The 57,671-nt window shown below is 74.5% G+C and carries 52 protein-coding genes, 3 tRNA genes and 1 pseudogene (1 of these 56 running past the window's edge); 27 read left to right on the top strand and 29 right to left on the bottom strand.

The genetic code is table 11. The features are described from left to right. Positions 1–480 carry the end of a phosphotransferase gene (locus GC089_RS00275; protein ID WP_155375987.1) on the top strand. 489 nt of this gene lie to the left of the window's left edge, so 480 of the gene's 969 nt are visible here — the last part of the coding sequence; its start codon lies off the left edge, out of view; its stop codon occupies positions 478–480. A gap of 21 nt (positions 481–501) precedes the next feature. On the opposite strand, the gene GC089_RS00270 is transcribed toward GC089_RS00275, so the two are convergent. Both GC089_RS00270 and GC089_RS00265 read right to left on the bottom strand, forming a co-directional pair. Continuing rightward, a complete protein-coding gene (locus GC089_RS00270; protein WP_196250768.1) occupies positions 502–996 on the bottom strand; it encodes a dual specificity protein phosphatase family protein in 495 nt (164 codons plus the stop codon). 69 nt (positions 997–1,065) lie between these two features. Beyond that, positions 1,066–1,869: a CPBP family intramembrane glutamic endopeptidase gene (locus GC089_RS00265; protein ID WP_196250767.1), complete on the bottom strand. Its 804-nt coding sequence runs from the start codon at positions 1,867–1,869 to the stop codon at positions 1,066–1,068. 169 nt (positions 1,870–2,038) lie between these two features. On the opposite strand from GC089_RS00265, the gene GC089_RS00260 reads away from it, so the two are divergent. Then, positions 2,039–3,568 (top strand): DNA polymerase IV, encoded by a 1,530-nt coding sequence (locus tag GC089_RS00260; RefSeq protein WP_230684952.1) that lies wholly within the window; start codon positions 2,039–2,041, stop codon positions 3,566–3,568. Further along, the gene (locus GC089_RS00255) at positions 3,565–3,906 is read left to right on the top strand and encodes an endo alpha-1,4 polygalactosaminidase (RefSeq protein ID WP_155375984.1); all 342 of its coding nucleotides are present in this window, start codon (positions 3,565–3,567) and stop codon (positions 3,904–3,906) included. Before GC089_RS00260 ends, GC089_RS00255 begins: the two co-directional genes overlap by 4 nt. A 139-nt stretch (positions 3,907–4,045) precedes the next feature. Here GC089_RS00255 and arsM read toward each other — a convergent pair whose 3' ends face one another. Continuing rightward, on the bottom strand, positions 4,046–4,855 hold the full coding sequence (gene arsM / locus GC089_RS00250; RefSeq protein WP_155375983.1) for an arsenite methyltransferase: 810 nt from the start codon (positions 4,853–4,855) through the stop codon (positions 4,046–4,048). A gap of 88 nt (positions 4,856–4,943) precedes the next feature. Here arsM and GC089_RS00245 point away from each other — a divergent pair, with 88 nt between their 5' ends. Beyond that, positions 4,944–5,339, top strand: a complete 396-nt coding sequence (locus GC089_RS00245; protein WP_370514040.1) for a metalloregulator ArsR/SmtB family transcription factor — start codon at positions 4,944–4,946, stop codon at positions 5,337–5,339. Continuing rightward, the gene (locus GC089_RS00240; protein WP_155375981.1) at positions 5,336–5,755 is read left to right on the top strand and encodes an arsenate reductase ArsC; all 420 of its coding nucleotides are present in this window, start codon (positions 5,336–5,338) and stop codon (positions 5,753–5,755) included. Before GC089_RS00245 ends, GC089_RS00240 begins: the two co-directional genes overlap by 4 nt. A gap of 37 nt (positions 5,756–5,792) precedes the next feature. Here the strand turns inward: GC089_RS00240 and GC089_RS00235 are convergent, their stop codons facing one another. From GC089_RS00235 to GC089_RS00225, 3 genes are all read right to left on the bottom strand, one after another. Then, positions 5,793–6,668, bottom strand: a complete 876-nt coding sequence (locus GC089_RS00235; protein WP_155375980.1) for a VanZ family protein — start codon at positions 6,666–6,668, stop codon at positions 5,793–5,795. 90 nt (positions 6,669–6,758) lie between these two features. Beyond that, the gene (gene map / locus GC089_RS00230) at positions 6,759–7,523 is read right to left on the bottom strand and encodes a type I methionyl aminopeptidase (protein ID WP_155375979.1); all 765 of its coding nucleotides are present in this window, start codon (positions 7,521–7,523) and stop codon (positions 6,759–6,761) included. A 343-nt stretch (positions 7,524–7,866) separates the two neighbouring features. Next, positions 7,867–8,502 carry a GNAT family N-acetyltransferase gene (locus GC089_RS00225; RefSeq protein ID WP_155375978.1) on the bottom strand — a complete coding sequence of 212 codons (636 nt, stop codon included), beginning with the start codon at positions 8,500–8,502 and terminating at the stop codon, positions 7,867–7,869. Between the two features lie 243 nt (positions 8,503–8,745). On the opposite strand from GC089_RS00225, the gene GC089_RS00220 reads away from it, so the two are divergent. Next, positions 8,746–9,819: a hypothetical protein gene (locus tag GC089_RS00220; RefSeq protein ID WP_155375977.1), complete on the top strand. Its 1,074-nt coding sequence runs from the start codon at positions 8,746–8,748 to the stop codon at positions 9,817–9,819. Positions 9,820–10,007: 188 nt separating this feature from the next. Here GC089_RS00220 and GC089_RS00215 read toward each other — a convergent pair whose 3' ends face one another. Next, complete coding sequence (locus GC089_RS00215) at positions 10,008–11,609, bottom strand: beta-1,3-glucanase family protein (RefSeq protein ID WP_155375976.1); 1,602 nt, start codon at positions 11,607–11,609, stop codon at positions 10,008–10,010. Positions 11,610–11,947: 338 nt separating this feature from the next. Here GC089_RS00215 and GC089_RS18290 point away from each other — a divergent pair, with 338 nt between their 5' ends. The 5 genes from GC089_RS18290 to GC089_RS00190 are packed head-to-tail and all read left to right on the top strand — an operon-like array spanning position 11,948 to position 16,201. Continuing rightward, a complete protein-coding gene (locus GC089_RS18290; protein WP_196250766.1) occupies positions 11,948–12,292 on the top strand; it encodes an S-adenosylmethionine decarboxylase family protein in 345 nt (114 codons plus the stop codon). A 10-nt stretch (positions 12,293–12,302) separates the two neighbouring features. Further along, positions 12,303–13,031 carry a DUF4178 domain-containing protein gene (locus tag GC089_RS00205; RefSeq protein ID WP_155375974.1) on the top strand — a complete coding sequence of 243 codons (729 nt, stop codon included), beginning with the start codon at positions 12,303–12,305 and terminating at the stop codon, positions 13,029–13,031. Between the two features lie 23 nt (positions 13,032–13,054). Next, complete coding sequence (locus GC089_RS00200) at positions 13,055–13,261, top strand: DUF350 domain-containing protein (RefSeq protein WP_155375973.1); 207 nt, start codon at positions 13,055–13,057, stop codon at positions 13,259–13,261. 2 nt (positions 13,262–13,263) lie between these two features. After that, complete coding sequence (locus GC089_RS00195) at positions 13,264–14,955, top strand: polyamine aminopropyltransferase (RefSeq protein ID WP_230684951.1); 1,692 nt, start codon at positions 13,264–13,266, stop codon at positions 14,953–14,955. A gap of 46 nt (positions 14,956–15,001) precedes the next feature. Continuing rightward, on the top strand, positions 15,002–16,201 hold the full coding sequence (locus GC089_RS00190; RefSeq protein WP_155375972.1) for an AI-2E family transporter: 1,200 nt from the start codon (positions 15,002–15,004) through the stop codon (positions 16,199–16,201). 16 nt (positions 16,202–16,217) lie between these two features. Here GC089_RS00190 and GC089_RS00185 read toward each other — a convergent pair whose 3' ends face one another. Further along, a complete protein-coding gene (locus GC089_RS00185) occupies positions 16,218–16,952 on the bottom strand; it encodes a class I SAM-dependent methyltransferase (protein ID WP_155375971.1) in 735 nt (244 codons plus the stop codon). Between the two features lie 200 nt (positions 16,953–17,152). Continuing rightward, positions 17,153–18,202 carry a spore photoproduct lyase family protein gene (locus tag GC089_RS00180; RefSeq protein WP_155378840.1) on the bottom strand — a complete coding sequence of 350 codons (1,050 nt, stop codon included), beginning with the start codon at positions 18,200–18,202 and terminating at the stop codon, positions 17,153–17,155. Between the two features lie 173 nt (positions 18,203–18,375). Between GC089_RS00180 and GC089_RS00175 the strand changes: the two genes are divergently transcribed. Further along, on the top strand, positions 18,376–18,861 hold the full coding sequence (locus GC089_RS00175; protein WP_155375970.1) for a peptidase S9: 486 nt from the start codon (positions 18,376–18,378) through the stop codon (positions 18,859–18,861). 121 nt (positions 18,862–18,982) lie between these two features. On the opposite strand, the gene GC089_RS00170 is transcribed toward GC089_RS00175, so the two are convergent. The 3 genes from GC089_RS00170 to GC089_RS00160 all read right to left on the bottom strand — a co-directional run bounded on the left by GC089_RS00170 (position 18,983) and on the right by GC089_RS00160 (position 21,198). After that, the gene (locus GC089_RS00170) at positions 18,983–20,551 is read right to left on the bottom strand and encodes a polysaccharide lyase family 1 protein (RefSeq protein ID WP_155375969.1); all 1,569 of its coding nucleotides are present in this window, start codon (positions 20,549–20,551) and stop codon (positions 18,983–18,985) included. 146 nt (positions 20,552–20,697) lie between these two features. Then, positions 20,698–21,015 (bottom strand): hypothetical protein, encoded by a 318-nt coding sequence (locus GC089_RS00165; RefSeq protein WP_155375968.1) that lies wholly within the window; start codon positions 21,013–21,015, stop codon positions 20,698–20,700. A gap of 100 nt (positions 21,016–21,115) precedes the next feature. Further along, positions 21,116–21,198, bottom strand: a tRNA-Leu gene (locus tag GC089_RS00160). Between the two features lie 240 nt (positions 21,199–21,438). On the opposite strand from GC089_RS00160, the gene GC089_RS18285 reads away from it, so the two are divergent. The 6 genes from GC089_RS18285 to pknB are packed head-to-tail and all read left to right on the top strand — an operon-like array spanning position 21,439 to position 30,463. Next, positions 21,439–22,143, top strand: coding sequence for a DUF3662 and FHA domain-containing protein (locus tag GC089_RS18285; RefSeq protein WP_196250765.1), 705 nt, complete (start codon positions 21,439–21,441; stop codon positions 22,141–22,143). A 10-nt stretch (positions 22,144–22,153) separates the two neighbouring features. After that, a complete protein-coding gene (locus GC089_RS00150; RefSeq protein WP_155375967.1) occupies positions 22,154–22,663 on the top strand; it encodes an FHA domain-containing protein in 510 nt (169 codons plus the stop codon). 3 nt (positions 22,664–22,666) lie between these two features. Further along, positions 22,667–25,624 carry an FtsW/RodA/SpoVE family cell cycle protein gene (locus tag GC089_RS19785; protein ID WP_230684949.1) on the top strand — a complete coding sequence of 986 codons (2,958 nt, stop codon included), beginning with the start codon at positions 22,667–22,669 and terminating at the stop codon, positions 25,622–25,624. Then, positions 25,621–27,072 carry a penicillin-binding protein 2 gene (locus GC089_RS00135; protein WP_155375966.1) on the top strand — a complete coding sequence of 484 codons (1,452 nt, stop codon included), beginning with the start codon at positions 25,621–25,623 and terminating at the stop codon, positions 27,070–27,072. The genes GC089_RS19785 and GC089_RS00135 overlap by 4 nt, the downstream gene beginning before the upstream one ends. Then, positions 27,069–28,442 carry a serine/threonine-protein kinase gene (locus GC089_RS00130; RefSeq protein WP_155375965.1) on the top strand — a complete coding sequence of 458 codons (1,374 nt, stop codon included), beginning with the start codon at positions 27,069–27,071 and terminating at the stop codon, positions 28,440–28,442. The genes GC089_RS00135 and GC089_RS00130 overlap by 4 nt, the downstream gene beginning before the upstream one ends. Further along, complete coding sequence (gene pknB / locus GC089_RS00125) at positions 28,442–30,463, top strand: Stk1 family PASTA domain-containing Ser/Thr kinase (protein ID WP_155375964.1); 2,022 nt, start codon at positions 28,442–28,444, stop codon at positions 30,461–30,463. Before GC089_RS00130 ends, pknB begins: the two co-directional genes overlap by 1 nt. Before the next feature lie 83 nt (positions 30,464–30,546). Here the strand turns inward: pknB and GC089_RS00120 are convergent, their stop codons facing one another. Genes GC089_RS00120 through GC089_RS00105 form a run of 4 tightly spaced genes read right to left on the bottom strand, consistent with a single transcriptional unit; the run spans position 30,547 to position 33,049 of the window. Beyond that, on the bottom strand, positions 30,547–31,170 hold the full coding sequence (locus tag GC089_RS00120; protein WP_155378838.1) for an aminodeoxychorismate/anthranilate synthase component II: 624 nt from the start codon (positions 31,168–31,170) through the stop codon (positions 30,547–30,549). A 1-nt stretch (position 31,171) separates the two neighbouring features. Next, entirely contained in the window at positions 31,172–31,333 is a 162-nt protein-coding gene (locus GC089_RS00115) for a hypothetical protein (RefSeq protein ID WP_155375963.1), read from the bottom strand. Between the two features lie 58 nt (positions 31,334–31,391). Continuing rightward, positions 31,392–32,186 (bottom strand): class E sortase, encoded by a 795-nt coding sequence (locus GC089_RS00110; RefSeq protein ID WP_155375962.1) that lies wholly within the window; start codon positions 32,184–32,186, stop codon positions 31,392–31,394. Continuing rightward, positions 32,183–33,049: a DUF881 domain-containing protein gene (locus GC089_RS00105; protein WP_155375961.1), complete on the bottom strand. Its 867-nt coding sequence runs from the start codon at positions 33,047–33,049 to the stop codon at positions 32,183–32,185. Before GC089_RS00105 ends, GC089_RS00110 begins: the two co-directional genes overlap by 4 nt. Positions 33,050–33,141: 92 nt before the next feature. Between GC089_RS00105 and GC089_RS00100 the strand changes: the two genes are divergently transcribed. Next, a complete protein-coding gene (locus tag GC089_RS00100; RefSeq protein WP_155375960.1) occupies positions 33,142–33,486 on the top strand; it encodes a cell division protein CrgA in 345 nt (114 codons plus the stop codon). A gap of 141 nt (positions 33,487–33,627) precedes the next feature. On the opposite strand, the gene GC089_RS00095 is transcribed toward GC089_RS00100, so the two are convergent. Beyond that, positions 33,628–34,368 (bottom strand): rhomboid family intramembrane serine protease, encoded by a 741-nt coding sequence (locus tag GC089_RS00095; protein ID WP_370514039.1) that lies wholly within the window; start codon positions 34,366–34,368, stop codon positions 33,628–33,630. Between the two features lie 178 nt (positions 34,369–34,546). After that, positions 34,547–35,086 (bottom strand): peptidylprolyl isomerase, encoded by a 540-nt coding sequence (locus GC089_RS00090; RefSeq protein WP_155375958.1) that lies wholly within the window; start codon positions 35,084–35,086, stop codon positions 34,547–34,549. 148 nt (positions 35,087–35,234) lie between these two features. On the opposite strand from GC089_RS00090, the gene GC089_RS00085 reads away from it, so the two are divergent. The 8 genes from GC089_RS00085 (at position 35,235) to GC089_RS00055 (ending at position 44,429) form a co-directional block, all read left to right on the top strand. Beyond that, entirely contained in the window at positions 35,235–36,227 is a 993-nt protein-coding gene (locus GC089_RS00085) for a hypothetical protein (protein WP_196250764.1), read from the top strand. Positions 36,228–36,475: 248 nt separating this feature from the next. Further along, entirely contained in the window at positions 36,476–38,872 is a 2,397-nt protein-coding gene (locus GC089_RS00080; RefSeq protein ID WP_155375957.1) for a glycoside hydrolase family 9 protein, read from the top strand. 236 nt (positions 38,873–39,108) lie between these two features. Beyond that, the gene (locus GC089_RS00075) at positions 39,109–39,810 is read left to right on the top strand and encodes a GNAT family N-acetyltransferase (RefSeq protein WP_155375956.1); all 702 of its coding nucleotides are present in this window, start codon (positions 39,109–39,111) and stop codon (positions 39,808–39,810) included. A gap of 181 nt (positions 39,811–39,991) precedes the next feature. Beyond that, positions 39,992–40,918 (top strand): response regulator, encoded by a 927-nt coding sequence (locus tag GC089_RS19555; protein WP_255449026.1) that lies wholly within the window; start codon positions 39,992–39,994, stop codon positions 40,916–40,918. Continuing rightward, positions 40,915–41,670, top strand: a complete 756-nt coding sequence (locus GC089_RS19550) for an NAD(P)/FAD-dependent oxidoreductase (protein WP_255449025.1) — start codon at positions 40,915–40,917, stop codon at positions 41,668–41,670. The genes GC089_RS19555 and GC089_RS19550 overlap by 4 nt, the downstream gene beginning before the upstream one ends. Next, positions 41,667–43,133 carry an ATP-binding protein gene (locus GC089_RS00065; RefSeq protein WP_155375955.1) on the top strand — a complete coding sequence of 489 codons (1,467 nt, stop codon included), beginning with the start codon at positions 41,667–41,669 and terminating at the stop codon, positions 43,131–43,133. The genes GC089_RS19550 and GC089_RS00065 overlap by 4 nt, the downstream gene beginning before the upstream one ends. Further along, positions 43,130–43,477 (top strand): UBP-type zinc finger domain-containing protein, encoded by a 348-nt coding sequence (locus GC089_RS00060; RefSeq protein WP_155375954.1) that lies wholly within the window; start codon positions 43,130–43,132, stop codon positions 43,475–43,477. Before GC089_RS00065 ends, GC089_RS00060 begins: the two co-directional genes overlap by 4 nt. 55 nt (positions 43,478–43,532) lie before the next feature. Further along, positions 43,533–44,429, top strand: coding sequence for a ketopantoate reductase family protein (locus tag GC089_RS00055; RefSeq protein WP_155375953.1), 897 nt, complete (start codon positions 43,533–43,535; stop codon positions 44,427–44,429). A gap of 54 nt (positions 44,430–44,483) precedes the next feature. Here the strand turns inward: GC089_RS00055 and GC089_RS00050 are convergent. From GC089_RS00050 to dnaA, 11 genes and pseudogenes are all read right to left on the bottom strand, one after another. Next, a tRNA-Ala gene (locus GC089_RS00050) sits at positions 44,484–44,556 on the bottom strand. Positions 44,557–44,604: 48 nt separating this feature from the next. Continuing rightward, positions 44,605–44,724, bottom strand: a complete 120-nt coding sequence (locus GC089_RS18600; protein WP_230684948.1) for a DLW-39 family protein — start codon at positions 44,722–44,724, stop codon at positions 44,605–44,607. Between the two features lie 57 nt (positions 44,725–44,781). Next, positions 44,782–44,855 (bottom strand) — tRNA-Ile (locus GC089_RS00045). 119 nt (positions 44,856–44,974) lie between these two features. Continuing rightward, complete coding sequence (locus GC089_RS00040) at positions 44,975–45,682, bottom strand: DUF3566 domain-containing protein (protein WP_230684947.1); 708 nt, start codon at positions 45,680–45,682, stop codon at positions 44,975–44,977. 206 nt (positions 45,683–45,888) lie between these two features. Continuing rightward, positions 45,889–48,534 (bottom strand): DNA gyrase subunit A, encoded by a 2,646-nt coding sequence (gyrA, locus tag GC089_RS00035; RefSeq protein WP_155375951.1) that lies wholly within the window; start codon positions 48,532–48,534, stop codon positions 45,889–45,891. 55 nt (positions 48,535–48,589) lie between these two features. Further along, positions 48,590–50,581, bottom strand: a complete 1,992-nt coding sequence (gene gyrB, locus GC089_RS00030; protein ID WP_155378837.1) for a DNA topoisomerase (ATP-hydrolyzing) subunit B — start codon at positions 50,579–50,581, stop codon at positions 48,590–48,592. 384 nt (positions 50,582–50,965) lie between these two features. After that, complete coding sequence (locus GC089_RS18595; RefSeq protein WP_230684946.1) at positions 50,966–51,298, bottom strand: DUF721 domain-containing protein; 333 nt, start codon at positions 51,296–51,298, stop codon at positions 50,966–50,968. A gap of 296 nt (positions 51,299–51,594) precedes the next feature. Beyond that, positions 51,595–52,791: a DNA replication/repair protein RecF gene (gene recF / locus GC089_RS00020; protein ID WP_155375950.1), complete on the bottom strand. Its 1,197-nt coding sequence runs from the start codon at positions 52,789–52,791 to the stop codon at positions 51,595–51,597. Between the two features lie 8 nt (positions 52,792–52,799). Continuing rightward, the gene (gene gnd, locus GC089_RS00015; RefSeq protein ID WP_255449070.1) at positions 52,800–53,843 is read right to left on the bottom strand and encodes a phosphogluconate dehydrogenase (NAD(+)-dependent, decarboxylating); all 1,044 of its coding nucleotides are present in this window, start codon (positions 53,841–53,843) and stop codon (positions 52,800–52,802) included. Between the two features lie 28 nt (positions 53,844–53,871). Continuing rightward, positions 53,872–55,001, bottom strand: a pseudogene (dnaN, locus tag GC089_RS00010) (DNA polymerase III subunit beta). 1,095 nt (positions 55,002–56,096) lie between these two features. Beyond that, positions 56,097–57,671 carry a chromosomal replication initiator protein DnaA gene (gene dnaA / locus GC089_RS00005; protein WP_155375948.1) on the bottom strand — a complete coding sequence of 525 codons (1,575 nt, stop codon included), beginning with the start codon at positions 57,669–57,671 and terminating at the stop codon, positions 56,097–56,099.

The raw sequence follows: 57,671 nt of genomic DNA, 5'->3' as shown, positions 1-57,671 counted from the left end.
GCCGACGCCGACGTGCCCGCGTGGCAGCCGCTGCGCCGGGTCCTGACGGTGGCACCGGACCTGCCCGACACGGCCGCGCGCGTCCTCGTCGACGCCCGCGCGGCCCTGCTCGCCGAGCTCGCCGCGCTGCGCTCACCGCTCGGCACGGGCGTCGTGCACGGGGACGTCTCCCCCGCGAACGTGCTGGCCACGGCAGGGGGCCCGGTGCTCATCGACCTGGACTTCGCGGCACGCGCACCCCTCGAGTACGACCTGTCCAGCGCCGCGCGCCGCGCCGACGCGGGCGAGCTCGACGACGCGACGTACCGCGCGTTCTGCCGCGCCTACGGGGCGGACGTGCGCACGTGGGACGGCCGGGCCGTCCTCGACGCGATCGCGCAGCTCGGCGGCGTCGCCTTCCGCGTGTGGGACGACCGGCGTGCGGGCCGCCCGCTCGACTGGCTGGACGACGCGGTCGCCCGCTGGCGCACGCCGCTCTGACGGCCGTGCTGGACCGCGGCGTCAGCGCGGTGCGGGCAGCGTCCGCAGCCAGGCCGCGAAGCCCTCGTTGTTGACGGTGCGGCGCCGGTGCGCCTGCACGTGCGCGAGGGCCTGCGCACCCGTCACGCCCAGCACCTCGCGCACGACCAGGGTCGCCATCAGCCCGGACCGGTTGCGCCCGAACGTGCAGTGCACGAGCACGCGGTACCCGTCCGCGATCAGCCCGGCCACCAGGGCCGCGAGCCGCAGCGTGAGCGCCGGGTCCGGGAGGTCGTCGCCGTCCACCAGCGGCGACTTGAGGTAGACGAGGCCCTCGACGTCGTCCGCCGGGGCGAGCGCGTCGGCGTCCGCGAGGTCGAGCACCGCGCCGATCCCGGTCGCGCGCACCCAGTCGAAGTCGACGGGGCAGCCGCCCTGCCACAGCTTCCCCGGCAGCAGCTCGGTCGGCGGGTCGGCCGGGTCGACGCCCGGCAGCTCGACGGGGTCGGTCGTCAGGTTGACCGTGGGGGCGCTCACGCGGCTCACGCTAACCAGGGCCGGCGACGTCGGCGCGGCGAGCGTCCGACGGCCGCGTGAACGGCGACGTCAGGCGGGCGTGGGGGCGGCCCGGCGAGCGGCACGCGCCGCCACCAGCGCGCACCCGGCCCCGGCGACGACCGTGGCGACGGCCGTGCTCGCCGTCCAGCGCACGGACGCGTCCCCGCCGGAGAAGCCGACGAGCAGCACGACGTTGACGAGCCAGTGCAGCACGGTCCCCAGCACGACGCGCTGCACGACCGACCGGCCGGTGGTGACGTAGGCCAGCGCCACGGAGAGCCCGACGGCCGAGACGAGGAAGAGCGCGTAGACGACGGGCCCGGCGGCCAGGACGTGCACGTGCCCCAGCCCGAACAGCAGGCCGGTCACCACCGCCGCGCCGAGCACGGGCAGGCGCGTCTCGAGCAGCGGCTGGACCAGGCCGCGCCAGCCGACCTCCTCGCCCGCGGCCCCCAGCAGCTGCGCGGCGAGGACGACGACGAGCGGTGCGCCCAGCGCCCCCGGGTCGAGCGGCGGCCACGCGTCCCACACCGTCTGCGCCACCACCAGCACCGCGGCGACCACCCCGGCCACGGCGAGCGACGCGAGCAGCGGTGCCCGCAGTCCCCGGCGGCGCACCGGCGGGAGCACGAGCCGGCCGCGCCACAGCAGCCAGGTGGCGACCGCCCCGAACGCCGTCGCGAGCTGCGTCAGCACCAGGACGTCGGCCGGCAGCCCGGTCGACTCCTGCACGGCGGCCAGCAGCGCCGACGCCACCGCCGAGACGGCGAGGAAGACGACGACCACGAGCAGGACGCGGTCGCGCCCGCGCGGCGGCCGTGTGCGCGCAGGCGCGGAGGAGGTCGTCGTCACGTGGGTCTCTCCCGTCGCCGTGCCCCGCGGCGTGCACCGGTCGGGGGTCCCCGCCGGACGATCGGGCCGAGCGTAGCCATCCCCACCCCTGGTCCGGGCGGGTTTCGTCCCCCTGTCGCCGGTGCGGGCCGGTGCGTCCGCCGTCGGTGGGGACGGGGAGGATGGGGGCGTGGACGGGCGGGGTGATCGGGCGCAGCGCCTCGTGGACGCGGTGCGCGTCCGCGACGCCGCCACCGTGATGCACCTCGACGCCGACGCGTTCTTCGCGGCCGTGGAGCAGCGCGACAAGCCGTCGCTGCGCGGCAAGCCGGTGCTCGTGGGCGGTGTCGGGCCGCGCGGCGTGGTGTCCACCGCGTCGTACGAGGCCCGTCGCGACGGCGCACGGTCCGCCATGCCGATGGCGCGGGCCCGTCGGCTGAGCCCTGCGGCGGCCGTGCTCGTGCCGCGCTTCGCGGCGTACGCGGCCTACTCGGGCGTCATCATGGGCGTCCTGCGCGACCTGACGCCGGCCGTCGAGCCGCTGTCGATCGACGAGGCGTTCGCCGACCTCGCACAGGCCGAGGGCGGGACGCCGGAGCCGGAGGAGGCCGCGGCCCGCGTCCAGGCCCGCGTCGCGGAGCTCACCGGCCTGACGGTCTCGGTCGGCGTGGGCCGCTCGAAGCTCGTCGCCAAGATCGCGTCCGACCTGCGCAAGCCCGGCGGCGTCGTGGTCGTCCGGCCCGCCGACGAGGACGACGTGCTGCTGCCGCTCGACGTGCGCGTGATCCCCGGGGTCGGCCCGGCCACCGCGGGCGCGCTGGAGCGCCTGGGGGTGCGCACCGTCGCCGACCTGCGCCGTCAGCCGCTGGACACGCTGACGATGACGCTGGGCGAGGCGAACGGCTCGCACCTGTTCCTCATGGCGCGAGGGCTCGACGACCGGCCCGTCAGCGTGTCCGGCGAGCGCAAGTCCGCCGGGGCGGAGCGCACGTTCGCGCACGACCTGGCCGGCAGGGACGTCGTGCTCGCGGCGGTGGACGACGTGGTCGACGAGGCGCTGCACCGGCTCGAGCGGCACGGCGGTGCCACGCGGACGGTGGTCGCGAAGGTCCGCTACGGCGACTTCTCCACGGTGACGCGGTCGGTGACCTTCCCGCACCCGACCGCCTCGGTCGCGCAGCTGCGGGACGCGGCGCGGCGCGCCGCCCTCGCGGCGGGCATCGACGAGCCCGTGCGGCTGCTCGGCGTCTCCTTCCACAACCTGGCACCGCACGCGCAGCTCGCGCTCGACCTGGAGGGCGGGGACGACGAGGTCGTCCAGCCCGACCTGCCGCTCGACGGGGACGACGAGGGCGGTGTGCCGCCCGCGCCGACGGACGACCCGCGTCTCGTGGGCGCCGAGAAGCCGGTGCCGGCGGCCGAGGCGCCGGCGGACGGCACCGTCCCGGTCGTCGGGCGCCCCCTCGGGCCGCCGGCGACCGGGCGGCTCCTCGACGCCGCCAACGCCCGGCCCGGCCTGGACGTCGAGCACGCGACGCTCGGCCGCGGCTGGGTCGTCCACGTGCGGGGGCGCGAGGCGACCGTGCGGTTCGAGACCGCGACGACGGCGCCCGCCCGCTCGCGGGTGCTCGACCTGGACGCCGACCCGCTCGTGCTCGTCGAGCCCGTCGGCGTGACGCCGCCGAGCGCCGTCCCGGCCGAGCTGCGGGGCGACGCGTGACGCGCGTCCCGGCGCGCCGCGTCGCCGCCGCCCTGGGCGCCCTGCTGGTCGTCAGCGGCTGCGCCGCCGAGGGCTTGGACGCGGTCGAGGTCGACAACCTCGACTCGTGGACCCGCTCGCACGGTCTGCTCGACGCGGACGACGCGGTCGCGTTCACGGCGCTGCTCGTGGCGCACGCGCACGCCCGCGGCCTCGCGTACGCACAGAAGAACGCGGCGGAGGTGACGGACCGGGTGTGGGCCGCCGGCGCCGACCTCGTGGTGGCCGAGGACTGCGCGGCGTTCGACGCGTGCGCCACGTACGCCGAGGCCTACCCGGTCGTCCTGGACGTCGAGTAGGACCGCGACGCGTTCGCACGGGTGTGCGCGGCGCAGGACGACCGGCAGCGGGCGCTGCCCGGGCTGTCGGTCGTCCTGCGTGACCGCGCCGTGCTCCCCCGCGACGCCCCCGGGGCGGTGCACGCGACCTGCTGAGTCGTCAGCGAGGCTTGACCGCCCGCACGACGGCCGCGTGCATGCCGTCGGCCACCGCGTGCGTGGGCTCGACGCGCACATCGACGAAGCCGGCCGCGGTGAGCGCCGCGGTGTACTCCGCGAACGACAGCGCCCCCGCGACGCACCCGACGTGGTCGCCGCGGGCGGCCCGGTCGGCCGGGGTCAGCCGGTCCTCCGCGACGACGTCCGAGATGCCGAGCCGCCCGCCCGGCACCAGCACGCGGTGTGCCTCGGCGAGCACGGCGTCCTTGTCCGGCGAGAGGTTGACGACGCAGTTGGAGACGACGACGTCGACGCACGCGTCGGGCAGCGGCAGGTCCTCGATGGTGCCGAGGTGGAAGGCGACGTTGGTCGCACCCGCCTCGGCCGCGTTGGCACGGGCGAGGGCCAGCATCTCCTCGGTCATGTCGACCCCGTGGACGAAGCCCTCGGCCCCCACGCGCCGGGCCGAGAGCAGCACGTCGATGCCGGCGCCCGAGCCGAGGTCGAGGACGCGCTCGCCCGGCCGCAGGTCGGCGACCGCGGTGGGGTCGCCGCAGCCGAGGCTCGCGCCGACGGCCGCCCGCGGCAGGCCCACGAGGTCGCTCGCGTCGTAGAGCCCGGCGCCGAACGTCGGTGCTGCGGCGCCACCGCAGCACCCCGTTCCGCCGCAGCCTCCCGTGCCGCCGCAGCACCCGCCGTCGGTCGCCGTGCCGTCGGACGGGTGGGCGCCCGCCGCCGCCTCGGTCGCGACGGCGGCGTACCGCTGGCGGACCGTCTCGCGGACCTCGTGCGTGGTCGCGCTCGTGTTCATGTCGTCCTCCACGTATCGATGAACTTCGATGCATCGAACCCTGGACCGACACATCGACATCTGTCAATACGTGTGCCACGATGGGCCGGTGCCCGACCTCCTGCCCCTCGCGGCCGACACCTCCGCCGGCGGCTGCTGCGGCACCCCCGACGCCGGCCTCGACGCCGACGCCGCCCGTGACGTGGCCCGCACGTTCAAGGCCCTCGCCGACCCGGCGCGGGTCCGGCTGCTCTCGCTGATCGCGGCCCAGGAGGACGGCGAGGCGTGCATCTGCGACCTCACCGGTCCGGTGGGCCTCTCCCAGCCCACGGTCTCCCACCACATGGCGACGCTCGCCGAGGCCGGCCTCGTCACGCGCGAGCAGCGCGGCCGGTGGGCCTACTTCCGCGTCGCCGGCCGGGCCCACGACCTCGTCGCCGGCGCCCTCGCGGCGACCCTCGCCCCCGCCACTGCCACCCCCACCCCCGCCGGAGGAGCACGATGACCGCCCCGACCCCGTCCGTGCTCTTCGTCTGCGTGCACAACGCGGGCCGCTCCCAGATGGCCGCGGGCTTCGTGCGCGCCCTGTCCGGCGGCGCCGTCGAGGTGCGCTCCGCCGGGTCGATGCCCGCCGAGCGCATCAACCCGGTGGCGGTCGAGGCCATGCGCGAGGTCGGCGTGGACCTCACGGGCGAGCAGCCGAAGGTGCTCACCCCCGAGGCCGTCCAGGCCTCCGACGTGGTGGTCACCATGGGCTGCGGCGACGCCTGCCCCTTCTACCCCGGGGTCCGCTACGAGGACTGGCAGCTCGACGACCCCGCGGGCCAGGGCATCGAGGCGGTGCGGCCGATCCGCGACGAGATCCGCGGCCGCGTGGTCACGCTGCTGGAGTCGCTGGGCGTGCCGGTCCGCACGGCGTAGCGGTCGCCCCGCCCGGCGGGCAGACGCCCACCCGCGTCTACCAGCGCGACTCCCACACGCGCAGCGGCGAGCCCTCGACCTCCAGCAGCTCCACCGGGGCCCCGCGCCCGTCGACGGCCTCCTCGCCGGGCCGCGCCGTGCCGACCTCCCACGTCCCGTCCTCGTCCTGCACCCGGACGGCCGCGCCGGCCGGGGAGTCGGGCGGGACGGCGGCCGTGCCGCCGCCGAGGACGAGGCACACCGAGCCGTCGTCGCCCGCGTACGCCTCGCCGTCGCTGAGCGGGGTGACCGCCCCCGCGGGCCGCTGCGCGCAGGCGTCGGCGAGCACCGGGGCGGCCGGCGCCGCCGCCGTGGCCACGACGGCCCACCCCACCAGGGCGACCGCGAGCGCGCCGGGCACCAGACGGCGGACCGGTGGCAGCGCCGGACGTCGCAGGACCGCCAGCACCGCCCCGGTCGCGGCGAGCCCCAGCAGGCCGCCGACGGTGTTGAGCAGCAGGTCGTTCACGTCGAACGACCGCCACGGCCAGCCCACGGCGAGCGAGACGAGCAGCTGCACGGACTCGATGACGAGGGTCACGGCGACGCACGCGAGCACGAGCACCTCGTAGCGCCAGCGGACGACGAGCGGCAGCAGCACGCCGAACGGCACGGTCATGAGGACGTTGCGCTGCGCCTCCCAGCCGCCGAGCAGGTCGGGTCGGCGCAGCGCGAGGTCGTACGCCACCCCCTCACCGCGCGCGAGGGTCTGCCACGGCAGCGGCAGGAACGCCGCCGCCGTGAGCACGAGCAGGTACAGCACGAACGCCACGGCGGCGACACGGCGCACGGCCGCCGGGTGCAGGGTGGGCGGCTGCGGGGTGGGCGGGTGCGGGGTGGGCGGGTGCGGGGTGGCCGGGTGCTGGTCCGTCACCGGGTCAGCGTGCCGGGCCCGGCGCCGCGGCCGCGTCCGCCGACGGCCGGACCGCCCGTCCGCCCCGGGTCGGACGTCGGTCGCGGGCCGTCAGTCGCGGGCAGTCAGGACGAGCGGGCCCTCCGGGGTCAGCGCGACCGTGTGCTCGGCGTGCGCGGCCAGCGCGCCGTCGGCCGTCCGGATCGTCCAGCCGTCGTCGTCGACGACGTAGCCGTCGCCGCCCGCCATGAACCACGGCTCGATGGCGACGACGAGGCCTGCCTTGAGGCGGTCACCGGTGCCGCGGCGGCCGAGGTTCGGCACGTGCGGGTCCTCGTGCATCGTGCGGCCGACGCCGTGGCCGCCGAAGTCCGCGTTGATCCCGTACCCCGCGTCCCGGCCGATCCGGCCGATCGCCGCGGACACGTCCCCCATGCGCCCGCCCACGCGCGCGGCGGCGATGCCGGCGTCGAGCGCCTGCTCCGTCGCCGCGATCAGCCGCTGCGCCTCGGGGGTCTGCGTGCCGAGCTGGAACGTCAGCGCGGAGTCGCACACCCAGCCCTGCAGCTCGGCGGCGAAGTCGATGCTGAGGACGTCACCGTCCTCGAGCACGCGCTCCGACGGCAGGCCGTGCAGCGCGTGGTCGTTCACGGACGTGCAGAGCACACCGGGGTACGGCATGGCGCCGAAGCTCGGGTGGTACCCCAGGTAGACGGAGCGGGCCCCGGCCTCGTCGATGAGGCGGTGGGCGTGCGCGTCCAGGTCCTTCGTCGTCATGCCCACGCGGGCGTGCTCGCGCAGCGACGTCAGGACGTGGGCGACGAAGCGGCCCGCGGGCCGCATCTCCTCGATCTGGGCGGGCGTCTTCAGGGGCACGGTCCCACCCTCTCATCCACCGCGCGCCGCGGCGTGTCACCGTGCGCGGGCAGGGAACAGCCCGTGGGGCGGGCCCTCTCGACGAGGACCCCGCCGCGATGGACGATGTCGCGGCACCCACGGGCTGCGGTGACTGCCGGGGATTCGCTCGCCGCCCGGCCGGATCACCGGCTCGGGTGCGGGCGGACCTCGGAGTCCGTCCGATGCCTCGGGCGACTAGCGGGCAGTCACCTCACGCGTCCAAGAAGACTTCATGTCTCGGACCACCTCCTTCCCGTGTGCCCACGACCGTACGCCTCGTCATCGACGTCGCCAACGGATTTCGCCGTGGGCGTGCACCGGCTCATCCGGGGGGCGTCGCGCGCTCGCTCCGCGGTGCCCGCCACATCCCGGTGGGCGCCGCGCCGGGCAGTCCCCGTACCGGCGCGGTCTCGACGAACCCGTGCCGCCGGTACAGGCGACGGTTGCGCGGCGTCGAGGACTCGAGGAAGGCGGGCGCGTCCTGCCCGTCGACGGCGGCGAGGCGGGCCGCGACGAGCGCACCCCCGACGCCCAGGCCGCGGGCCGACGCCCGCACGCCGATCTCCTGCAGGTACCAGTGCGGGCGGCGCGGCCGGTGCGCGTCGAGCACCCGCTGGACGGAGGCCGCGCGCAGCAGCCCCGCCGGCCCATCGACGCGCAGCAGGCGCGGCAGCTGCCCCAGGTGGCCGACCAGCCCGGGCGCCGCCCCCGGTGCCTGCCAGACGGCGGCGCCGAGCACGCGGTCGTCCCCCTCGCGCCGGGCGACGTCCACCGTCCCCGCCCGCAGGGGCCCGGAGCGCACGAGCGCGCCGAACAGGTGCAGCAGCCGCGTCCGCCGGGCGGGGCCGGCGGGCCCGCCGACGACGCCCGCGAGGACGGGGTCGTCCTCGAACGCCTCCGCGAGCACGTGGGCCACCTCGTCGGCGTGGGCGGGCGCGGCAGGGGTCACGAGGATCACGGCGGCTCCTGGTCGGCGGGGTGCCAGCGTACGGACGTGACGCCGGGACGTCCTCGCGAGCGGGCTCCCCGGACGGACGCCGCCGCACCCTGTCGGGCGCACCCGGGATGCCCCTTTCGGGTGAGTTGTGCACGCGTTCAGCACGCATGTCCGATTCCGCCGTATTGTCCGGACCGGCCGGCGGCGTGACCGTGCGACCTCGGCCTCCGTCCCCCGTCCCACGGTCACTGGAGTCACCCCCTCGTGAAGCGTCGTCACCTCCCCCTCGTCCTGCTCACCGCGAGCGCCCTGCTGCTCGCCCCCGCCACGGCCGCCACGGCCACCGGCGACGGCGACCACCGCTGGGGCGCCAGCACCTGGCACGGCTGGCCCGGCAAGGGCGACCACGGCAAGCCCGGCAAGGGCGACCAGGGCAAGCCCGGCAAGCCCGGCACGCCGCGGCCCGAGCTGTGCGGCGGCTACCGCGCGAACGACGTCATCGCGCCGAACGCCTACACGTGCGCCAAGGCGACCGGCTACTTCCTCTACGAGAAGAAGGACCGCCGCAAGTCGGCGAACTGGTCGAACAGCAAGCAGCAGCACCGCGTGGCGCTGCACCCGACGTGGGCGTGGCCCACGGCGGACGACCGGCAGCGCCACGGCGCGTCGCAGCAGCTCCCCCGCGAGTACGACGTCATCCCGCTCCAGCTCGACGCCGCCGACACCGCGGCCGTCTGCGCCGACCCCGCCGCGTTCGGCCTGCAGGTCGACCTCGTGGGCGACTTCGTCGCCGGCCGCGGGCTCGACGTGCCCTCGCTCGTGCCGACCGTCATCACGCCCCCCGACGGCGGGTTCAACACGCCGCACACGCTCGCGTTCTACGGCCACTACGACGTGGCCGAGCTGATCGACGTCGCCACCCTGTGCGCGCCGCCGACGCCGACGCCGCCCGTGGTCCCGACCCCGCCGGTCGTCCCGACGCCCACGCCGACCCAGGACGTGGACGACGAGCCGACCCCGACGCCGACGCCGCCGGCGCCCACCCCGACGCCCACGGGGGACGTGGACGACGAGCCCAGCCCGACCGCCACGCCGACGCCGACCGCGACGCCGACCCCCGTCGCCGCACCGACCACGCCGGCGCCCACGCCGTCGGTGACCGAGCGCGCCGAGGTCCTCGCCGCCACGGACGACGACGCGTCGGGCGGCAGCCGCGGCCAGGTGCTCGCGGCCACCGGCACGTCGGTCCTCGTCGGCCTCTTCGCCGCCGTCGCGGCCGTGGCCGCGGGTGCCGTCCTGATGATCCTGCGCCGCCGCGGTCGCACGACCGAGGTCTGACGCGACGACGTCCGGACCGGGCGGGGGTCGAGACGCGGTCCCCCGCCCGGTCCCGGGCACCTCACGCCGGCCACTTCCCCTCCACGGCCGGCGGCACCGTGCGGCCCGCCCCGGCTCCGGCGGGCCGCACGGTCGTGCCCGGGCCGGACGGGCGGCCCCTCACCGCCCGTCCGACCGGTCACGGCCCGTCAGCGCCGGGTCCACCTCTGGTTGGCCGAACCGGCGCAGTCCCAGACCTGCAGGCGTGCGCCGTCCGCGCCGTTCCAGTCGGCGATGTCGAGGCACCGGCCGGACTGCGGGTTCACGAGGTCACCCGCCGCCGTCAGCACCCACTGCTGGGCGGCGTTGCCGCTGCAGTCGGCGACCTGCACGGGGGTGCCGTTCGCGGTGCCTCCCCACACCACGTCGAGGCACTGTCCGCCTCCCGTGCGCAACGCGCCTCCCGTCTGCTGCCAGCGCTGCGCCTCGGTCCCGTTGCAGCTCCACATCTGCACGCGCGCCCCGGCGGTGAAGACGCCGCCCGGCACGTCGAGGCACTTGCCGTTCCACCGGCTGACGAGCGCCTGCCCGTCGCTGCCGCCCGTGCCGCCCCCCGGCGTGCCCCCGCCGCCGGCGAACGGCGTGAGGTCGACGCGCGCGCTGCGCGGGTCGCCGTCGTGCACGAGCGACTCGAACGCGCCGACGTCGTCGAACGCGAAGGCGTACGCGCGGCCGTCGACCATCGCGGCGTGCACCGCCCGGCCGTACAGGTTGGGCGGGGTGCTGCGGTAGAACTGCGCGGCGTCGAGCACGGGCTCCGTGCTGCTCGTGCCGAGGGTCCCGCGGAACAGCGCGGCGCACAGCGTGCGCGCGATCGGCCCGACGACCTGGTCGTTCGGCGCGTGCAGCGCGCCGTCGCAGCCCCACACGTCGGACGACGAGGGCCGCTGGAACGCCGCCACCTCGCGGCCGGACGCGTCGGTGAACCGCATCGTGGTGCCGGAGGTGCGGCCGGTGTAGCGGACCTCGGGCCGGTCCCCGAACGGCTGCACCGTGAGCGTGCGGGTCGTGTAGGCGCTCCACGCCGAGGCGATGTACGCGTCCAGGTACGTCGGGCTGAGCAGTCCCGCGCTCGCCGCCTTGCCCGGCGCGAGGACGCGCAGCACGGTGCCGTCGGCGCGGGTGACGACCGTGCGCGCCCACGCGGGGTCCGCGCGGAGCGTGTCGACGACCTGCTGCCGGCCGTCCGCGACGAGGCGGCCCGTGGTGCGGGTCTGACCCGAGGCACCCGTGACGCTGACCGAGTGCGGCACGGCGAACATGTCGACCTGCGAGCTGTTCAGCCACAGGCCCGCGTCGTTGTAGGTGAGCTCGCTCCAGTCGAACAGGATGTCGCGCGTCGGGTCGCCGGCGGCCCACGGCGCGGGCTGCACGAGCCCGTCCGGCGTGAGCGAGAACGGCAGCCGCTGCCCGAACGCGAAGTAGATGCGGCCGGAGAACCCGCGCGGCACCTGCACGGTCACGGAGCCGCCGTTCCCGGGGCCGGCGATCGCGCTGTCCGGTGCCGGCGACGGCGGGTTCGAGCCCGCCGGCCACGGCCGGAACGTGCCGCCGGCGTCGACCCAGCCGAGCCGGCCGGTCGTCAGGTCGGTGCCGAGCACGTGGACGAACACCTGCTCGCCCCGCCCCGACTGGTTGCCGATGGTGATGGGGAGCCGGTCCGGCCCCACGGCGGCCGCCGGCGCGGCCGCCCCCATGACGCAGAGCGCTCCCACGACCAGCGCGGTGAGCCACGTCCGTAGCTGATGCATCGATGTCGTCCTTTCGCCCCCCGGTGGGCCCGCGCGCGGTGCTGCACGCGGGTGCGGGTACGCGGCGCTGCGCACCCGGACGCCCGGTACGCGGCCTCTCCGACGCGCACCGCCGGGCGATTAGTAAGTAACCCTGACATATCTCCTCGACGCGCGCGTCGCTCGAACGTGTGGTTGTGCTCGGCGCCCGGCACTGGAGTCATGGGACGTCCTCGCGCTGGAGTGCGACGGCCGGTGCCGGCCACCGCGTCGGCGAACGGGTGGAACCCGCCGGACGCGCCCCGGTGCCTCCACTAGGCTCACCGCGCCCCCCACCCCCGCCCGGAGGCCGCACGCCCGTGGACCGCAACCTCGTGTACGTCTTCGACGTCGCGGGCGCCGACGCCGCGCGCCTCGACGACGAGCCGACGGTCCGCCGCTGCCTCGACGCCGTCGTCGCGCGCGCCGGGCTGACGCCCGTCGGCGCGGACGCCGCGCACCGCTTCACGCCGCAGGGCCTGAGCGTGGCCGTGATCCTCGCCGAGTCGCACGTCGCGGTGCACACGTGGCCCGAGCGCGGGACGGCGTACGTCACCCTGACGACCTGCCGGCGCCCGGCGGGGGCGGACTTCACGACGGCCACGAGCGCCGCGCTCGCCGACGTCCTGGGCGCCGCCCGCGTCGACGTGCGCGCGCTGGACTGAGGGCGGCGGCGTGGTGCGTCCCCGGGCGCGGATGCGCCTCGGCCACGCGCTGGTCGGCCAGCCGCCGTGGCGGTCGATGCCGCACGGCGTGGTCGTCTACGCGGAGAAGGACCCGTCGGACGGGCGCTGGTACCACTGGGAGGAGTGGGAGCTCCTCGGGTACGAGAACCTCGACTACTGGGTCGAGTACGACCACGACACGCACAAGGTCACGCTCTACTGGCCGGAGCGGGTGCCGGAGACGGTGGACCCGGAGAGCCTGCGCACGGGGCAGGAGCTGACGCTCACGGTCGACGGGACCCCGCAGCAGGTGCGCGTCGGCGAGGTCGGTGCGGGCACCATCCGCTCGCTCGAGGGGTCGTTCACCTACGACCTGCAGAAGGGCCAGGAGGTCGCGTACGCCGAGCTCCACGGGCCGGGGTTCGTGCTCTCGGTCGAGAAGTTCGACGAGCGGGTCCTCGACGTCTACCGGGGGACCGTGCTCGACGCCGCCGCGCAGAAGCGGCACTTCGGCCGCGTGGTCGCACCGCGCCGGTGGGGCTGCTGGGTGTGGTTCCTCGTCGTCGCTGCCCTCGTCACGTTCAGCACGACCCGCGCGTGCTCCCCCGAGCACCGCACCGACTGCACGCCCCGCACCCTCGCGACGGCGCCGCCCGCCGGCAGCACGGTCGTCTCCGAGGACCAGAACCAGATCTGCTACCGCCGCCCGGTCACCGGCGTCGGCGGGCTCGGCAAGTAACCGCGACCGGACCGGGAGAACCCATGGCCCTCGAAGAGCTGCTGTCCACGATCGTCTACTCCGTGATCGGCATCGTCCTGCTGCTCGTCACGGTCGTCGTCGTCAACAAGCTGTTCCGGCTGGACCTGCACCGCGAGCTCGTCGACGAGCACAACGTCGCCTTCGGCGTCGTCATCGCGGGCCTCGCCATCGCGATCGGCGTGATCGTCGCGGGGACGATCACGTCCTGAGCGTGGACGGCAGCAGCACCCCCGCCGACCCGGCGGCAGCGGGCGGGGTCGCAGCGGGCACGGTCACGGCGGGCACGGCCACGGCGGGCACGGTCACGGCGGACCCGCCGGCCGACGCGACCGGTCCGCGGGGCGCACGCCGCGGCGACCGCCCGACCGTCTTCGCGGCGGCGCTGCTCGTCGCCGTCGGCGGCATCGTCTACGAGCTGATCCTCGGCACGGCGGCGTCGGCGCTGTTCGGCGACTCCGTCGTCGCGTTCTCGGTCGCCACCGGCGTGACCATGTTCGGGATGGGCGTCGGCTCGCTGCTCGCCGTGCGCCTGGCCCGCTCCCCCGGGCACGCGTTCGTCCGCAACGAGCTGCTGCTCGGCGTCCTCGGCGGGTCGTCGGTGCTGCTGCTGTTCTGGGCCTACGCGGTCACGGACCTGGCGTGGGTGGTGTTCACGCTGCTCTCGCTCGCGATCGGCGTGGGCATCGGCGTCGAGATCCCCCTGCTCGTCGCGCTGCTGAAGGAGCACGGGCGGGACGAGTCGGTCGCGCTGCTGTCGAAGGTCCTCGCGCTGGACTACCTCGGCGCGCTGGCGGCGTCGCTGCTGTTCCCGTTCCTGCTGCTGCCGACGCTCGGCCTGGTCCGCACGGCGTTCGCGGTCGCGCTGCTCAACGTGCTGGTCGCGCTGTTCATGCTCGGGCGGATGGGCTGGCCCGTGCGGCTGACCTGGCCGACGGCGGCCGTCTCGGTGCTGCTCGTCGCCGGTCTCGTCGCGGCGACCGCGCTCGAGGACGCGGTCAGCACGCGCCTGTACGTCGACCCGGTGCTGCACTACGAGCAGAGCGCCTACCAGAAGCTCGTCGTGACGTCGTACCAGGGCGACACCCGCCTGTACCTGGACGACCAGCTGCAGTTCTCGTCCGTCGACGAGGCGCGGTACCACGAGACCCTCGCGCACGCCGCGCTGACCTCCGTCGCCGCGCCGTCCGCGGTCGCGGTGCTCGGCGGCGGCGACGGGCTGCTCGTGCGCGAGGTGCTGCGCTACCCGACGGTGCGCGAGGTCGTCGTCGTCGACCTCGACCCCGCCATGACCGACCTGGGCCGGCACGACCGGCTCGTCACCGAGCTCAACGGGCACGCGTTCGACGACCCGCGCGTCGAGGTGGTCAACGCCGACGCGTTCGCCTGGCTGCGCGGCACCGACCGCACGTTCGACGCGGTCCTCGTGGACCTCGTCGACCCGTCGAACGAGCGCATCGCGAAGCTGTACTCGTCGCCGTTCTACGCGATGACGGCCGCGCACCTGCGCCCCGGTGGCGTCATGGCGACCCAGGCCACCTCCACGTACTTCACCCCGAACGCGTTCTGGCAGGTGGTGTCGACGATGCGCGACGGGGCGCCCGGCCGGACCGTCCTGCCGCTCGGGGTCAACGTGCCGTCGTTCGGCGAGTGGGGCTTCGCGCTCTCCCTGCCCGGCGACGGCTCGCAGGCGTTCGCCGCGACGCCGCTGCCCGACGGCCTGCGGTTCCACGACGAGGCGTCCCTGCGCGCCACCACCCGCCTGCCCGCGGACACGCCGGTCCGCGACCTGCCCCCTCGACGCTGCTCTCCCCCACGGTGCACCGCACCTACCAGCAGGACATGGCGCGCTGGCGGTACTGACCCCGCCCACCGTCGCCGCGCGGCCGGGACCGGTCGGCAATAGCGTCGGCAGCGTCCGGCAACCGCCGCGAGCACCAGGAGGACAGGCGATGGGTCTCTTCGGCCGGCGCACACCGCCCCCCGCCCGCCCGGGCGTCGAGGTCACGCGCGTGCAGACGCGGGCCGTGCCGACGGCACCGGCGTCGGACGAGCACGCACCCGGGCAGCGGCGCACCGCCGGCCTGTGGTCCGACGGGTTCGGCCGGGTCGGCACCCGCTCGCTGCAGGTGCTCGCCGTCGTGGCCGTCGTCGCGGTGTTCGGGTTCGTCGTCACGCGGCTGACGCTCGTCGTGATCCCGGTGCTCATCGCGCTCGTGCTCGCCGCCGCCATCTCGCCGCTCGTGTCGCTCCTGCGGCGCCGCGGCGTGCCGTCGCTGCTGGCCACGTGGATCGCGCTGCTCGCCCTCGTCGCGCTGCTGGGCGTGATCCTGTGGCTCGTCGTGCGCGCGGTCGCGAACCAGTGGGGCGAGCTGCGCGACCAGGCCCTCGAGGGCTTCGACGAGCTGCAGGCCTACATCCAGGGGCTGCCGTTCGACATCACCGACGAGCAGATCCAGTCCGTCCGCGAGTCCGCCACCGGCCTGCTGCAGTCCGACGCCGTGGGGTCCGGCGCCATCGCGGGCGTCTCCCAGACCGCCGACTTCGTCGCCGGCTTCTTCATCATGATCGTCGTGCTGTTCTTCTTCCTGAAGGACGGCCCGGCGATGTGGGAGTTCCTGCTGCGCCCGTTCGAGGGCCACCGCTACGAGCGCGGCCGCCGCGTCGGCCACGCGACCATCAGCACGCTCGGCGGCTACGTGCGCGGCACCGCGATCGTCGCGCTCGTCGACGCGGTCTTCATCGGCATCGGCCTGGCGATCGTCGGCGTGCCGCTGGTGATCCCGCTGTCCGTGCTCGTCTTCCTGCTCGCGTTCATCCCCCTGGTCGGGGCGACCCTCGCCGGCATCCTGGCCGCGCTCGTCACGCTCGTGGCGGTCGGGCCGGTCGAGGCGCTGATCGTCGTCGCGATCGTCGTCGTGGTGAACCAGGTCGAGGGCGACTTCCTGCAGCCGATCGTCATGGGCCGCGCGCTGCGCCTGCACCCGCTGGTCATCCTGTTCGCGCTGACGGCGGGCACCGTGCTCGTCGGCATCACGGGCGCGGTGCTGGCCGTGCCGATCGCCGCCGCCATCTGGCGCTCCATCCAGGTGTGGGACGGGCCCGACCTGCCGGCCCGGTTCGCGCGCAAGAAGCGGCCCGAGACGGTCTGAGCGGGCGCGGCGTGCGTCACCGTGACGGGACGGTCGCGACCGCCCACCGCACCGCGTCGACGAACCGGTAGCCACCGCCGTCCGTCCGGTACGGCGCGGCGGCGGCCAGCACGGCCCCGGCGGTCGCCGCCCGGCCCTCGGCGTCCTCGCCCAGCAGCGCGGCGCGCACGAGGGTCGCGTCGTCCGGCGCGTGCCACACCACGGCGACGACCCCGTCGCGGACGTCCTCGAGCCCGGCCTCGCGCAGGAGCGTGTCGAGGTGCGGGTCGTCGCGCCCCACGTCGTCCTCGCCGTGCGCGAGCGCGACCGCCCGCTCGACGGCCTCCAGGTCGTTGCGCCCGGCCTCGGCCCACTGCGCCACCCCGACGCGGCCGCCCGCCCGCGTGACCCGCAGCATCTCGGCCAGCGCCGCGTCGGGGTCGTCCGCCAGGTGCAGCGCGTTGACGGCCAGGACGACGTCGACGACGGCCGCGGGCCAGGGCAGCGCCTGCGCGTCCGCGACGCGCACGTCGGCGCCCGGTGCCGTGCGACGCGCCACCGCCACCATGCCGGGCGCGCTGTCGACGCCCGCCGTGCTCGCCCCGAGCGCCGAAGCCCGGGCGAGGAGCTCCCCACTGCCGCAGCCGACGTCGAGCACGCGCGTCCCGGGACGCACGCCCGTCTCCGCGAGGAGCACGTCACGCGCCGGGTCGGGCGACCACCCCCACAGCAGCGCCCACTCCTCGGCGACCTCCGACCAGAAGTCCTCCACACCCCCACCCTGCCCCGCCCCGGCCCGACCGCACCCACCCTCCCCCCGCCCCGCCCTCGCCGAGTCCGCCGCCTCTGTGCCGAGTCCGCCGCCTCGACCTGACGGTCTCGAGGCAGAACCACCGAACTCGGCGGATCGGGTGGCGTGGGCGGGGTGGACGGGGACGGGGTGGCCGGGGGCCGGGGGCCGGGCCCAGGACGTCAGAAGGCGTAGCGGATGCGGCACTCCGGCAGGCGCTGCGCGACCAGGTCGGTCAGCGCGCGCACGTACCGGCCCTTGTCGCCCGTGCGGTAGCGGACGTTCCAGCCGCCGGTCTGCGAGCGCTTCGGCTCCTGCAGGTCGGGGCGCCAGAGCACCTGCTCGGCCTTCGGGTGCCAGCCGAGGTTGACCTCGTGCAGGGCCTGGTTGTGGGTCAGCATGATGACCTCGGCTGCCAGCTGCGCCCGGGCCCGCGGCCCTACGCCGTCGGCGACCTGGTCGAGCAGCTCGGCCCAGTCCTCCAGCCAGCCGTCGTGCACGATCACGGGCGAGAGGTTGAGGTGCACCTCGTACCCGGCCTCGACGAAGTCGTCGATGGCGGCGATGCGGTCCGCGACCCGGTCCGTGCGCACGTCGACGAGCCTCGAGATCCGGTCGGGCATGAGCGAGAACCGGACCCGCGTGCGCCCCTGCGGGTCCCAGTCGAGCAGGTCCCGGTTGACGTGCTTGGTCGCGAACGAGGCCTTCGCGGTCGGCAGGCCGCGGAACAGCTCGACGAGGTCGCGGACGTTGTCGCTCACGGTCGCGTCGACGGAGCAGTCGCTGTTCTCGCCGATGTCGTACACCCACGCGTGCGGGTCGACCTGGTTCGGCTCGGCCTTCACGCCCTGCCTGGCCACGTGCCGGCGCAGGTAGCCGGTGATGCGGTCGATGTTCGCGAACACCGTGACCGGGTTGCTGTAGCCCTTGCGCCGCGGCACGTAGCAGTACGCGCACGCCATGGCGCAGCCGTTGGCGGTGGACGGCGCGACGAAGTCCGACGAGCGGCCGTTCGGGCGCGCCGCCAGTGACTTCTTGACCCCGAGCACGAGCGCCTCGGTCTTGATCCGCACCCACCGGTCCACGTTGGCCTCGTCGCCGTGCAGCTCGGGGATGTTCCAGTGGGACGCGACCTCGACGTGCTCCGCGTCGGGCCAGCGCGCGAGCACCTCCTGCCCGCGGGGCAGGGCCGCGGCCTCGGGCTCGACGTAGATGCGGCGCACGTCCAGCAGGGGGCGGGGACGGCGGGCGGAGGGGGTGGCGGCGGCGGGGACGGCGGGGACGGCAGAGGGGACGGACACCGGCGTTGTCGTCACACAGGTGGAACGCCGGGATGAGGCCGGGGCGTCCCGGCTGGTCCTGCGGGAGGGTGTGAGACGGCCCACCTCCGGGCGAGGATGGCGGCATGACGACGACCCGACCGACCGTCTCCCGTGTCCTCGCCGCGCTCGTCACCGGCGTCGCCACGACCGCCTACTACGCCACCCCCGACCTCATCCGCTCGCGCACGGCCCGCGGCTGGACGAAGGCCGGCCTGGGAGCCGTGACCCTCGCCGTGTCCCTGCAGGAGGTGCGGGCCGACATCGCCGCGCAGCGGGCGAAGAGCGCGGCGGAGCCGCCCACCGACGACACCTCCGACGACCGCGCCGCCGACGAGAACCGCACGACGGACGAGGACGCACAGCCGCTGAAGGACGTGCCCCCGGCGCTCCTCGCGGTCGGCGTCGCGGCGCTCGCCACGTCGGTCGCGGGGACCGTCGCGTTCGAGCGGTGGGTCTTCCGCCGCGGTGAGCGCCTGGCCGCGGCGGGCCGCCCGCTGGCGCACACCCGCGCCGCCCTCGTCCTGGGCGCGCTCTCCGCGGCCGTGTCCCTGATCCCGACCGACGACTGACGGGTGTCGCACGGACGAACCCGGAGGTCGTCAGGACGAGGTGCCCCTGGTCCTGACGACCCCGGGTTCAGGGTCGGGTGGCGGTGACCCGCTGCGGGGTCAACGGTAGGTCAGCGGTAGGTCAGCGGTAGGTCTCGACCTCGGCGACGCGCGGGGTGCCGGTCGCGCCGGTGATCTCGACGTTGACCTTCTTCAGCGAGACGGCCGGGAAGGAGACCGTCGCGTTGCTGCCGGAGCCCGTGCCGAGCACGGCGCCCGTGTCGTTGTTGACGACGCGGAAGCTCGTGATGCTGCCGCCGCCGGACGCCTGCTTCACGACGACCGTCGAGATGGTCGTCGCCGAGTCCCACTTGACCGACACGCGGCCCGTCGACCCGCTGGGCGACCAGTAGGTGCCGAGGTTGCCGTCGACCACGTTGCCGTAGCTCGTGCCGCTCGCCTTGCTCGAGCCGTCGGCGCCGGCGCCGCGGCTGAGGTTCGTGCCGGAGGGCGACGTCGGGTTCGGGGCGGGGGTCGTCGGGTTCGGCGCCGGGGTGGTCGGGTTCGGGCCCGGGGTCGTCGGGTTCGGGGCGGGTGTCTGCGGCGAGCAGGAGCCGTCGGAGACGCGCAGGCCCTTGTTCGCGCCCGCGGTGGCGGCGACGAGGGCCGGGACGCAGCTCGCGCCGTCGAGGCGGTACGAGTAGGGGACGCTCACGGTCGTCGTGGACGCCATGCTCGGGCCGGCCGGACGCGTGTCGCCGCCGGGGCTCGACCACGTGACGTTGTCGAGGATGTTGCCGGCGGTCTGCCACTCGCCGCGCTCGGACGTGTAGAAGGTGCCGAGGACGTCCTTGGAGTCCTCGAAGTAGTTGTTCTCCACCTTCGCCCGCGCACCGGCGCGCGAGTTGATGCCCGACTCGTTGAGCTGCAGGTAGTGGTTGTTGTACATGTGCGCGACGCCGCCGCGCAGCAGCGGGGTGCGGGAGTCGATGTTCTGGTACAGGTTGTGGTGGAACGTGATGTTGCTGTTCCCCGTGTCGCTCTCGCTGGAGCCGATGAGCCCGCCGCGGCCGGAGTTGCGCAGGATCGAGTAGGACAGCGTCACGTACTCGACGTCGTTCTTCATGTCGAACAGGCCGTCGAAGCCCTCCGACTCCCCACCCGACGCCTCGAGCGTCACGTGGTCCACCCACACGTTGCGGACCGTGCTCTCCATGCCGATGGCGTCGCCGCCGTTGGACGTCGGGGAGCCCGACTTCTTGACGTTCTTGACCGTGACGTTCTGGATGATGATGTTGCTCGAGTCGCGGATGTGGATGCCGATCTGGTCGAACGTGGCTCCGCTGCCGACGCCCTCGATCGTCACGTTGCTGATGCCCTTGAGCTCGATCACGCCGGCGGCCGTGTTGCAGCCCGTCCCGGACACCTTGGCGGTGTTGCCGACGGTGATGGTGCCCGAGACCTGGATCGTGATCGGGGTGCTCGTGCTGGGGCGGCTGCACAGGGCCTGGTGGATCTCCGTGCCGGTGCTGGCGCGGACGGTCTGCCCGCCGGCGCCGCCGGTGGTGCCGCCGTTCTGGGACGCGAAGCCCGTGGCGCTGCCGGAGACGGCATGGGCGGCAGGGGCCGCGAGCGCGGTCACGCCGGCCGCGGCCGCGAGCGCGAGAGTGGCGCCGGCCGCGAGTGATCGCAGGGCGGTGGGTCGTGTCATCGTCGTCGTCTCACCTTCGTCGTCGAAGTGGGGACTGCACCGGAGCGGCAGCTGACTCGCCGAGTAACCGGTTTCTCGACGCTAGGAGACCGCTTTCCCAACGCGCAAGGCCCCGTGTGGACGACGAAACGCTTCACACCTCGGCCCTATCCCTCGGGCAGGTCCCACCCCAGGTCGCGGCACGCCGCGAGGAACGCCTCGGCCCGGCTCGCCGCGTCCGTCGCGTCACCGTCCGCGAGCTGCTCCGCCGCCGACGCCAGTCGGCTCCCCGCGGCGCCCTCCAGCGCCTCCCTCGCCCGGGCTGCCGCCCGCTCGAGCCCGTCCGCCTCGCGCCCGCCCGCGTCCCAGGCGTGCACGCGGTTGCACGCCTCCACCTCGTCGTAGGACGGCCCGCGCGAGCACGCACCGAGGGCCAGGAGCACGGGCACGACCAGGAGCGCGAGCCCGCGCCTCGACGCCGTCATGCCCGCATCCTCCCCGGGTCGGGCGGCGCCGGCGGCACCTGGACGGGGTCGGGTACGACGAGAGCCGGTGACCCTGAGGTCACCGGCTCTCGTCCTGACGTGCGCGAGGCGGGATTTGAACCCGCACGCCCTTTCGGACACTGGCACCTGAAGCCAGCGCGTCTGCCGTTCCGCCACTCGCGCGCAGTCCGGAACAGTAGCACGCTGTGTCCCCGGTACCGAACCGGCCGGTCAGGGCGAGGTCCCGGCCGGTCCTGTACGACCCACGTCCCACCACCCGTGCGGGGTGTCCCCACCCCGGGCGGACCCGTGGGGTGCACGGCACGGATACGATCAGGACGGACCGTCGGCGCGCCACGCCCGACGAGCCACGGAGCACGCTGGGGGCCTGCGGGCCCGACGAGGCGGCGGGAGGAGGTGGGCGTGGGGTTCCTCGACAAGTTCGAGAACGGCGTCGAGCGCGTGGTCAACAACGCGTTCGCGCGCGCCTTCCGCAGCGAGGTGAAGCCGATCGAGCTCGCCGACGCGCTGCGGCGCGAGCTCGACGACCGCGCGGCCGTGGTGGGCCGCGACCGCACCGTCGTGCCGAACGAGTTCACGATCGAGCTGTCCACGCCGGACTACGACCAGGTCGAGCAGTGGGGCGCCGAGGCCCTCGCGGAGGAGCTCGCGGCGAACGTCACGGACCACGCGGCGGGCCAGCACTACGCGTTCGTCGGACCCGTCACGGTCTCGTTCAGCGAGAACACCGAGCAGGACGCCGGCCGGTTCGCGGTGCACAGCGCGACCGTGCGCGGCGCCGTCGCCCCCGCGACGACCGCGGCCCCGAGCCCCCGTCACCCGCTCATCGACATCGACGGCCAGCGCTACATCCTTACCGGCCCGGTCACGGTCATCGGCCGCGGCTCCGAGGCCGACATCATCGTGGACGACCCCGGGGTGTCCCGGCGCCACCTCGAGATCCGCGTCACGCCCGACGGCGTCGTCGCGAGCGACCTCGGCTCGACCAACGGCCTGTACGTCGAGGGGCACCAGGTGCCGGCGGCGACCCTGCTGGACGGCAACACCCTGACGATCGGCCGCACCCGGATCCTGTTCTGGACCGGCGGCCCCGACGCGGACGAGTGACCCGGCGCGCATGAGCGAGCTGACGATCACCCTCCTGCGGATCGGGTACCTGGCCCTGCTGTGGCTGCTGGTGCTCTCCGCGATCACGGTGCTGCGCCGCGACCTGTACGGCACGCGCATCATCGACCGCCGCCGCACGCCCGCGCCCCGCACGGCGGGCACCGCCGCGGACGCCCCCGCCCCGGCGCCGGAGGCGCCCGCCCGTCCCCCGCGGCGCACGCGCGGCGGGGGACCGAGCCGGCTCGTGGTGACCGAGGGACCGCTGCGCGGCACCACCCTGCCGCTCGGCACGTCGGCCGTCCTGATCGGCCGCGCGCCCAGCTGCACGCTCGTGCTCGACGACGACTACTCCTCGTCCCGGCACGCGCGCCTGTTCCCCCAGGACGACCAGTGGTTCGTCGAGGACCTGGGCTCCACCAACGGCACCTACGTCGGCGAGCAGCGCGTCGAGCAGCCCACGCCCGTGCCCACCGGCACCCCGGTGCGCGTGGGCCAGAGCGTGCTCGAGCTGCAGAGGTAGCCCGTGACGGTCGCCCTCCGCTTCGCCGCGCGCTCCGACGTGGGGCTCGTGCGCTCCGACAACCAGGACTCCGCGTACGCCGGTCCGCACCTGCTGGTCGTCGCGGACGGCATGGGCGGGCACGCGGGGGGCGACGTCGCGTCGTCGGTCGCGGTCGCGGCCCTCGCACCCCTCGACGGCGAGTCGCACGGTCCCGACGACGCGCTGGACGAGCTGGAGGTCGCGCTCGACGACGCCCGGGCGGAGATCATCGCCCGCAGCACCGCCGACCCCGACCTGGCCGGCATGGGCACCACGGTCACGGCGATCCTGCGTGCCGGCAACAAGCTGGCGATGGTGCACCTGGGCGACAGCCGGGGCTACCTGTTCCGCGACGGCGTGCTGTCGCAGGTGACGACGGACCACACGTTCGTGCAGCACCTGGTGGACACGGGCCGCATCACCGCCGAGGAGGCCGAGCACCACCCGCAGCGGTCGGTCGTCATGCGCGTGCTGGGCGACTTCGACGCGGACGTCACGGCGGACCTGTCGGTGCGCGAGGCGCGGGTCGGGGACCGCTGGCTGCTGTGCTCCGACGGCCTGTCCGGCTTCGTGTCGGCCGAGACGATCGAGGAGACGCTCGCGACGATCCCCGACGTCGACGCGTGCGCCGACCGGCTGGTGCAGCTCGCGCTGCGCGCCGGTGGTGGCGACAACGTCACCGTCGTGCTCGCGGACGTCGTCGAGCTCGACGAGCTGCCCGACGGCGCGATGCCGTCGACCAACGCCAGCGTCGTCGGCGCGGCCGCCCTGTCGCGCAAGCGGCCCTCGGCCGCCGCCGAGAGCCCCGCCGCGCGTGCCGCCTGGCTGACCGGGCGCGCGCGACGCACCGGTGCGGACGGCGCCGGTGACGACGGCCCGCCCGAGGACGCCCCGGCCGCCGGCACGCCCGGAGACGGCCCGGACGACGCCGACCGCGACGACACGCACGAGGACGAGCCCCTGGCGCCCGCACCCCGCCGGCGCGGGCTCGTGGTGGCGTGGGTGGTCGCGGGCCTCGGGCTCGTCGCGGCCGTCGTGCTGGGCTACCTGTGGACGCAGCAGCAGTACTACGTGGGCGCCGGCGACGGACGGGTGACGGTCTACCGCGGCATCCCGCAGACGCTGGGACCGGTGGAGCTGACCTCCGCCGTCGAGACGACCCGTCTGCGCGTCGACGACCTGCCGGCGTACCTGCGCGAGCGCGTCGAGCAGACGATCTCGGCCGGCTCGCTGGCCGAGGCGCGCGACCTCGTCGCGATGCTGGAGGACGGGGTCGAGGACGAGGAGCCGGCGACGCCGACGCCCGCCGTCCCGTCCCGCTGCCCACCGACGGGACCACGCTGCCGCCCGCGCCGACCGACCCGCTGGTCCCCGCCCCACCGACCCGCTGCCCGGCGCCGCCGGGACCGACACCGCCGGGGTCGGCGCGCGGTGATGGCGAGCATCCAGCCCCACCGGGTCCGTCCCGGGCGTGGGACCGAGCTGCTGCTGCTCGTCCCCGCCCTGGCCATCGGCGTCGCCGGGTACGTGCTCGCCGGCATCGGCGTGACGGACCAGGTGCCCGGCAACGCCGTGGGGTACGCGGTGGGCACGACGGTCCTCGCGCTCGTCGTGCACGTCGTGCTGCGCCTGCGCGCGCCGTACGCGGACCCTGTGATCCTGCCCGTGGTGGTCGCGCTGAACGGGCTCGGGCTCGCGATGATCTCGCGGCTCTCGCTCGCGTACGCCGAGCGCGGGCGCGCCGACGCGGGGTTCGCGGACCGGCAGCTCGCGTGGACGGCGATCTCCGTCGCCCTGGCGGTCGCGGTGCTGCTGGTGCTGCGCGACCACCGGACGCTGCGCCGCTACACGTACACGGCGATGGTCGCGGCCCTCGCCCTCATCGCGCTGCCCCTGCTGCCGGTGATCGGTCAGACCGTCAACGGCGCCCGCATCTGGGTCCGCATCGGTCCCGCCGGCATGCAGCCCGCCGAGTTCGCCAAGATCGCCCTCGCCGTGTTCTTCGCCGGCTACCTCGTCACCCACCGGGACACGCTGGCCCTCGCCGGCAACAAGGTGCTCGGGCTGCAGCTGCCGCGGGCGCGCGACCTCGGCCCGATCCTCGTGGTGTGGGGCGCGTCGCTGCTCGTCCTCGTCGGGCAGCGGGACCTGGGCACGTCCCTGCTGTTCTTCGGACTGTTCGTCGCGATGCTCTACCTCGCGACCGAGCGCACCAGCTGGGTCGTCATCGGCCTCCTGCTGTTCGTCGGCGGTGCCGTCGCGGCCGCGACGACCTTCGGCCACGTGGGCGCACGGTTCGACGTGTGGCTGCGCGCGCTCGACCCGGACGTGTACGGACGGGACGTCGGTGGGTCGTACCAGGTCGTGCAGGGCCTGTTCGGCATGGCGAACGGCGGCCTGTTCGGCACGGGCTGGGGCCAGGGACGGCCCGACCTCGTGCCCTACGCCGAGTCGGACTTCATCATCGCGTCCATCGGCGAGGAGCTGGGGCTGACGGGTCTGCTCGCCGTGCTGCTGCTGTACACCGTGCTCGCGGAGCGCGGCCTGCGCACCGCGATCGGCGTGCGCGACGGGTTCGGCAAGCTGCTCGCGGGCGGCCTGTCCTTCGTCGTGGCGTTCCAGCTGTTCGTCGTCGTCGGCGGCGTCACGCGGATCATCCCGCTCACGGGCCTGACCACGCCGTTCCTCGCGTACGGCGGCTCGTCACTCGTCGCGAACTGGATGATCGCCGCGCTGCTGCTGCGGATCTCGGACGAGGCGCGCCGGCCCGTGCCGGTCGTGCGGGCCGTGCCGACGCCGGACATCGGCGTCCCGCTCACGGTCGCGGGGCGCGGGACCGGCACCGGACGCCCGGTGCGCACGCCGGCCCGTGAGGTGCCGGACGGCACCGGACCCCAGCCCGACGACCGACCGACCGAGCACCTCGAGGGGGACGCGTGAACACGCCGCTGCGCCGCCTCGCCACCCTCGTCCTCGTCATGTTCGTCGCGCTCATGGGCAGCGCGTCCTGGGTGCAGTTCGGCCAGGCCGAGGACCTCAACACCGACCCGCGCAACGCCCGCACGCTCTACCGCGAGCACGGCAACGCGCGCGGGCCGATCGTCGCGGGCGGTGAGGCCATCGCGGCGTCCGTCCCCGTCGACGACCCGTTCGGCTTCCAGCGCACGTACGCGCAGGGCGAGCTGTACTCCTCGGTCACGGGCTTCTACTCCATCGCGAACGGGCGCAGCCAGCTCGAGCTGGCTGCCAACGACCAGCTCACGGGCCGCGGCGACCAGCTGTTCTTCTCGCGCATCCGCGACCTGCTCACCGGCCGGCGGCCCGAGGGCGCGGCGGTGGAGACCACGATCCTGCCGGCCGCGCAGCAGGCCGCGCGCGAGGCGCTGGGCGACCAGCACGGGGCCGTCGTGGCGCTCGAGCCGTCCACCGGACGCGTCCTGGCACTGGTCTCGACCCCCGGGTTCGACCCCAACGCGCTGGCCGTGCACAGCACGAGCGAGGCGTCGGCACGGTACGCCGAGCTCGACGCGGCCCCCGGGAACCCGCTGCGCAGCAACGCGACGCAGGAGCGGTACGCGCCGGGGTCGACGTTCAAGCTCGTCACCGCCGCCGCGGCGCTCGAGAGCGGCGCGTACACGCCCGACACGCCCGTGCCGTCCCCGGTGGTCCTGGACCTGCCGCAGACGTCCGCGACCATCGGCAACTTCGGCGGCAGCAGCTGCGGCGGCGACCAGGTGAGCCTCGCCGACGCGCTGCGCGTCTCGTGCAACACCGCGTTCGCCCAGCTGGGCCTCACCCTCGGTGAGGACGCGCTGCGCGAGCAGGCCGAGCGCTTCGGCTTCGACCAGGGCCGGCTGGCGATCCCGACGCAGGTGGTCGAGAGCGTGTTCCCGACCGACCTGGACCCGCCGTCGCTCGCGCAGACGGCGATCGGGCAGCGGGACGTCGCGGCGACGCCGCTGCAGATGGCGATGGTCAGCGCCGCGATCGCCAACGGCGGTGTGCTCATGAAGCCCTACCTCGTCGACACGGTGCGCGCCGCGGACCTGACGGTCGTCTCGCAGACCGAGCCCGAGGAGCTGTCCACCCCCGTGTCGCCGACCACCGCGGAGGGTCTGACCCGGATGATGGTGGGGGTGGTCGAGTCCGGCACCGGGCGCTCGGCGCAGCTGCCCGGCGTGCAGGTCGCGGGCAAGACCGGGACGGCGGAGACCGTGGAGGGCCGGCCCCCGCACGCGTGGTTCACGGCCTTCGCGCCGGCGGACGCCCCGCGGGTGGCCGTCGCGGTGATCGTGGAGAACGGCGGGTCGCTCGGCAACGAGGCGACCGGTGGACAGGTCGCGGCGCCGATCGCGCGGGCCGTGATCGAGGCGGTGCTGGCATCGTGAGGACGGCTCCGGGCGTGGCGCTCGGCGGCGGGCGCTACCGGCTCCTGCGGCGGATCGCCGTGGGCGGCATGGGCGAGGTGTGGGAGGCGAACGACGACGCCCTCGCACGGCCCGTCGCGGTCAAGGTGCTGCGCGCCGAGTTCGCCGGCGACGCCGGCTTCCTCGAGCGGTTCCGCACGGAGGCCCGCAACTCCGCCGCCCTGTCGCACCCGAACATCGCGGCGCTGTTCGACTACGGCGAGCAGGACGGGTCGGCGTACCTGGTCATGGAGCTCGTCGTCGGCGAGCCCCTGAGCGACCTGCTCGAGCGCGAGCCCGTGCTCGACCCGCGCCGCCTGCTCCCCGTGCTCGCGCAGACGGCGCGCGGCCTGCACGCCGCGCACGAGGCGGGCGTGGTGCACCGGGACGTGAAGCCCGGCAACATCCTGCTGGCGAGGTCCGGCAAGGTGAAGATCACCGACTTCGGCGTCTCGCTCGCCGCGGACCAGAAGACGATGACGGCCACCGGCATGGTCATGGGCACGGCCCAGTACCTCTCCCCCGAGCAGGCCGTCGGGCGTCCGGCCACGCCGCTGTCCGACCTGTACTCGCTCGGCGTCGTGGCGTACGAGGCGCTGGCGGGCAAGCGGCCGTTCACCGGCCCGACCGCCGTCGACATCGCGGTCGCGCACGTCAACGACCCGGTCCCGCCGCTGCCGACCACGGTCGAGCGGCGGCTCGCCGCGCTCGTGCTGCGCCTGCTCTCCAAGGAGCCGTCGGAGCGGCCCGGGTCCGGCGAGGAGCTCGCGGGTCTGCTGGACCGGCTCGTCCCGCAGACCCCGCCGTCGGGCGTCCCGGTGCTCGTCTCGCGGCCCGAGCGTCCGCGCGACGAGTTCGCGCGGACCCGGCGGGACGCGGGTGCAGCCCCCGACGCGGAGGCCGCGCGGGCACGTGCCGACGCCCCGCCGTCCTACCCGCCGTCGCGGCGCGGCCGGGCCGGGCGCACGGAACCCGCCCCGGGCACCCGCCGTGCCGCCGCCCGTGCCGCCACACCGCCCGCCGGCTCCGTGCTGGACGCGGTCCGCGACGCGGGGCGCAACCTGCGGCGCCTGCGCCTGCCGCTCGTCATCCTCGTCCTCGTGCTGGTCGCGCTGCTCGGCGCGGCCCTGGCCGACCGGCTCGTGGGTGCGGCAGGCCCGGCAGGACCGGGCGGCGGCGCGTACCCCGTGCAGGCGACGGGCGTGACCCGGACCGACCAGTACCCTCGTGCGGACGCCTCCGGTGGGATCATCGCCGGTGAGCGCCGGGCCGCGCGTGCGACGACCGACCCGGCAGGGCGGGACGCGGGCGGGACGCCCGACCCGCGATCGACGGAAGTGAAGGACTCCTAGTGGTGGACGACGGATCCCGCATCCTGGCCAACCGGTACGAGGTCGGCGAGCTCATCGGGCGCGGCGGCATGGCCGAGGTGCACATCGGCCACGACACGCGGCTGGGTCGCACGGTCGCCATCAAGATCCTGCGCTCCGACCTCGCACGCGACCCCTCGTTCCAGAACCGGTTCCGGCGCGAGGCGCAGTCCGCCGCGGCGCTGAACCACCCGGCGATCGTCGCGGTGTACGACACGGGCGAGGACGTGGTCACCGAGCCGACCGGCGTCGTCGCGCACGTGCCGTTCATCGTCATGGAGTACGTCGAGGGCCACACCGTGCGGGACATCCTGCGCGACGGGCACGCCGTGCCGATCGACGAGGCCGTCGAGATCACCGCGGGCGTGCTCTCGGCGCTCGAGTACTCGCACCACGCCGGCATCGTGCACCGCGACATCAAGCCCGCCAACGTCATGATCACGCCCACCGGCGCGGTCAAGGTCATGGACTTCGGCATCGCCCGCGCCGTGGCGGACTCGGCCGCGACCATGACGCAGACGCAGGCCGTCATCGGCACCGCCCAGTACCTCTCCCCCGAGCAGGCGCGCGGCGAGCAGGTCGACGCCCGCTCCGACCTGTACTCCACGGGGTGCCTGCTCTTCGAGCTGCTCACCGGTCGCCCCCCGTTCGTCGGCGACTCCCCCGTCGCGGTCGCCTACCAGCACGTGCGGGAGAACCCGCCCGTCCCGAGCCAGATCGCCTCCGACGTCCCCGAGCCGCTGGACCGCATCACGCTCAAGGCCCTGGCCAAGGAGCGCGACGCCCGGTACTCGACCGCGGCCGAGTTCCGCGCCGACCTCGAGGCCGTCCTGCGCGGCGGCGTCGTCGGCGCTCCCGCCGTCGGCGCGGCGCTGGCGGCCATGCCGCTCGGCGAGGCGACGCAGGTCATGGCTCCCCCGGTCGCGACGACCCAGGCCATGCCGCCCGCCGCGGGCGCCGGCCCCTGGGGCGCCACCGGTGTGCTGGCGCAGACGCCGCCCGAGGAGGACGAGCCCGAGGAGAAGCGCCGGCGCTGGCTGCTGTGGACGCTCATCGCGGTCGCGGTGCTCGCGATCGCCGGCATCGTCGTGGCGATCGCGCTCAACGGCCGCGAGACCGGCACGGACCTGGTCACCGTGCCGTCGGTCGCGGGGCAGCCGCAGGAGCAGGCGCTCGAGACCATCCGTGCCGCGAACCTCGACCCGGTGCCGCAGCAGCGGGCCGACGACGACGTGCCCGCGGGCGCCGCGATCGGCACGGAGCCCGGCGAGGGCGAGGAGGTCGAGGCGGGCAGCGACGTCACTGTCCTCATCTCCACGGGTCCCTCCGAGGTGACCGTCCCGTCGGTCGCGGGGAGCACCGAGGAGGAGGCGGTCCGGATCCTCGAGGACGCCAACCTCGTCGTGGCCGACAACCGCGAGACGGAGCGCCACCCGACGGTCCCCCGCGGCCAGGTGGTCCGGACGGACCCCGCCGAGGGCACGCCCGTGTCCGCCGGGACGACCGTCACCCTGTACGTCTCCGACGGCACCGTCACCGTGCCCAACGTGACGGGCCAGAACATCGAGGACGCCACCACCGCGCTGCGTGAGGCGGGCCTGCAGGTGTCGACGTTCGAGGAGCCGACCGAGGACCAGCCCGAGGGCACCGTCGTCTCGCAGGACCGCGCCGAGGGCGCGATCGTCCCGCAGGGCACGACCGTGAACCTCGGCGTGGCCGCCCCGCCGACGACGGCCACGGTGCCCACGAACCTGCGCGGCCAGACCTACGAGGCGGCCGTGCAGGCGCTCGCCGCGGTCGGTCTGACCAACGTCGTCCGCCAGGACGTCGACTCCGACGACCCGGTCGGGACCGTCGTCTCGTCCGACCCGAACGGCGGCACGAAGATCGCGCGGGAGCAGCAGGTCACGCTGCGCGTGTCGCGCGGACCCGGTGACGGCGGGCCGAACCCGTCCCCGACCGCGGGCGCGGGCCGGGGCAACGGCAACAGCGACGACGACTGACGCGCCGAGGCGCAGCACGAAGGCCCCGGGGAGCTCCCCGGGGGCCTTCGTCGTCCCGTCGTCGCGGCGGTCGCCGCCGCAGGTCAGAGCCGCACGAGCGGGTGCAGCCCCTCCGCGCGCTCGAGCGCGTCGCGCGCGCCGCACACCTCGAGCCAGTTGGCGAGCAGGCGGTGGCCCCCCTCGGTGAGGACGGACTCGGGGTGGAACTGCACGCCGTGCAGCGGCAGCTCCCGGTGCTGCAGGCCCATGATGATCCCGTTGGCCCGGGCCGTGACGGCCAGGTCGTCGGAGAAGGTGCCGTCGACGACCGCGAGCGAGTGGTAGCGCGTCGCCGTGAACGGCGTCGGCAGGCCAGCGAGGACGCCCTCGCCGCCGTGCTCCACCTCGCTGGTCTTGCCGTGCATGAGCTCGGGCGCGTGCGTGACCGTGCCGCCGAACACCTCGCCCAGCGCCTGGTGGCCCAGGCAGACGCCGAGCATCGGCGTGCCGGCCGCGGCGCAGTCCCGGATGACCTGCAGGCTCTGGCCCGCCTCCGACGGGGTGCCGGGACCCGGGGACACGAGGACGCCGTCGTACCCGGCGCGCTCGGCGGCCGGCGGGACGGCGTCGTTGCGCACCACCTCGGTCGTCGCCCCGAGCTGGTCCAGGTAGCCGACGATCGTGTAGACGAACGAGTCGTAGTTGTCGATCACGAGGATCCGCGTCACGTCACTCACCCACCGTGGTCTCGTTGAAGGGCATGTACGGCGCCACGGCGGGGTACAGCCAGAGGAAGCACGCGGCGAGCACCGCCGCCGCGAGGGCCAGCGCGAGGAACGCCCGCACGGGCCACGGTCCCGGCAGGTGCCGCCACAGCCATCCGTACATCATGAGCCTCCCCGTCCCCGTCGCCCAGCCCTCGTGCGTGCCCGCACCGCCCGGCCCGCGGTCACGCGGTTCCCAGCAGCTCGGCCGGCGTCCCGCTCGACGCGGGCGCCCAGTAGTCCAGCACGCCGTAGACGACGTACCGCTCGCGCGCGGAGAACATCGGGTGGCACGTGGTCAGCGTGATCGACCGCTCCGTCGGCTCGACGCCCGGCTGGTTCGGGGCGGGCGCGATGACGCGCACGTCCTTGGGCAGCACGACCTCGGTGCCGGTGGCGCGGTAGACGTACCAGGTGTCGGCGGTGCGCACGACGATCGGGTCGCCGACCTGGATCTCCTCGATCCGGTTGAACGGCTTGCCGAAGGTCACCCGGTGCCCCGCGAGGGCGAAGTTGCCGACACCGCCCGGCATGGCGGTGCCCGGGTAGTGCCCGACGCCGAGCACGTCCAGCACGGTGGGGCGGTCGACGCCCTGGCTGATCGGTCGCTCCGGCTCCCCCACCCAGCGAGGCACCTGGATCGTCGCGAACGTCTCGGCGTGCCCCGGCTCGGCGATCGGCGCGGGCGGCTCGTCGCGCCGCGGCTCGGCGACGAGCGGACCGGTGTCCGCCGGCGCCGGCGCCGGCTCGACGAAGTCGAGCTCGCGCACGATCTCCGCCTGCGCGCGGTCGCCCTCGACGTCCGTCCACCACAGCTGCCACACGAGGAACCCGAGCAGGAGGACGCCGACCGTGATGAGCAGCTCGCCGATCACCCCCACGAGGCCGTACGCGAACGACCGCGCACGCCGCGGCGCCGGTGCGCCCGCGCGGGCGGCGCGGCGCGTGACCGGCCGTTCGGTGGTCGGGTGGGTCGTCACGTGCCCTCCTCGGTACGGGTCGTCGCCTCGTCGGGACCGTCCTCGTCCGGGGCGGGGAAGGCGTCGGGACGTGCCGGCAGCCCGGGCAGCACCTCGACGTCGGCCGGCACGCGTGCCGAGGCCAGCTCCGTGGCGCCCGAGTAGGCGGGCAGCTCGAGCCGGTCCTGCTCGCTGACCTCCCAGCCCAGCCCGACCTCCACGGAGTGCCGCTGGTACCCGCGCACCGCCGGCGAGTCGTCGAGGCCGGCGCGCAGCTCGTCCGGGTCCCCGATGGCGCGCACGACGTACGGCGGGGAGTACACGCGTCCGTGCAGGCGCAGCACGTTGCCCACGCACCAGAACGCGCTCGTGGAGATCACCCGCTGGTCCATGAGCGCCATCGCCTCCGCACCGCCCGCCCACAGCGCGTTCATCACGGCCTGCAGGTCCTGCTGGTGCACGACGAGGACGTCGCCGTTCACGGACCCGTTCTGCACGTCGGCGGGCGCGTCGTCGAGCACGACCGTCAGGCCGGGGCCGACGACGGGCACGGACCCGCCCGCGACGAGGTGGGCGGGGGCCGGGGTCGGCACGCCGTACCCGGACAGGGCGTTCTGCTCGGCGGCGAGCCGCTCGACGTCCGCCCGCAGCGCGTCGACCTCGGCGGACATGCGCTCGACGTTCTCGGCCTGCTGGCGGGAGAGCTCACCGAGGTCCTGCGCGTGGCGCTCCGGGCCCGCGTCGGCGGTGCGCGCGCTCACCGTGAACAGCAGCCCGGACAGGGCGAGGACGGCACCGACGGCCGCAGCGCCGCGTCGAGCCCGACGGCGGCGCGCGACGGCCGGCGCGAGCTCGCCGGGTCCCCGGTGCGCCCGCTGGCTCACGCCTGCTCCTTCCGCCGGTCGGCCGGCACGCACGTCGACCGGAGCGCACGGCGTCCTGGTCGACGGCACTAGGCTAGGTCACGATCGGCGCCGTGCCGACACCGGCGCACGCCTGTGACCCGGACGGCTGCCCCGGACGGACGGACGGCGGCCGCCGCCCACGGTCGCAGACAGGAGCTCACCGACGTGCCCGAGTCGAAGTCGCGCAAGAAGGCGTCGTTCACGCCTCCCCCGGCAAGGCGTCCACCCCCGCCCCGCTCCCCCGCTGGTTCCTCCCCCTGGCGCTGGGCCTGATGATCCTCGGCCTCGTGTGGCTGGTCACGACGTACCTGTCGCCCGGTGCCCGCTACCCGGTCCCCGGCATCGGCCAGTGGAACCTGGCGATCGGCTTCGGGATCATCGTGGTCGGCTTCGGGATGCTCACGCGCTGGCGGTGACGCACCGGTCCGTCCACAGGTTCGAGTCCTGATCGAGGGTTCGGTACACAGGCGGTGCACAGACCTGTGGATAACTACACGGGTGTAATTCCACAGCTGTGAGCAACGCTGGGGACCGGGCCGAGCGGCCCGGATCCTGCGTCACGGGCCGCCGAGGAGGCTCCTGCTGCCGAGCCACAGGAGCGCACCCGACGTCGCCACCACGAGGAGGACGACGACGGCGAGGGGCGCGACCACGGCGACGAGCCGACGACGCGCCACCGGGGCCCAGGCGTAGGCGGCGCCCAGCGCGAGCCCGACCAGCAGTCCGCCGAGGTGCGCCTGCCAGGACACCCCGGGCAGGACGAACCCGAGCACGCCGTTGAGCACGATGATCCCGAGGATCCCGCGTGCGTCCCGCCCGAGACGGCGGAGCACGAGCAGCACGGCGCCGAACAGCCCGAAGACGGCGCCCGACGCGCCGACCGTCCCGCCCCACCACGCCGACGGGTACGGCACGGGCGAGTAGGAGGGCACCGCGAGCACGAACGTGGCGACGGCGCCGCCGACGGCGCTCAGCAGGTAGAGCGTGACGAACCGCGCGCGGCCGAGGGTCGACTCGAGGTACGGGCCGATCATCCACAGCGCCACCATGTTGAACGCCAGGTGCAGCGGCAGGCCCTGCGCGTGCAGGAAGGCGGACGTGACCGCGCGCCACGGCTCGTCGAGCGCGTTCGACGGGCTGAACACCCAGAGGCGGGTCCACCCGGGCAGGACCAGCTGCAGCACGTAGCTGACGACGCACAGCCCGATGATCGTCAGCGTGACGACCGGGCGGCCCTGGCGCAGGGGGGCGCCGAGCGCGGTCCGTGCGACCGGTGCGGAGCGCGCGGCCTCCGCCACGCAGTCGACGCAGTGCACGCCGACGGCGGCGGGGCGCTGGCACTCGGGGCAGGCCGGGCGGCCGCAGCGCTGGCAGCGGACGTAGGACGGGCGGTCCGGGTGCCGGGGGCAGACCGGGGGCTGCTGCTCGGCCGGCGGCCCCGCAGGGGGACCGCCGGCCGGGGGGAGCGTGCTGATCTCAGTCCTCCACGGAGATCGACGTGATCGTCACGTCCTGCACGGGGCGGTCGCCGGGGCGCGTCGGGGTGGTGGCGATGGCGTCCACGACCTGGCGGCTCGCGTCGTCGGCCACCTTGCCGAAGATCGTGTGCTTGCCGTTGAGCCACGTCGTCGCCGCGACGGAGATGAAGAACTGCGAGCCGTTCGTGCCGCCGACCTTGCCCGTCACCGGGTCCATCCGCTTGCCCGCGTTCGCCATGGCGAGCAGGTAGGGCTCGGAGAACGTGAGCTCGGGGTGGATCTCGTCGTCGAACTGGTAGCCCGGGCCGCCCCGGCCCGAGCCGAGCGGGTCGCCGCCCTGGATCATGAAGCCGGGGATGACGCGGTGGAAGATGACGTCCTTGTACAGGGGGTCCGTGCGGGGCTTGCCGGTGGCGGGGTCCGACCACTCGATGGTGCCCTTCGACAGCCCGACGAAGTTCTCGACGGTGCGGGGCGCGTGGTTCTCGAAGAGCTCGACCCGGATGTCACCGGCGGTCGTGTGGATGGTCGCGAACATCTGCCCAGTGTTCCACGTGGCACCGACGCCGCACGGGCGTGCCGTGCGCACCCCGTGACGACCGCGTGAACAGGGGGCGGACCAGGCACGACGGTGGCAGAGTGAGGTGCCACAGCCCACCGTCGTCGAGACCAGTCCGGGAGTGGACATGACCCATCGTCCGAAGATCGACGTGGACAGCGAGCGTCTGAAGCTGCAGGCCGCCGGCCTGGGCGCGACGCTCGTGGACGCCGCCGGCGTCGCGAGGCTCGGCGCACTGGACGCCGCCGCGAAGGCGTCGGGCGCGGCGGGCCACGCGAAGGAGTGGACGACCCCCAAGATCGAGGCGCTCGCCGAGTGGCTGACGCCGCGCGTCGAGCACCTGTACCGCGAGAGCCTCAAGGCCACGGCGCCGCAGGTGGAGAAGGCCGCGCTGAAGGCCACGCCGGCGATCGACACCGCTCACGAGAAGCTCGTCAGCGAGCTGATCCCGAAGGTCGTGGCCGCCGTGAACGAGGCCGCGGTCCGCGCGGGCGCGCAGGTGGAGGCCGCGACGACGGCGGCCGCCGTCGCCACCGGCAAGCAGTCGAAGAAGGCGGCGAAGGCCGCCAAGGCCGCCGCGGCGCTCGCCGCGAAGGAGGCCGCCAAGGCCGAGAAGAAGGGCTCCGCGGGCAAGCGGTTCTTCCTCGTGGCGCTGCTGCTCGGTGGTGGCGCCGCCGCCTTCGCGTGGCTGCGCTCGCGCTCGACGACGGACCCGTGGGCGGAGCCGTGGGAGCCCGGCGACTCGACGACCGCCGAGTCGCTGCGGACCCGCGCCCAGGCGGCCGGCGGGGACGCGGCCGACGCCGTGGGCGAGGCCGCCGGCTCGGCCGTCGCCAAGGGCCGCGAGGCGACCAAGAAGGCGGCCGAGCGGGTCTCGGCCGTGACCGACGACCTGTCGGAGAAGGTCCAGGAGGCGCGCGGGGCCGCCGGCGAGACGGCGCGCAAGGTCACCCGCCGGTCGCCGTCGAAGACGCCGGACCAGACCAAGCCGACCGAGGGCCTGCAGACCGACGTCCCGGCGACGACCGAGGGCCTGCCGGCCGAGACCGCGACGAACGGCGCCGCACCCGACCCCGTCGAGGCCCGCCCCGAGGACGAGCGCGGCACGTCCGGCTCCTGACGCCGCAGCACGCCGGCGCACCGGCCCCGGTCCGCACGGACCGGGGCCGGTGCGCGTCCGGGGAGGACCACCCGCCGGCGAGGGCGAGGGGCAGGGTGCTGAAACGGTTCGCGCGTTGACGGCCCGTCGTGCCCGTCCGGCACGATCGCAGCGGCCCCCGCCCCCCGACGACGACGTCGCCGCCGGCCCGGGCCGGTGGGAGCGCTCCACCAGCGCGCTCCGGTCCTCGTCCGAAGGGGGTACGTCCCATGGCCCGTCAGGCACGCGCCACGCGCCCGTGGTGGGCGACCGCCGCCGCCCTGGCCCTCGCCGCCGGCGCGGTCACCGTGCCGCTGTCGGCCGCGAGCGCGGCACCCGCGTACAACTACGCGGAGGCGCTGCAGAAGTCGATGTTCTTCTACCAGGCGCAGCGCTCGGGCGACCTGCCGGAGGACTTCCCGGTCTCGTGGCGCGGCGACTCGGGCCTGCGCGACGGCGCGGACGTGGGGGAGGACCTGACCGGCGGGTGGTACGACGCCGGGGACCACGTGAAGTTCGGCCTGCCCATGGCGTTCACCGCCACGATGCTCGCGTGGGGCGCGATCGAGAGCCCGGAGGGGTACCGCAAGGCCGGGCAGCTCGACGAGCTCAAGGACAACCTGCGCTGGGTCAACGACTACTTCGTCAAGGCGCACACGGCCCCGAACGAGCTGTACGTGCAGGTCGGCAAGGGCGACGACGACCACAAGTGGTGGGGCCCGGCCGAGGTGATGACGATGGCCCGGCCGGCGTACAGGATCACCGCGTCCTGCCCGGGCTCGGACGTCGCCGCCGAGACCGCGGCCGCGATGGCCTCCGCCTCGGTGCTGTTCGCCGAGGACGACCCCGCCTACGCGCGCACGCTCGTCTCGCACGCGAAGCAGCTCTACTCCTTCGCCGACACGTACCGGGGCAACTACTCCGACTGCGTCACCGACGCGCAGTCGTTCTACCGCTCGTGGTCCGGCTACCAGGACGAGCTCGTCTGGGGCGCGTACTGGCTGTACGAGGCGACGGGCGACGCGTCCTACCTGGCGAAGGCGGAGGCGGAGTACGACAAGCTCGGCACCGAGAACCAGACGACGACGAAGAAGTACAAGTGGACGGTCGCCTGGGACGACAAGTCGTTCGGCGCGTACGCCCTGCTGGCGATGGAGACGGGGAAGCAGAAGTACGTCGACGACGCGAACCGCTGGCTGGACTACTGGACGGTCGGCGTGAACGGCCAGAAGGTGCCGTACTCGCCGGGCGGCATGGCCGTGCTCGACTCGTGGGGCGCGCTGCGGTACGCCGCGAACACGTCGTTCGTGGCGCTCGTGTACTCGGACTGGATCACCGACGCGACGCGCAAGGCGCGGTACCACGACTTCGGCGTCCGGCAGATCCACTACGCGCTCGGCGACAACCCGCGCAGGTCGTCCTACGTGGTCGGGTTCGGCGCGAACCCGCCGCAGAACCCGCACCACCGCACCGCGCACGGCTCGTGGCTGGACTCGCTCACGCAGCCGGCCGAGACGCGGCACGTGCTCTACGGCGCCCTCGTCGGCGGGCCCGGCTCGCCGAACGACGCGTACACCGACAGCCGGTCCGACTACGTGGCGAACGAGGTCGCGACCGACTACAACGCCGGCTTCACGAGCGCGCTCGCGCGCCTCACCGAGGAGTACGGCGGCACCCCGCTGGCGTCGTTCCCGCGCCCCGAGACGCCCGACCAGGACGAGCTGTTCGTCGAGGCGCGGCTCAACCAGCCGGCCGGTGGCACGTTCACCGAGGTGAAGGCGGTCATCCGGAACCGGTCCGCCTTCCCGGCGCGGTCGCTGCGCGACGCGTCGGTCCGGTACTGGTTCACGCTCGACGGGTCCGACCCGGCGTCGGGGTTGACCGTCTCCACCAACTACAGCGAGTGCGGCACGCAGACGAACGCGGTGAAGCACGCCGGCGGGGACCTGTACTACGCCGAGCTGCGGTGCGCGGGCCAGGACATCCACCCGGGCGGGCAGTCGCAGCACCGCCGCGAGATCCAGTTCCGGGTCAGCGGGGGAGCGGCGTGGGACGCGACGGACGACCCGTCGTCGGCGGGCCTCGTCGCGACCGGCGACCCCGTGAAGACCCGTGCGATCACGCTGTACGAGGCCGGCCGTCTGGTCTGGGGCACCGAGCCCGACGGGACGTCGACCCCGACCCCCACGCCGACGGTGACGCCCACCGCGACCCCCACCGCCACCGCCACGGCCACCCCCACCGCGACCGCGACCGCGACGCCGACCGTTACCGCCACCCCGACGCCCACGCAGACGTCGAGCCCGACGCCGACCGGGTGCGCCGTGCGGTACTCCGCGAACGGGTGGAGCACCGGCTTCACGGCGACCGTGCGGCTGACGAACACCGGCACCGCACCCCTGACGTGGTCGCTCGCGTTCGACCTGACCGCCGGGCAGCGGCTGCAGCAGGGCTGGAGCGCGACGTGGAGCCAGAGCGGGACGCGCGTGACCGCCACCGGCGCCGCGTGGAACACGACACTCGCCCCCGGGGCGTCCGTGGAGCTCGGGTTCAACGGGTCGCACACCGGCCAGAACCCGGCCCCGACGGCGTTCACGGTCAACGGGACGGCCTGCACCACGGGATGACGCCGAGGGGACCACAGACGGGTCCCGGCCCGGCTCGACCACGAGTCGCCGGGTCGGGGCCGGACCACCACCACCCGCGGCGCCGCCCGTGAGCGCCGCGGAGGTGCGTGGGTCCGACGCGGGGGCGGTCGGACGCACGGCGAGGGCGCCGCACGCACGTGCGGCGCCCTCGTGGCGTCCCGGCGCACCGTCCATATCGGTTGACCGCGCGGGGCCGGGGCCGGGAGCCTGCCCGCGTGACCGCACCCGAGCAGGAACCCGCGCAGGACGCCCCCGCAGCCCTCACCGACGTCGAGATCTGGCCCCTCCTCGGCCTGCGCGTGCGCAGCGGTGACCTCGAGCTGCGCGCGCCGGACGACCGGATGCTGCTCGACCTCGCGCGCATGGCAGCCCGTGGCGTGCACCCGCCGGACTACATGCCGTTCCTCGTCCCGTGGACCCGCGGCACGCCCGTGCAGGTCGCGCGCAGCGTCCTGACCTACCAGTGGGGCCTGCGCCAGCGCACGACGCCCGCGGACTGGGCGATCGAGCTCGCCGTGCTGCGTGACGGCGAGGTCGTCGGCACGCAGGGCGTGTACGCCAAGGACTTCGCGATCACGCGCACCGCGGAGACCGGCTCGTGGCTCGGTCTCGAGCACCACCACCAGGGCATCGGCACGCGGATGCGGCTGCTGGTCCTGCACCTGCTGTTCGAGGGTCTCGGCGCGCAGCACGCCACCACGTCGGCGTTCGTCGACAACCCGGGCTCGTCGGGCGTCACCCGCAAGATCGGCTACCGGCCCAACGGCGTCGCGCACCAGGTCCGCGAGGGCGGCCCCGTCGAGAGCCGGCTCTACATCCTGGACCGCGCGGACTGGGACGCCCGGCGCGACGAGCTGCGGCTGGACGTGGAGACGGAGGGCGTGGAGGGCCTGCGCGAGCAGCTCGGGCTGACCTGACCCGCCCGGGTCCGGGACCGGCCGTCACGAGCGGTCGGGCGCGTGGACGTCCGCCGGGGCGTGCGGTGACCGCGGCGGCGGCGCCTGCGAAGGGCTGTGCGGTGAGGGGCTGTGCGGCGAGGCCTGCCGGGCGCAGACTGTGCGTGCGCCGCCGACGCACCCTCCGAGACCGGGAGGCCCCGTGCCCGCCGAGAACCCCACCGCCCCGCGTCCCGCCCTGCTCACCGTCGACGACGACCCGGCCGTCTCGCGCGCCGTGGCCCGTGACCTGCGCCGGCGCTACGGCGACCGGTACCGCGTGCTGCGCGCGGAGTCCGGGGGCGAGGCCCTCGCCGCGTGCCGCGAGCTGAAGCTGCGCGGCGAGCAGGTGGCCGTGCTCCTGGCGGACCAGCGGATGCCGGGCATGAGCGGCATCGACTTCCTCGAGGAGGCGATGGACCTCTTCCCGGTCGCCCGCCGCGTGCTGCTGACCGCGTACGCGGACACCGCGGCCGCGATCGACGCCGTGAACGTCGTGGACCTCGACCACTACCTGCTCAAGCCGTGGGACCCGCCGGAGGAGAAGCTCTACCCGGTGCTCGACGCGCAGCTCGACGCGTGGCACGCTGCGGCGCCGCCGCCCGTGCCGGGCCCCAAGGTCGTCGGCCACCGCTGGTCGGCGCGGTCGTCACAGGTCCGCGAGTTCCTCGCGCGCAACCAGGTGCCGTACCGCTGGTACGCGGTCGAGTCCGCCGAGGGGCGGCGGATCCTCGAGGCGGCGGGCGTCGACGGCGAGCACCTGCCGGTGGTCGTGACGGGGGAGGGCGACGTGCTCGTCGCGCCCGACGACGCGACGCTGGCCGCCCGGGTCGGGCTGGCCGTGCGTCCGGCGTCGGACTTCTACGACCTCGTCGTCGTCGGGGCCGGCCCCGCAGGGCTGAGCGCGGCCCTGTACGGGGCGTCGGAGGGGCTGCGGACCGCGCTCGTCGAGCGGACGGCGACCGGTGGGCAGGCGGGGCAGAGCGCGCGCATCGAGAACTACCTCGGCTTCCCCGACGGGGTCTCGGGGCACAGCTCACCGAGCGGGCGCGGCGCCAGGCGCAGCGGTTCGGCGCGGAGATCGTCATGACGCACGACGCCGTGGGCCTGGAGGTGCACGGGTCGGCCCGGGCGCTGCGGTTCGCCGACGGCAGCACGATCGCGACGCACGCGGTCGTGCTCGCCAACGGCGTCGCGTACCGCGAGCTCGAGGGGCCCGGCCTGGCCGCGCTCGTCGGCCGCGGCGTCTACTACGGCTCGGCGCTGACGGAGGCGCCCGCGTGCCGCGACCAGGACGTGCACGTCGTGGGCGGCGCGAACTCCGCGGGGCAGGCCGCGCTGTTCCTCGCCCGGGAGGCACGCTCCGTCACGCTGCTGGTGCGCGGCGACGGGCTCGGCGCGTCGATGTCGCACTACCTGGTGGAGCAGATCGAGGCGCACCCGCGCATCACGGTGCGCACCCGCACGACCGTCGTCGAGGGCGTCGGCGACGAGCACCTGGAGGGGCTCGTGCTGCGGGACGTCGCGACGGGGGAGAAGACCTCGGTGCCCGCGGCCTTCCTGTTCGTCTTCATCGGTGCCGCACCGTTCACGGACTGGCTCGACGGCACGGTGGACCGGGACCAGCGGGGGTTCGTGCGCACGGGCCACGACCTGCTCGTCGACGGCCGCCCGCCGGGCGGGTGGCCCCTGGACCGTCCGCCGTACCACCTGGAGACGAGCGTGCCCGGGGTGTTCGCGGCGGGGGACGTGCGGGCGGAGTCCGCCAAGCGCGTCGCGTCGGCCGTGGGCGAGGGCGCGATGGCCGTCATGCTGGTGCACCGGTACCTGGGGGAGCGGTGAGCGCCGCGGCGGGGCGTCCCGCGGACGCGGAGCCGTGCGACGTCGCGGAGCTGCGGACCCTGTTCCTGTTCGAGCGGCTCGACGACGACCAGCTGGCGTGGCTGTGCACGCACGGGCACGTGGAGCGGCGCGAGCCCGGCCCGCTGTACACCGAGGGCGAGCCGGCGGCGTGGTTCTACGTCCTGCTCGACGGTGCCGTGGCGCTGGACCGGCGCGTCGGCGCGGACGACGTGGAGATCTCCCGGACCTCCCAGCGCGGCGTCTACGGCGGCGCCTGGGCGGCGTACCTGGGCGACCGCGCGCCGCAGACGTACACGCAGACGATGCGGGTGCTCGCGCCGTCCCGCTTCTACGCGCTGCCCGCGGCGGACTTCAGCCGCCTCATGACCGAGTGGTTCCCCATGGCGGTGCACCTGCTCGAGGGCCTGTTCATGGGTCAGCGCGACACCCAGCTCGCGGTCAACCAGCGGGAGCGGCTGCTCGCCCTCGGTGCGCTCTCCGCCGGGCTCACGCACGAGCTCAACAACCCCGCGGCGGCCGCCGGCCGGGCCACCTCGGCGCTGCGCGAGCGCGTCGCCGGCATGCGGCACAAGCTGGGGCTCATCGCGTCCGGCCCGTACGACGCGACGACGCTCGCGACGCTCGTGGACCTGCAGGAGCAGGCCGTGGAGTCGCTCGCGAAGAGCCGCGCCCCCGGTGCGCCCCCGCCGCCGACGGCGCTCGAGCGGGCCGATGCCGAGGACGCGCTCGCCGCCTGGCTGGACGCGCACGGCGTCGCGGCGTCGTGGGACCTCGCGCCGACGTTCGTCACGGCCGGGCTCGACGCCGACTGGCTCGACGCGGTCGCCGCGACCGTCGCGCCCTCGGTGCTGGAGGGCGCCGTGCGCTGGCTGGCGTACGCGCTGGAGACCGAGCAGCTCATGAACGACGTCGAGGACGCGTCGAGCCGCATCTCGGCGCTGGTGGGGGCCGCGAAGCAGTACTCGCAGATCGGCCGCGCGCCCGACCGCGACCTCGACGTGCACGAGCTGCTCGACGCGACGCTGACGATGCTGGACAGGCGTCTCACGGGCCTGACCGTCGTCCGCCGGTACGACCGGACCCTGCCGCCCGTGCACGCCTACGGGGCCGAGCTGAACCAGGTGTGGACGAACCTCGTGGAGAACGCCGCGCAGGCGATGGACGGCACGGGGACGCTCACCGTCACCACGCGGCGCGTCGACGACTGGCTCGAGGTCGAGGTCGCGGACATTGGCCCGGGCATCCCGCCGGACGTCGTGGGCCGCGTCTTCGAGCCGTTCTTCACGACGAAGCCTGTCGGCTCCGGCACGGGCCTCGGCCTCGACATCGCGTGGCGGATCGTCGTCGGCAAGCACCACGGCGACCTCACCGTGCGGTCCGTCCCCGGCGACACCCGGTTCCTCGTCCGGCTCCCCTACTCCACGGAGGTGCGTGCGTCATGACCGAGGCAGCGATCGACCCGACCGTCCCGCCCAGCGGCACCGGCTGCGTCGAGTGCGACGCCGACGGCGGCTGGTGGGTGCACCTGCGCCGGTGCGCCGCGTGCGGGCACGTCGGCTGCTGCGACACGTCGCCGGCCCAGCACGCGACCGCCCACTGGCGGGCGACCGGGCACCCCGTGGTCCGCTCCTTCGAACCCGGCGAGCACTGGTTCTGGGACTACGCCGCCGAGGACTACGCGCGCGGCCCGGAGCTCGCACCTCCGCAGAGCCGGCCGGAGGACCAGCCCGTGCCGGGGCCGGCGGGGCGCGTGCCCGCCGACTGGCGGGACCACATCCACGCGTGAGCCCTCCGGCCGCTACGGTCGCCGTGACCGTGCACCCGTCCGGAGGGACACCGCCGTGGACGCCACGCCTCCCGCCCGCGCGACCGTCGCCGTCCTCGGGCCCGGAGGGATCGGCGGCCTCGTCGCGGCCCTCGTGGCGCGGGCGGGGCACCGCGTGGTGGTGCTCGCCGGTGACGCGACGGTCGACGTCCTGCGGCGCGACGGCCTGCACCTGACCAGCGCCGCGCTCGGGGACGCCCACGTGAGCGTCGAGGCGGACACCGAGCTGCGCGAGCCCGCCGACGTCTGCGTCGTGACGGTGAAGCAGGGCGCTCTGCCCGACGCGCTGCGCCGCGTCGACGCGGACGCCGTGCGGGGGACGGTCGTGCCGCTGCTCAACGGGGTGGAGCACATGACGGCGCTGCGGGAGCACTTCCCGGCCGAGACCGTCGTCGCGGGCGTGATCCGTGCGGAGTCGACGCGCGTGGCGCCCGGGCGCGTCGTGCACGGCAGCCCGTTCGCCGACGTCGACCTGGCGAGCCGGACGGCGTCCCCCGACCGGCTGGAGGCGGTGCGCGCGGTCCTCGCCGACGCCGGCCTCGGGGTGCGGGTCCGGGACGACGAGGACGCCGTGCTGTGGGGCAAGCTCGCCGTCCTCGCGCCGTTCGCGCTCCTGACGACCCGCTACGCGGCGCCGATCGGGGAGGTGCGCACGCGGCACCGCGACGAGCTCGTCGCACTCGTGCGCGAGGTCGCCGCCGTGTCGGTCGCGTCCGGCGGACCCGACACGACGCAGAGCGCGCTCACGTTCTACGACGCCTTCCCCGCCGGCTCCCGCTCGTCGATGCAGCGCGACGCGGAGGCGGGCCGACCGCTGGAGCTCGACGCCGTCGGTGGCGCGGTGGTACGTGCGGCGCGGCGCAGCGGCCTCGCCGTGCCGGTCACGCAGGAGCTGGTGCGCGCGCTGTCGTGAGCGCGTCCACACGCGACGCCCCCGACCCGCAGGTCGAGGGCGTCGTCTCGGGGGTGGAGCCAAGGGGACTCGAACCCCTAACCCCCTGCTTGCAAAGCAGGTGCGCTACCAATTGCGCCATGGCCCCGGGTGCGGCGTGCGCCGCCGGTGCGTGCTCCGCGAGGGAGCGGGTCGGTCACTCGAAGGTGTCGGTGACCTCGGCCCACAGGTCGCGCTCGTCGCGGTCCTGCGAGTACTTCTGCCACGCGACGTAGCCGACGGCCGCGAGGCCGGCGAGCAGCAGCAGCTTCTTCATCGGTTCCCCCGTCTCGGGTGGTGCCGGTGGGCGCGACCCGAGCGGGTCCGTCGTGAGTGGGCCTAACAGGACTTGAACCTGTGACCTCTTCCTTATCAGGGAAGCGCTCTAACCGTCTGAGCTATAGGCCCGTTCGCGCACACCCGTCCGCGCTCGCGAGGAGCGACCCGGGGGTGCGACGGTCGAGACTACCCCAGCCGCGGCGCCGATCCCAAACCGGCGCCGCCCGCCCGGGGCGTCCCGCCCCACGTCACTCGTCGGTCATGGTCACGTGCACGCCGCCCACGAGCGCCGCCACGAGGTTGTAGAGGAACGCACCGATCGTCGCGAGCGCCGTCAGCAGGAAGACGTCGATCACCGCGACGAGCGTCGCGGCGGAGATCGTCTTCTGGAACGACACGTAGTCGGCGACCTGGATCGGGCTGTCCGGGCCCACCACGGTCCGCACGAGGCTGTCGATCTGCGCGAAGACCTGGAGCCCGTCGAGCGTGAACCACAGCACCGCCGCGGCCACGACGACCATGATGCCGATCGCCACGGACAGCAGGAACGCCAGCTTCATGACCGACCACGGGTCCACCCGGGAGACCGACAGCCGCACGCGTCGCGGCCCGCCGACCGACGGGATTCGCCCGGTGGACGGCCGCGGCGCGGCACCCTCCGTCGCGCGCGGCGCACCGGCCGCGGTGGCCGTCGCGGTGCTCGCGGCGGCGGGGGTCACGGGTGCGTCCGTGCTGGTCATCTCGGTGTCCTCGCTCCGGGGGCGGGTCAGCTGGGAGTACGCCTGCGACAGCCGGGCGCTCGTCGCACCTGCCGCCTTCTTGAGCCACACGGTCGTCGTGTCGACGGCCGTGACGAGCGGGGACGGCTCGGCCGAGTCGTCCGTGGGCACGTCCTGCGGCGGCGTGCCGGTGCGGTCGGCGACCGGCGCGCCGGCGTCGTCCGTGCGTGCGGGCACCGTGGACCCCGTGCTGCGGCCCGCCGACGCGGGTCGCGTGGAGGTGCGCACGGTGGTGGACCTCGCGGCCGCCGCGGCGTCTGCCCCGGGACCCTCCGCCACGGGCCCCCGGTCGGTGGTCGTGGCACCGCTCGGGGGACCCGGCCCGCGCCGCCCGTCACGGGCGGTGCCGGCTTCTTGCGCGGGGGATCGAGGGGGCGTGTCCGTCATGCGTCCTCCGCGGGTCGGTCACCGCTGTCCGGCTCCGCCCCGGAGGGCGCGGCCTGACCGGGCGCGGTGGGCTCCGGGGCCGCCGGTGCGGGTTCCGTGCCGTCGCCGCCGGACCCGTCGGTGCTCTCGCCGTTCGGGGCCACGGTACCCGCATCGTCCGCGAGGTGTCGCTCGGTGTTGCGCGCGACCGCGATGATCCGGTCGCCCGCGTCCGGCTTGGCGAAGATGACGCCCTGCGTCGTGCGGCCCGTCGCGTTCACCTCGGCCGTCGAGGACCGGACGATCTTGCCGCGCTCCATGATGACGAGAACCTCGTCGTCGGCGTCCGTGACCAGCGCACCGACCAGGTCGCCGTTGGCCTCCGGCAGGTTCGCGACCTTGATGCCGAGCCCGCCGCGGCCCTGCTGACGGTAGTTCTCCACCGTGAGCGCGGTCCGCTTGGCGATGCCGCCCTGGGTGACGGTGAACAGGTACGCGTCCTCGCGCACGACGTCCATGGCGAGCAGGTCGTCGTCGCCGCGGAACTTCATGCCCGTCACGCCGCTCGTGGCACGGCCCATCGGGCGCAGCGCCTCGTCGGAGGCGGTGAAGCGCACCGACTGCCCGTGGCGCGACACGAGGATGACGTCCTGGTCGGAGTTCACCAGGCGCGCCGACACCAGCTCGTCCGGCCGCCCCTCCTCGTCCTCGCGCAGGTTGATCGCGATGACGCCGCCGGAGCGGTTGGAGTCGTACTCGCCCAGGCGCGTCTTCTTCACCAGCCCGCGGCGGGTGGCGAGCACCAGGTGCTCGGCCTGCTCGTAGTCGCGCAGGTCCAGCACCTGGGCGATCCGCTCGCCGGGCTGGAACGCCAGCATGTTCGCGACGTGCTGGCCCTTGGCGTCACGGCCGCCCTCGGGCAGCTCGTACGCCTTCGCGCGGTACACGCGGCCGAGGTTCGTGAAGAACAGCAGCCAGTGGTGCGTCGTCGTGACGAAGAAGTGGTCGACGATGTCGTCCTCGCGCAGCTGCGCGCCGCGCACGCCCTTGCCGCCGCGACGCTGCGCCCGGTACGCGTCGACGCGCGTGCGCTTGGCGTAGCCGCCGCGCGTGATCGTGACGACCACGTCCTCCTCGGCGATCAGGTCCTCGACGCTCACCTCGCCGTCGAACGGCAGGATGTGCGTGCGGCGCTCGTCGCCGTGCTTGTCGACGATCGTGGCGAGCTCCTCGCTCACGATCTGCCGCTGCCGTGCCGGCGACCCGAGGATCGCGTTGAGCTCGACGATGCGGGCCTCGAGCTCGGCGTGCCGCTGCAGGATCTCCTGGCGCTGCAGCGCGGCCAGCCGGCGCAGCTGCAGGTTGAGGATCGCCTGCGCCTGCTGCTCGTCGATCTCGAGCAGCTCCATGAGGCCCGTGCGCGCGGTGTCGGCGTCCGGCGAGCGACGGATCAGCGCGATGACCTCGTCGAGCGCGTCGAGCGCCTTGAGGTAGCCGCGGTAGATGTGGATCTCCTCCTCCGCACGGCGGAGGCGGAAGCGGGTGCGGCGCTGGATGACGTCGATCTGGTGCGCGGTCCAGTGCCGCACGAACGCGTCGATGCTCAGCGTGCGCGGCACGCCGTCGACGAGCGCGAGCATGTTCGCACCGAACGTGTCCTGCAGCTGGGTGTGCTTGTACAGGTTGTTGAGGACGACCTTCGCGACGGCGTCGCGCTTGAGCACGATGACCAGGCGCTGGCCCGCGCGGCCGGACGTCTCGTCCCGGATGTCGGCGATGCCCTGCACCTTGTTGTCGCGGACGAGGTCCGCGATCTTCTTCGCGAGCGTGTCCGGGTTGACCTGGTACGGCAGCTCCGTGACGACGAGGCACTGCCGGTTCTGGATCTCCTCGACCTCGACGACGGCACGCATGGTGATCGACCCGCGGCCTGTGCGGTACGCATCGTCGATGCCGCGGCGCCCGAGGATCGTCGCGCCGGTCGGGAAGTCCGGGCCCTTGATGCGCTGCAGCAGCGCCTCGAGGAGCTCCTCCTTCGACGCGTCCGGGTTGTCGAGGTGCCACTGCACACCCGCCGCGACCTCGCGCAGGTTGTGCGGCGGGATGTTCGTGGCCATGCCCACCGCGATGCCGGCCGAGCCGTTGACCAGCAGGTTCGGGAAGCGCGACGGCAGGACGACGGGCTCCTGCGTGTGCCCGTCGTAGTTGTCCTGGAAGTCGACGGCGTCCTCGTCGATGTCCCGGACCATCTCCATGGCCAGCGGAGCCATCTTGCACTCGGTGTACCGCGGCGCGGCGGCCGGGTCGTCCCCGGGGGAGCCGAAGTTGCCCTGGCCCGACACGAGCGGGTAGCGCATCGACCAGTCCTGCACCAGGCGGACCAGCGCGTCGTAGATGGGCGCGTCGCCGTGCGGGTGGTACTTGCCCATGACGTCGCCGACGACGCGGCTGCACTTGGAGAACTGCCGGTCGGGCCGGTACCCGCCGTCGTACATCGCGTACAGCACGCGGCGGTGCACCGGCTTCAGGCCGTCGCGGACGTCGGGCAGGGCGCGGCCGACGATCACGGCCATCGCGTAGTCCAGGTACGACCGCTGCATCTCGAGCTGCAGGTCGACCTGGTCGATGCGGCCGTGCTCGATCTCGCCGGGAATCTCGCTCACGTGCGGGTCACTCCAGTGTCGCGGGGGTCAGGGGGCGCGGTGGTGCGGGTCGCGCCTAGATGTCGAGGAAGCGCACGTCCTTGGCGTTGCGCTGGATGAACGCGCGTCGGGCCTCGACGTCCTCACCCATGAGCACCGAGAAGATCTCGTCCGCGGCCGCGGCCTCGTCGAGCGTGACCTGCAGCAGGGTGCGGTGCTCGGGCGACATGGTCGTCTCCCAGAGCTCGGAGTAGTCCATCTCGCCGAGACCCTTGTAGCGCTGCACGCCGTTCTCCTTCGGCAGGCGCTTGCCGTTGGCGCGCCCGTCGGCGATCACGGCGTCCCGCTCGCGGTCGGAGAACACGTAGTCGTGCGGGGAGTTCGACCACTTGATGCGGTACAGCGGCGGCTGCGCCATGTAGACGTGGCCGGCGGTGATGAGCTCGGGCATGTACCGGAACAGCAGGGTCAGCAGCAGCGTGCGGATGTGCTGGCCGTCGACGTCGGCGTCGGCCATGAGCACGATCTTGTGGTACCGCAGCTTCGCGAGGTCGAAGTCCTCCCCGATGCCGGTGCCGAACGCCGTGATGAGCGCCTGCACCTCCTGGTTGCCCAGGGCACGGTCGAGGCGCGCGCGCTCGACGTTCAGGATCTTGCCGCGGATCGGCATGATCGCCTGCGTGCGCGGGTTGCGACCGCGGACCGCCGAACCGCCGGCGGAGTCGCCCTCGACGATGAACACCTCGCACTCGGCGGCGTTGTTCGACTGGCAGTCGCGCAGCTTGCCGGGCATCGAGTTCGACTCGAGCAGGCCCTTGCGGCGGGTGGCCTCGCGCGCCTTGCGGGCCGCCATGCGGGCGGTCGCGGCCTGGATCGCCTTGCGGATGACGTCCCGCGCCTCGGTCGGGTGCGAGTCCAGCCAGTCCCCGAGCCGCTCGTTGACGACGCGCTGCACGAAGGTCTTCGCCTCGGTGTTGCCGAGCTTCGTCTTCGTCTGGCCCTCGAACTGCGGCTCGCCGAGCTTGATGGAGATGACGGCCGTCAGGCCCTCGCGGATGTCGTCACCCGTGAGGTTCTCGTCCTTCTCCTTGAGGATGTTCTTGTCCTTGGCGTACCGGTTGATCAGCGACGTCATCGCCGCCCGGAAGCCCTCCTCGTGCGTACCGCCCTCGGTCGTCGAGATCGTGTTCGCGAACGTGTGCACCGACTCGCTGTAGGCGCTCGTCCACTGCAGCGCGATGTCGACGGAGATGCGGCGCTCGGCGTCCTCGGCGGTGATCTCGATGACGTCCGGGTGCACGAGCTCGACCTTCTTGGCCGAGTTCAGGTGCGTCACGTAGTCGACGAGGCCGCCGTCGTACTTGTAGGTCACGCTGCGGCCCTGCGGCGCCTCGGCGGTGCCGTCGACCGTCTCGCCCGCGTCGGCGGTGCCGGGGTCCGTGACCTCGTCCTCGGTGCCCGTGTGCTGCGGCCGCTCGTCGGTGAGCGTGATGCGCAGGCCCTTGTTGAGGAACGCCGTCTGCTGGAAGCGCGAGCGCAGCGTCTCGAAGTCGTAGTCGACCGTCTCGAAGATCGTGGGGTCGGCCCAGAACGTCTGGCTGGTGCCGGTCGCCTCCGTCGGCTCGCCGCGCCGGATCGGGCCCACGGGACGGCCGCCGTCCTCGAAGTCCATCTCCCACGCGTACCCGTCACGCCGCACGCGCGACTCGACCCGCTTGGACAGCGCGTTGACGACGGAGATGCCCACGCCGTGCAGACCGCCGGAGACCGCGTACCCGCTGCCCCCGAACTTGCCGCCGGCGTGCAGGATCGTCATGACGACCTCGAGCGTCGGCTTGCCCTCCGTGGGGTGGATCGCCACGGGGATGCCGCGGCCGTTGTCGGTGACGCGCACGCCGCCGTCCGCCAGCAGCGTCACCTCGATCGTGTCGCAGTACCCGGCCAGCGCCTCGTCGACCGAGTTGTCGACGACCTCGTAGACGAGGTGGTGCAGGCCGCGCGCGCCGGTGGAGCCGATGTACATGCCGGGACGCTTGCGGACCGCCTCGAGGCCCTCGAGGACGGTGATCGCGCTCGCGTCGTACGACCCGCCGGAGGGGGTGCTGCCGGTGCGGGTGCGGGGGACGTGCTGGTGGCGTCGTCGCCGTGGTCCGAGTGGGTGTCGCGAGGGATGCTCTGGTCGGCCACGGGCGGCGGGTCTCCTCGAGAGGTCTGCGCGCGTGATGCGCGTCGAGAGCGTCTGCGAGCGGCCGGGAGACCGGATCACCCCGCGCGGGCGACGTTCGCCGCGCAGGAGGGCACACAGGCGCCCGCAATGACCTTTCCATTCTACCTGCTGGACGCCCCGGAACGGGGAGGCACGTAGGCCACCCGTGGAACCGGTCCCGCGGACGGCGGCTGTGGGCGGCTCGGCACCGTGGCGTGCGGCCCTCCCGTGCGCCCCGGGCGCGGGTCAGCCCCAGGTGTCGCGCGGTCCCCGCCCCTGCACGCGCTTCGGCCCGCGCCCGAACCCGTGCCCCACCGGACCGAGCACGTCGACCTGCACGACGACGCCGGGACCGAGCGCCTCGTCGAACCGCGCGAGCATCGCCGGCGCGAGCAGGCGCAGGTTCGCCGCCCACGCGGTCGACGACGCACGCACCGTGAGCAGGCCGGCCTCGAACGACTCGTACGTGCAGTGCTCCGCGACCTGCGGGCCGACGATCCGGGCCCAGCGGTGCACCAGGTCGCCGACGACGAGCCCCGGCTCCCAGCCCAGGTCGCGCGCGAGCAGACCCGCGGACACGGCCAGGGGCTGCGGGTCGCGCGGCCCGGGCGCGGCACCGCTCGACGCCACCGTGCCGCGGGGGCCTGGCCGGGGCGCAGGCCGCGCGCGCGGGCGGCCGCCTTGGCGCGCGCGAGAGCGGTGCGGGCGACCTGCTCGGGCGGGGTCAGCGCGACGAGCTCGGAGACGGGGACGCCGTCCGGCACCACCGTGGGCGGGGGAGGAGCGCGTCGTCGTCACCGCGGCCGGCGTCCGGACCGGCGTCCGGGCCGGCGTCACGGCGCGCGTCCCGGCCGGCGCCGCGGCGGGCGCCGGCGTCAGAGGACACGGGACACCTCGCCGCCCATGACGTCCACGCGCGCACCGGTCAGCGGCTCGGGCACGTCCTCGGGGACCGCCGCGGTCACGAGCACCTGACGGGCCGGCGCGACGAGCTCCGCGAGGCGGTCGCGACGCCGGGCGTCGAGCTCGGCGAAGACGTCGTCGAGGATGAGCACCGGCTCGCCGTCCGGGCCCCAGTCGGCCGCCCAGCCGCCCGCGTCGTCGAACCCGTGCGTCAGGAGGGTCCACGACGCCAGCCGCAGGGCGAGCGCGACGGACCACGACTCGCCGTGGCTCGCGTACCCCTTGGCGGGCAGGTCGCCGAGCGTGAGGACGAGGTCGTCGCGGTGCGGCCCGACGAGGCTCACCCCGCGGTCGATCTCCTTCGACCGCAGCCGCGCCATCGCCTGGAGCAGCCGCTCCTCGACGGTCGCGGCGGGCACCGCGTCCGACGTCCCGCCCGGGTCGACGTCGTCGCCCAGAGCCGCGTCCACGGACGACCGGTACGCGATCTCGAGCTCCCCCTGACCCGAGCTGACCTGCCGGTACGCGTCCGCGGTGCGCGGACGCAGCGCCGCGACGAGCGCCTGGCGCGCCACGACGACCTGCGCACCCGTCTGCGCGAGCTTGGCGTCCCAGACGTCGAGCGTGCGCAGGTCCGCCCCCGCTCGCGAGCGGACGGCGGCCGCCGCCGACTTCAGCAGGGCGGAGCGCTGGCGCACCACGCGCTCGTAGTCGCCGAGCACGCCCGCGATGCGCGGGGTGAGCTGCACGAGCAGCTCGTCGAGGAAGCGCCGCCGCCCGTCCGGGTCGCCCTTGACGAGCGCGAGGTCCTCGGGGGCGAACAGCACGGTCCGCAGGATCCCGAGCACGTCGCGCGCGCGGCCGGGGGAGCCCCCGTTGACGCGGGCACGGTTCGCGCGCCCGGGCGTCACCTCGATCTCGACCAGCGTCGGACGCTCCTCGCGGACCACCTTGGCGCGCACGACGGCCCGGCTCGCCCCCGCCCGGACGAGCGCGGCGTCGCTCGGCACGCGGTGGCTGCCGAGCGTCGCGACGTAGCCGACGGCCTCGACGAGGTTCGTCTTGCCCTGCCCGTTCGGTCCGACGAGCGCGGTGATGCCCGGCTCGAGCGGCAGCTCGACCTGCGGGTACGACCGGAAGTCGGTGAGGGACAGGTGCGCGACGTACACGGGCGGCCTCAGCCCTCCGAGGTCGGTGGCGTCGCCGGCGCGACGCTCTCGCCGCCCGCGGCACGCACGGCGTGGCCGCCGAACTGCTGACGCAGGGCCGCGACGGCCTTCATCGCCGGCGACTCGCCCTGACGGGACGCGAAGCGGGCGAACAGCGAGGCGGCGATGACGGGCGCCGGGACCGCGAGGTCGATCGCCTCGTCGACGGTCCAGCGGCCCTCGCCCGAGTCCTCGACCCAGTCGTCGATGGCGGCGAAGCCGGGGTCCTCGTCGAGCGCCTGGACGAGGAGGTCGAGCAGCCACGAACGCACGACGGTGCCCTTGCGCCACGCCCGCATCGTGCCGCCGACGTTCGTCACGAGGTCCTTGGCGGCGAGCAGCTCGTAGCCCTCGGCGTAGGCCTGCATGAGCCCGTACTCGACGCCGTTGTGCACCATCTTGGCGAAGTGGCCCGCACCGACCGGACCGACGTGCACGAAGCCGTCGGCACGCTCGCCCTCGGGGCGCAGCGCGTCGAAGACCGGCATGGCGCGCTCGACGTCCTCGGGGGCGCCGCCCACCATGAGGCCGTAGCCGTTCTCCAGCCCCCACACGCCGCCGGAGACGCCGGCGTCGACGAAGCGGATGCCCTTCGCGCCGAGCAGCTCCGCGTGGCCGGCGTCGTCCTGGTAGTACGAGTTGCCGCCGTCGATGACGAGGTCACCCTCGGCGAGGACGTCCGCGAGGTCGCAGATCACCGCGTCGGTGATCTTCCCGGCGGGCACCATGACCCACACGATCCGCTGCCCCGCCGGCAGCGCCTGCGCGAGCTCCTCGAGCGAGCCGACGTCCGAGACGTCGGGGTTGCGGTCGTAGCCGACGACCTCGATCCCCGCGCCGCGGATGCGCTCGCGCATGTTGGCGCCCATCTTGCCCAGGCCGACCAGCCCGATCTGCATGCCTCGTCCTTCCTGCGGCGGTCCTCCGCCGAGCCTGTCGTGCCGTCGCCACGCCCCGTGCGGACGCGCGTCGCCGCCGTCGTCGTGACGGCCGTCCCGGTCACTGTGCCCCAGGTCGCGCGTCCCCGCGCGGGCGGTGGGGTCAGCTCGCGAACCGGATCGGGACCAGGAGGTAGCGGTAGTCCTTGACGTCGTCGCCGTCCAGCGACTCCTGCCCCGTGAACTCCACCGGCTTGTTGGGGTGGGTGAACGACATGCGGACGAACGTCGTGTCGAGGGCGCCGAGGCCGTCGAGCAGGAACTGCGGGTTGAACGCGACCGTGATGTCGTCGCCGACGAGGACGGCCTCGAGGGCCTCCGACGCCTGCGCGTCGTCGCCCTGCCCGGCGTCGAGCACCACCTGTCCGTCGCTGAACCCGAGCCGGATCGGGGTGTTCCGCTCGGCGACGAGGGCGACGCGCTTGGCGGCGTCCATGAGCGCCTGGCGCTGGACGATCGCGTGGATCGGGGTCTCGTCGGGGAACAGCCGGCGCACCGCGGGGTAGTCCCCGTCGACGAGCAGGCTCGTGGTCTGCCGACCGCCGGCCTCGAAGCCGATGAGGTCGACACCGCCGCCCGTGGAGAGCGCGACCGAGACGGAGCCGGCGCTGCCGAGGGACTTCGCGGCGTCCGAGAGCGTCCGGGCGCGCACGAGGGCGACCGCGGACATGTCCGGGGTCGCCGGCTTCCACGTCAGGTCCCGCAGCGCGAGGCGGTAGCGGTCGGTCGCGAGGAGGGTGACCTTCTCGCCCTCGATCTCCACGCGGACGCCCGTGAGGAGCGGCAGCGTGTCGTCCCGGCTCGCGGCGACCGAGACCTGGGCGACGGCGTGCGTGAGCTCGTCACCGTCCACGGTGCCGGTGACGGGCGGCATGACGGGCAGCGAGGGGTAGTCCTCGACCGGCATCGTCAGCAGGGTGAACCGGCTCGCACCGCAGGTGACCTGCACCTTCGTTCCCTCGAGGACGACGTCGACCGGCTTGGCCGGCAGCGCGCGGGAGATCTCGGCGAGGAGGCGACCGGAGACGAGGACGGTACCGGGCTCGGAGACGTCCGCCGGGAGCTGGGCCCGCGCGGACACCTCGTAGTCGAAGCTCGAGAGCTGGATGGTGCCGGTGCTGTCCGCCTCGATGCGCACGCCCGCGAGCACGGGACGGGCGGTCGGGTCGGCAGGCTGCGCGCGGTCCACGTGACGGCGTCGGCCAGCACGTCGCGATCGACCCGGAACCTCATGCGTCACCTTCTCGTCATCGACCCGTGGAGGCTCACGCCCGGAGTCGCCGGACGGGCGCACACCGAGCGGCCGGCGCGTGCCGGCTGAGCACTGCCGAACACTACGCGACGCCTCCGACGCCCGGCACGTGTCCGGCGGCACGCCGCCCGGTCGCCGCCGCACCGCACCCCCACGGCGGTGTGTGGATCCCTCACGCAGAGAAGTGTCGTCATCGTCATCGGGGGTGTGCATCGTGTGGACGACGGCCGTCCGTGCAGGTCACGCCGCGGATCCGGGTGTGCGGCGCGGTGTGACGACGCGCCGGGCTGCCTGTGCACGCCGGTGGACCGCCGCGGGTCCGTGCACGGGCGTCCACGGACGGCGCAGGACCGGTCCACAGCAACGATCCGGGTCGTCCACCGTCATCCACAGATGTGTACACAGGTGTGAACAATCGTCCTACGGCTTCGTCCGGGACCGGTGGACGACGCACTCGGCGCTTCGTCCGGTTTTGGTATGAGAGGAGTCTCATCGACCGTCGGGTGAACGGACGGCGACGTGCCGTGGTGGACGCGGAGCGTCATCGCAGGTCAGCGTGCACGTGGACGGTTCGCACGGCGGCGCGTCACGAGCCGTCCTGGAGCACGCGAACCGGTCGCGCTGCTTGTCCCCAGCCGTGTGCAAACCTGTGGACAACTGAGGCCTCACGGTGGAGGACGCGGTGGACGCCGGGTCGGTACCGGGAGCGGTGCGGGACGAGGTGTGACGGCGACCACAGTGCGTAGTACCTGGTGCGGACAGGGGAGCGGGTGGCCGGGTGGGGGGCGCTCCGACGGGGGAGAGGCGTTCCACGGCGGTCGTCACGGTGGCGGACTGTCCGTGGCTGGGCACCGTGGGCCGGCGTCGACGCAGGTCCACGGGCTCTCGGGAGCCCCTGGGGGCCGGCGAGGCACGCGGCACGGGGCACCCGGACGCGGAGGTGCAGCGGTGGTGGGCTCGCACGGCGCGCAGGGCCGCGCGTGCGGGGGAGGGCGACGTGGGTCGATCCTGCCCGGCACCCGCCGCGGCGGTGGACGGGGGCGTCCTGACGCCGGTGCGGCCGCGCCCGGCGGGCGTCAGCCCCGGTGCTGCTGCTTGATGCGGTTCGTCAGCTCCGTGACCTGGTTGTAGATCGAGCGGCGCTCCGCCATGAGCTCGCGGATCTTGCGGTTCGCGTGCATGACGGTCGTGTGGTCGCGTCCGCCGAACGCCTGCCCGATCTTCGGCAGCGACAGGTCGGTGAGCTCCCGGCACAGGTACATCGCGATCTGCCGGGCCGTCACGAGCACGCGCGAGCGGCTGGAACCGCACAGGTCCTCGATGGAGAGCCCGAAGTACGCGGCCGTCTGGCCGATCACCGTCGTCGCGGTGATCTCCTGCGTCTGGTCGTCGGTGATCAGGTCCTTGAGGACGATCTCCGCGAGCGAGACGTCGACGAGCTGCCGGTTGAGGTTCGCGAACGCCGTGACACGGATCAGCGCGCCCTCGAGCTCGCGGATGTTCGTGGAGATCTTCGACGCGATGTACTCCAGGACGTCGTCCGGGGCCTGCAGGCGCTCGCTGGCCGCCTTCTTGCGCAGGATCGCGATCCGCGTCTCGAGGTCCGGCGGCTGCACGTCCGTGATGAGGCCCCACTCGAACCGCGACCGCATCCGGTCCTCGAAGCCGTTCAGCTGCTTGGGCGGGACGTCCGAGGTGATGACGACCTGCTTGTTGGCGTTGTGCAGGGTGTTGAACGTGTGGAAGAACTCCTCCATCGTCTGTTCCTTGCCCTGCAGGAACTGGATGTCGTCGATGAGCAGGACGTCCACCTCGCGGTAGCGGCGCTGGAACGCGCCGGCCTTGCCCTCGCCGATGGAGTTGATGAAGTCGTTCGTGAACTCCTCCGAGTTCACGTACCGCACGCGGACCGCCGGGTAGAGGTTCTGCGCGTAGTGGCCGATCGCGTGCAGCAGGTGCGTCTTGCCCAGCCCCGAGTCGCCGTAGATGAACAGCGGGTTGTAGGCCTTGGCCGGAGCCTCGGCGACCGCGACGGCGGCCGCGTGCGCGAAGCGGTTGGACGAGCCGATGACGAACGTCTCGAACAGGTACTTGGGGTTGAGCCGTGCCGGCTCGGACAGCCCGCGCCGCGCGGGGCGCACGTCCTCGGCGAGCGCGCCGTCCACGGCCCGCAGCGACGGGCGCCCGTCCGCGCGGTCGTCGTCGGTCGCGTCAGGGCGGCCCACCGGGTCCGCCGGCGACCTGTCGTCCCGGGAGAACGCGCCGAAGCCGTGCGACGAGACGAGCGCGAGGTCGGGCCGGTGCTCGTCGTCGCGCCCGAAGCGGTCGTCCGCGGCGGGCGTCGGGGCGGGCGGCACCACGCGCAGCGACGGCGGGACGTCGTCCGCGACGTCCGGGTCCACCGTGATCGCGAAGCGCGCCTCGCGACCGAGCGCCTCCGAGAGCGCGGACGTGACCTCGCCGCGCACGCGCGTCTCGAGGTACTCCTTCGTCAGGTCGTTGCCGACCGCGAGGAGCATCGTCCCGTCGAGCAGCCCCAGCGGGTGGGCGAGGCGGACGAACGCCAGCTGCCGCGGGGTGATGTCGGGGCTCGCCTCGAGGGTCGCCACGACGTGCCCCCAGACGCGGGCCGGTTCTTCGTCCTGTGACAC

It is taken from the genome of Cellulomonas sp. JZ18, from assembly GCF_009720485.1.
Classification (GTDB): domain Bacteria; phylum Actinomycetota; class Actinomycetes; order Actinomycetales; family Cellulomonadaceae; genus Cellulomonas.
Note: the sequence above shows the minus strand (reverse complement) of the source record. Positions and strands in the feature narration are given on the sequence as shown.

What these genes read in the sequence shown, in the direction of transcription:
- arsM (WP_155375983.1), bottom strand. Translation starts at nt 4,855, where the DNA reads ATGAACACGAGCGCGACCACGCACGAGGTCCGCGAGACGGTCCGCCAG.
- GC089_RS00240 (WP_155375981.1), top strand. Translation starts at nt 5,336, where the DNA reads ATGACCGCCCCGACCCCGTCCGTGCTCTTCGTCTGCGTGCACAACGCG.
- GC089_RS00215 (WP_155375976.1), bottom strand. Translation starts at nt 11,609, where the DNA reads ATGCATCAGCTACGGACGTGGCTCACCGCGCTGGTCGTGGGAGCGCTC.
- GC089_RS00200 (WP_155375973.1), top strand. Translation starts at nt 13,055, where the DNA reads ATGGCCCTCGAAGAGCTGCTGTCCACGATCGTCTACTCCGTGATCGGC.
- GC089_RS00190 (WP_155375972.1), top strand. Translation starts at nt 15,002, where the DNA reads ATGGGTCTCTTCGGCCGGCGCACACCGCCCCCCGCCCGCCCGGGCGTC.
- GC089_RS00175 (WP_155375970.1), top strand. Translation starts at nt 18,376, where the DNA reads ATGACGACGACCCGACCGACCGTCTCCCGTGTCCTCGCCGCGCTCGTC.
- GC089_RS00170 (WP_155375969.1), bottom strand. Translation starts at nt 20,551, where the DNA reads ATGACACGACCCACCGCCCTGCGATCACTCGCGGCCGGCGCCACTCTC.
- GC089_RS00165 (WP_155375968.1), bottom strand. Translation starts at nt 21,015, where the DNA reads ATGACGGCGTCGAGGCGCGGGCTCGCGCTCCTGGTCGTGCCCGTGCTC.
- GC089_RS00150 (WP_155375967.1), top strand. Translation starts at nt 22,154, where the DNA reads ATGAGCGAGCTGACGATCACCCTCCTGCGGATCGGGTACCTGGCCCTG.
- GC089_RS00115 (WP_155375963.1), bottom strand. Translation starts at nt 31,333, where the DNA reads ATGATGTACGGATGGCTGTGGCGGCACCTGCCGGGACCGTGGCCCGTG.
- GC089_RS00090 (WP_155375958.1), bottom strand. Translation starts at nt 35,086, where the DNA reads ATGTTCGCGACCATCCACACGACCGCCGGTGACATCCGGGTCGAGCTC.
- GC089_RS00085 (WP_196250764.1), top strand. Translation starts at nt 35,235, where the DNA reads ATGACCCATCGTCCGAAGATCGACGTGGACAGCGAGCGTCTGAAGCTG.
- GC089_RS00080 (WP_155375957.1), top strand. Translation starts at nt 36,476, where the DNA reads ATGGCCCGTCAGGCACGCGCCACGCGCCCGTGGTGGGCGACCGCCGCC.
- GC089_RS19550 (WP_255449025.1), top strand. Translation starts at nt 40,915, where the DNA reads ATGACGCACGACGCCGTGGGCCTGGAGGTGCACGGGTCGGCCCGGGCG.
- GC089_RS00060 (WP_155375954.1), top strand. Translation starts at nt 43,130, where the DNA reads ATGACCGAGGCAGCGATCGACCCGACCGTCCCGCCCAGCGGCACCGGC.
- GC089_RS18600 (WP_230684948.1), bottom strand. Translation starts at nt 44,724, where the DNA reads ATGAAGAAGCTGCTGCTGCTCGCCGGCCTCGCGGCCGTCGGCTACGTC.